The following is a 56,070-nucleotide window of genomic DNA, read 5'->3' as shown; positions in this document are numbered from 1 at the left end:
GATGCTCGCCCTTGCGCGCGACGCGGCGACTGCTGCGATCGTGGACGAGACGGCAGCTTCGCAAGAATCCGGGCTGGCTCCCCACGCGATCGCCCTGCGCGCGCACCTCGATGACACGACCGGGCTTTCGACGGCGGAAAAATCGCTGCTGCGCGAATGGCTGGAGCGCCTGATAGAGCATTGAGCTCGAACAGTGTCCGCGTCCTCGCGAGGCGGCGGAACAGATGGATTACGGCTTCAGCACCAGCGGCAGGCCAGCCGCTACCAGCACCACCTCGTCCGCATAGCCCGCGATCCGCTGGTTGAGCAGCCCGGCCTCATCGCGAAAGCGGCGCGCCAGGGCATTGTCCGGCACGATGCCGAAGCCGACCTCGTTCGCGACCAGAGCGATCGGATGACGGCAGGCGCCGATCGCACGCTCGAGCGCGTCGACCGGCACCGGCCAATCGGCGAGGATGAGGTTGGACAGCCACAGGGTCAGGCAATCGACGAGGATTGCATCGGCCTTTGCATCCGCCTCGGCGATCGCGGCCGGCAGGTCGAGCGGAGCTTCGACGGTAAACCACCGTTCGCCGCGATCTGCACGATGGCGGTCAATCCGCTGGTGCATCTCGTCGTCACGCGCTTCCGCCGTCGCGATATAGGCAAGGCGTCCGCCGATCGCTTCGCTGCGTTGTTGCGCATACCGGCTCTTGCCCGAGCGCGCGCCTCCCAGGACCAGCAGGCTCGTCATAAAGCATTCTCCCTGGCCAGCGCGATCAGCCCGTCGATGTCGAGCGCCTCTTCCAGCGTCGCCGCGATATCTTCCAGCGCCGCGTCGACGCGCTCCGCATGCGGCTCCGCATGCGAAGGAGCGTCGATCTTCGCCAGCAACGCGCGCCGCATGGGGCCCGACTCGAGCAAACCGTGGCAATAGGTGCCCATCACCCTGCCGTCGGCGCTCTGCGCGCCATCGGACCGGCCTTCGCCCAGCGCCGCGAAGGGCCGAGTGGTATCCGGACCGCGCGTCTCGCCGATGTGAATCTCGTATCCCTCGAAAGCGGCTGACATCGCTTGGCCGCGCACCTGGTTTACCCGCTTGTCGCCGGACAGCACGGTTTCCACATCAAGCAGGCCCAGCCCCTGCGCCTGTCCCGCCGCGCCTTCGATGCCGTGCGGATCGGCGATCGAGCGACCCAGCATCTGGTAGCCGCCGCAAATCCCCAGCACTGCGCCACCGCGCCGATGGTGGGCGATGATATCGATGTCCCATCCCTGTTCGCGGATGAACGCCAGGTCGGCGATGGTGGCTTTCGAGCCGGGCAGCACGATCATGTCGGCGACCGGGATCGGCGTATCGGGCGGCACCATAACCAGTTCTACCGAGGTTTCCGACTTCAGCGCGTCGAGATCGTCGAAATTGGCGATGCGCGGCAGGATCGGGCAAGCGATGCGTTTCGGGCCGGAGCTGGCGGCTGCTGCGCGTTCGAGCACGACCGCATCCTCGCTCGGCAGGTGATGCGCTTTGGCCAGCCACGGCACCACGCCATAGCCCCGCCACTGGGTCAGCTGCTCTATGGCCGCATAGCCATCGGTGAACAGCGCGGGATCGCCGCGGAACTTGTTGACGATGAAGCCGTGGATCATCGCCGCGTCTGCCGGGTCGATCACGGTGCGCGTCCCGGCCAGTGCCGCGATCACGCCGCCCCGGTCGATATCGCCGACCAGCACGACCGGCACCTCCGCTGCGCGGGCAAAGCCCATATTGGCGATGTCGCCCGCGCGCAGGTTGATCTCAGCCGGGGAGCCCGCACCTTCGACGACCACGATATCGCACCGCGCCGAAAGCCGCCGATAGCTCTCCATCACCTCGCCCAGCAGGGCCTTGCGCGCCTGCCTGAACGATCCCGAGCCCAGCGTGCCGCGCATCTTGCCATGGACCACGACCTGCGAGGTCCGGTCCCCCTGCGGCTTGAGCAGCACGGGGTTCATGTCGACATGCAGCGGCGCCCGCGCGGCCACGGCCTGCAACGCCTGCGCGCGCCCGATCTCGCCGCCTTCGGGCGTGACGGCGGCGTTGTTCGACATGTTCTGCGGCTTGAACGGCAGCACCGCGAGCCCGCGATTGGCAAGCGCGCGGCACAGGCCCGCCACCAGCACCGATTTGCCCACGTCGGAGCCTGTTCCCTGCAGCATCAGGCCAGCCATGCAGATGTTCCCGCAATGATGAGAGTTATAACCCAAGCGAGTGAGACGATCCGGATCGCCTTGCGCAAATCGCGGGGCGTCGGCTCACCGCCATTGCCGATGAAAGGCTTGTCGTGCCCTACCCCATCGTAGCTGATCGGTCCGGCAAGGCGAACGCCGAGCGCGCCCGCCATGGCGGCCTCGGGCCACCCGGCATTGGGCGAGGCATGGCGGGCATGGTCGCGCCACAGCGTGCGCCAGCCGCGCCGCCCGGTGGTGCAGATCAGGATCGCGGCGAGGCGTGCGGGCACGAAATTTGCGAGATCGTCGATCCGCGCAGCCGCCCAACCGAAATCGCGCCACGGCTCCTCGATATGGCCGATCATGCTGTCGGCAGTGTTGATCGCCTTGAACATCCAGATGCCGGGCAGGCCGAGCACCGCGAACCAGAAGACGGGCGCGATGACACCGTCGCAAAAGCTTTCCGCCAGGCTCTCGATCGCGGCACGGGTCACGCCCGCCTCTTCCAGCGCTGCGGTATCGCGGCCCACGATCATTGCTACCGCCTGCCGCGCGGCGGGAAGATCATCTCTTGCGAGTGCGACTGCCACGGCGCGCACATGCTCGATCAGGCTGCGCTGGGCGATGGCGGGAAAGGCTAGGAGCGCGACGACTGGCCATCCGTTGTCGCCCAGCGTATGCCGGACGACGGCTTGCGCGGCCCAGGCGACCAGACCGGCAGCTGCCATGACTGCGAGCAAGGTCGCGATGCCGCCGAGGCGACGTTGCCATGCGCTGTACTGGGGCCGGTTGAGAATCTCCGCGCCTGCCGAAATGATCCGCGCAAATCCGCCGACCGGATGACCCACTCGGCGGTAGAGCCAGCCGGGCCAGCCGAACACCGCATCCAGCGCCATCGCGGCGGCGAGCACCGGATCAGCCATCGCCGAGCGCCCTCGCAACACGCTGCATCTGCGCTTCGTCGGCCGGGACGCCGAAGCGCAGCCAGTCCGGACGATCGGCGAAGGGTCGCGTCAGGATATGATGCCGGACAAGGCGATCGAACAGCGCACCCGCGTTCTCCGCACGGACGAGTCGGAACAGCGGCGACGCGCCCTGCGGCTCCATCCCATGCTGCGACAGCATCTGGTCGAACTGCGCGGCGCTGGCTGAAAGCGCGGTGCGCGTCGCGCCGATCCATGCGCTATCGGCATAGGCGCGTTCGCCGATCGCGATGCACGCGCCCGACAGGGGCCAGTCGCCCAGCAGATCGCGCAATGCCGAGATGACGTCCGGCGGAGCGATCGCGAAACCCAGCCGCACGCCCGCCAGCCCGAAGAACTTGCCGAAGGATCGCAGCACGATGAGCCGCCGCGCGGGATCGACTTGCACCCCGATGCTGAGGTGCGGCATGGTGTCGATGAAAGCCTCGTCCACGATCAGCCAGCCGCCCGCCGCCTTCTGTAGCGCGAGCCATTCGCGGAGCATCGCGGGCGATGTGACGCGGCCATCGGGATTGTTGGGATTGGCGATGACGAGCGCAGTCGCCGCGTCGTCGGCGCGGGGCGCTACCACCGGGTCCGCCTGCGCGAACATCGCGGCATGCGTGCGATAGGACGGCTCGAGATAGCGCCCCGGCAGGCCAAGGATCCTGGCGATCAGCCGCAGCCCGATCTCGCTTCCCGGCAGCGCGCAGCAGAGCGACGGATCGACGCCGAAGTACGTCGCAGCGATCCCTTCCAGCCGGGCCAGCGCCGAAGGTTCAGGCAGAGCGTGCCAGTCGAGCGCAAGATCGCGCGGCACAGGCCAGGGGCACGGATTGATCCCGGTCGACAGGTCGAGCCAGTCCGCCCTCGCCCCGCCGAAATGCGCGCATGCCGCGTCCAGCCTGCCGCCGTGCCAGTCGAACGCGCCGCTCATGATGCAGCGAGCCAGGCGAGCAGCAGCACGCTCTCGACGATCTCGATCCCCGCGCCGTGGCTGTCACCCGATATGCCGCCAAGCCGAGAGCGGACCCAGAGCGCCCACAGCCCGATGGCCGGAGCCACAACCAGCAAGGCGGGCGCAGGCCAGCACAGGATCGCAGCGACGATCATCCAGCCTGCCAGATGGTACCAGCGCAGCGCGGCAGCGAATTGCGTCCCCATGCCCTCATGCAGCGGCGGCAGGGATTTGGCCCAGAGAAGTGGCCCCATGCGGGCGATGCAGCACATCGCGGGCAACACCCACAGCGCGCCGCCCTTCGACAGCGCCGAAAGCAGCGCAAGCTTGGCGCATAGCTGCAAGCCGATGGCGACCACGCCGAAGCTGCCGATATGCGGATCGGCCAGGATCTCCGAGATCCGACTGGGGTCCTTGTGCGCCCCGCCCGATGCGTCCGCCACATCGCCCAGGCCATCGAGATGCAGCGCACCGGTGATGGCTGCCCAGGCGATCACCCCCGCCGCGCCCGCGACCAAGGGATCGACGAATCCTCCCGCCCAGACCGCACCCCAGACAACCATTCCCACGATCACGCCGGTCAGCGGAAACCAGCGCATCGCCCCCGCCATGTCGCGCATATCGGCGGCGACGGCGGGGAGAGGCACGCGGGTCATGAACTGGATTGCCAGGATGAGCGACTTCATATGCGCAGCCCGACGATCTGACCGCTTGGCGGTTCGCTCCCCACGCCGCGCCAGACACGGATCGAGAGCAACGCCCCGTAAGGCAGGTCGAACGCCCAGACGGCGCGGTGGTCCAGCCCCGTAAGGATCGAGACAGCGGCACGCATCGCCCCCGCGTGCGAGACCACTATGGCGGGTCGATCAATGTCGGCAATGGCATCGCGGACCCTGCCGAGAAGCTCGCCCCACCGCTCGCCGCCCGGCGGCGGGTGCGCATCGGGATCGGACCAGAAACCCTTGAGCTGCTGCGGGTCCAGCGCGGCGGATGGCTTGCCGTCCCATGCGCCGAAGTCCAGCTCTCTCCAGCGCGGATCGATCCGCAGCGAAAGCGCGCAGGCATCGGCAATCTCGCGCGCTGCGTCGCTCGCGCGGCTGAGATCGGACGAGACAAGTAGCTTCGCACCCAGCCCCTCCGCATGCCCCACAAGCGCCCGATGCGCGCCGGGGGCAGCCGGTTCGTCATGATGCCCCAGCATCAGGCCGGTGCGCTGCGGTGGCCCGTGACGCAGCAAGTGGAGCTCGAACGGCTTCATGTCGCCCCTGCCACCGCCGCCTCTGCGAAGGTCGCCATTCGATCATGCGCCGCAAGCGCGGAGCGGACGATCTGCACCGCGACCGCCGCGCCCGATCCTTCGCCGAGCCGCATGTCGAGCGCCAGCAGCGGATCGAGCCCGAGCGCATCGAGCAGGCGACCATGCGCATCCTCGGCGGAACGGTGCGCGGCGAGGCAGTGATCGACGATCGCCGGCGCCTCTCGCGCAAGCGGCGCAATGGCCGCGCAACCAATGAAACCATCGAGCATCACCGGAATGCGCCTGTGCCGCGCGGCGAGCACCGCGCCCGCCATCGCGGCAATCTCGCGCCCGCCGAGCCGGCGAAGCGTTTCGAAAGCACTGGTGCAGGCTGCGCCATGCAATTCCAGCGCATCGTCCACGACCGCGCACTTGCGTCCCAGTGCTTCGTGATCGACGCCGGTGCCCCTGCCGACCCATGCCGCACCGTCGCCGCCCAGTGCTGCGGCACACAGCGCTGCGGCGGGAGTGGTATTGCCGATGCCCATCTCGCCGGGAACGAACAGTTCGCATCCCTCGGGAACGGAGGCAGCACCGCGGTTCAGCGCGTCGAGGCATTCCGCCTCGGTCATCGCGGGTGCCCGCGAAATATCGGCGGTCGGCGTGTCGAGGTCGAGCGCGAGGACCGCAAGGCTGGCCCCGCAGGCGTAAGTCAGCGCGTTGATCGCTGCACCGCCATGCTCGAAGTTCGCGACCATCTGCGCAGTCACCTCTGGCGGAAAGGCGCTGACCCCTTGCGCCGCACATCCGTGATTGCCTGCGAAGACGACCGCATCGATCCGCCCCAACTGTGGTCGGGCCGTTCCCTGCCAGCCCGCCATGAAGACCGCGATCTCCTCCAGCCTGCCCAGTGAACCCGCCGGTTTGGTCAGCTCCGCCTGCCGCGCGCTCGCGGCGGCGCGCGCATCGGCATCCGGCTTGGGAAGCGTGGCGAGCGCGTGCGCGAATGCGGCTGGACCGGCGAAGGCAATCATGTCGCGATCATGCCCTCGGGCGGGACGCGCACGATGAAGTGGCCTTTCACGCCTGCAGGCCAATTCGCATAGGCGACCTTGCCATGCTCGCTTTCAGCGTGATGGGCAGCGTATTCCAGGATCGCCTCGGCGCTGTCGCGATCGGGCGTAAAGTCGCCCAGGACATAGCCGATCTTGCCCGGCCCCCGCACGTGCACGGTGCAGTGCCGCTGGCACGCGAACAGGCACGGCATCTCCTCGATCGCGATAGCGCCGTATTGCTCGCTCGCGCCCTGCGCCTCGCGCAGTGCCTGCGCCAGGCGCGCGCCGCCGCGCTGCCCGTCATCGTCTTCGCGACGATCGGCGGACAGGCGGCAGGTGCTGCACACGACGATCGATGCGCCGCTGCTGGCAGGCGCCAGCGTCACAGCCGCGCCCTCAGGCCGATATGCACGCTGCGGCCGAGCGTGCCGTATCCCTTGGCGGTGACATAGTCGGTATCGAACAGGTTCTCGACCCGGCCGTAGAGCACCAGCGATCCGCTTACCTGCCATTCACCGCGCAGGTCGGTGAGCAGATAATCGTCCAGCACGTCGCCCCCTGCCCGATCGGTGCTTTCACCGGCATAGCGCAGCGCGACGCTGAGCGAATGGCCCGCCGCTGCCTGATAGCCGATCGTACCATTGGCCAGGTAATGTGGCACGCGCGGCAATTGGTCGCCGAAGGTGGAACCCTCGGTGCGATCCTCCGCTTCTACCCAGCTGAAATTGCCGCGCGCGAAGATCGCGCCGAACCGCGCATCGCCGGAGATTTCCACGCCGCGCGCATGGCTTTGGTCGACATTGTCGTAATAGCCGAAGCGCTCCATATCGCTGCCGGGAATGAAGCACTCTGCCGGGAGTGGGGACGCGGCAGGGCAATAGGCGAAATCGATCAGGTTATCGCTGTCGCGCTCGAAATAGACGGCCGAGAATGTCAGCCGGTCATCCAGCAGATCCTGCTCGACACCCGCTTCCCACCCCTTGGCATGTTCGGGCTTCAGGTCGGCGAAGCCATACTGGCTGAACAGTTGGTAGAGCGAAGGCGCCTTGAAGCCTTCGGAATAGTTCGCCCGCAACCGCGTGCCGCGATTCCCTGGCTCGAAGCTCGCGCCCGCGCTGAACACGGTGTTGTCGCCGAAGCGGGAGTGATCGTCGTAACGCACACCGCCGTCGAGGGTCAGCCCGGCGATCGGGGTGATGCGCGCCAGCGCATAGAGGCTGTTCGTTTCGGCCTGAGCGCTTGTCACGTCGACCGGCGCATCATTGTCGCGCGGGGAGGCGGTACGCATGCGCTGCTCTTCACGCTCCGCCCCGAAGGAGACCTGCACCATATCTGACAGGGTCAGATCGCCCTGATATTCGTAGCGACGCGTACGCCCCTGCGCGTCGAAGGTCTGATTGCGGACCGATCTTGCGGGATCGAAATTGTCGCGGTCTGTGCGGGTCTCGATGAAGGCGAGCCGATTGGTCAGCCGCCCGTCCAGCACGGTCGCATTGATTCCCGCGTAGGTCGCCCAGGTCTGCGTCACGCCATAGGCGCGCGTGTCGCCCGAAGAGCCGTCGAAATCGTTGCGGCCATGCGAGTAGTAGCCGCGCAGATCGGCCGATAATGCGGGTGCTAGCTTCGCGGTCAGCGTGCCGCTTGCCGATTGCCGGTCGAACCCGTCGCGCTCGGTACCGCCGGCCCGTGCAGAGATCCCGTCGGTGGTGAAGGTGCTGCCCGCGATGCGCCAGTCGAGCACCTTGCCGCTGCCGCCGACGCCCGCGCGCGCATTCAGCGTGTTGCGCGATCCGCCCTCGATCGAGACGCGGCCCTCCAGCGGGGCGGTGGGGCGGTTGGTCAGCACGTTCACCACGCCGCCGATGGCATTGCTGCCCCACAGGATCGACTGCGGCCCGCGCAGGATCTCTACCCGCTCGATATCGTCGGCGAACAGGTTGCCGAAGTCCGCGCCGCCATCGGTGGTGGAAGCATCGGCCAGCCGCATGCCGTCGACGACCAGGACGGTCTGGCCCGGATCGGCCCCGCGCACGCGCAGCGAGGTGGATGTGCCATAGCCGCCATTGCGCGTCAGGCTGATGCCGGGCGTACGCAGGAGCACATCGGACACCGCGATCGGCTGCTCCTGCTCGATCCGTTCGAGGTCGAGCACGGTTACCGACGACGACACGCGATCGATCTCGACCGGCGTCCTGAGCGCGGAGACGACGATGGTATCCTCTGCCTCCTCCGCCTGGGCGGCGGTGGAAAGCGGCAGGACGGCGGCGAGCGCCAAGATAGAAATACGATAGTTTTCGGGCATGAACATTCCCCACAAGTGACACGACGCTCCGCTTGGATCGTGTCAGGGGGAATGACGGGAACAGGCACCGCGAGGCGCACGCACCAGCCATCCCGTCCGGCACACGCCGCACGAGGCTATGGCTGTCGTTTCTCGAGGAAGACCCCGTTCGGCCGGCACACCCTGTCCGGACGAAGAACGACGGCGTCAGGCAGGTCTCCTGGCTCGCGGGTCGATGCCGGTCGGGCCGCCTTCTCGGGCCGCTTGCGCGCCCCAATGGCATGATGGCCGATGGCTCTCCGCTCACAGTTGCAGGGGCAGCCACGGTCTTGAACCGCGTTCCCTTTCAATCCCCTCTCGGGGAACCTGAAGCTTGGCACCCGGATATGGTGCGCCAGCGTGCGTGGCAAGCCCGTTTTGCGGCCGCGAGCTCTTGCCTGCGCCGCCGATCGGCCATATCAGGGAGGTGTAACGGGTGCCCGAAAGGGCTTAATCGGGAAGTCCGGCAGGCTGGTATAACCAGCCCAATCCGGCACTGCTCCCGCAACTGTAAGCCGGTGAGCGGACCGCCATCGCGCCATTGAACGGGCATCGTGCCCTTTCGAGAAGGCGGCGGTCTCCGCGTCGAACCGGCCAGTCAGGAAACCGGCCTGTTGCCGTCGTTCTTCGCCCGGGCGGGATGTACCGGTCGAAAGAGGGTCCGATCCCTTGGTGGACGACACCTGTGTGTGCGTTGGAGGGAGAGGGCCGTCATCCGGCACTCGCGATCATATGTGCGCGCCATGGCTGCTGGTCATGGTCTCCTGTCCCGTTGCCCCGGCCCTGTCGGCCGGACGCGCCGGGCAACGCATCGTTGTATCTTCGAGGGAGTCCAATGATGTCAGAACTATCCAGCCCAGCCCCGTCCGATCACGCGATCCGGCGGTTCGACATTCTCGTCTTCGCCGCGCTTGCTGTGGTCATGCTGGCGACCCGCCCGCACTCGCTGAGCGAGTTCGTGCACCTGCCCGAAACCAGCCTCGCCAGCTTCCTCGTCGCCGGGTTCTACATTCGCCCGCGCCTCGCCTTCCCCGCACTGTTCGCGCTCGCTTTCGCGATCGATCTTGCGGTGATCGGGATCGAGGGCGGGCAGAGCTTCTGCTTCACCATCGCCTACTGGATGCTGCTGCCCGCCTATGGCGTCATGTGGCTGGCGGGGCGTTTCGCCGCCGCCCGGCTCGAGGTGAAGCCTGCACACCTGCCCGCGCTCATCGCCATCGTCGCGGGCGCAGCGTTCGTTTCCAATGCCTTTTCCAGCGGCGGGTTCTACGCGCTCAGCGGGCATTTCCCCGATGCGAGCCTGGCCGGGTGGCTGCCGCGCCTCGAACGCTATTTCCCCGGCACGCTGATCGCCACGCTGAGCTGGACCGGCATCGCAGTGGTCGCGCATGTCGCGGCGCGCAGCCTGACCGGCCAGCGCGTACCGGACAGCAACCGGTGAGCGAGGCCGACAAGGAAGAGATAGACCGCCGCCACCGTGCCCGCACGGCGAAGCACAAAGAGGTGGTCGACAAACGCATTGCAGCCGCGCAGGAGGACAAGGGCCTGCTGCTGGTCCTGACCGGAAACGGCAAGGGCAAGTCTTCCTCCGCCTTCGGAATGGTCGCGCGCACGCTTGGCTATGGCCACAAGGCGGCGGTCTTCCAGTTCATCAAGGGCAAGGAGGAAGTGGGCGAGCGCGCCTATTTCGCGCGCGACCCCAACATGCGCTGGGAACGCTGCGGCGAAGGGTTCACGTGGGAAACGCAGAACCGCGACCGCGATATCGCCGCCGCCCGTGCAGGCTGGGAAAAGGCGAAGGAGGCGCTTGCCGATCCCTCGATCCACCTCGTCGTGCTGGACGAGCTGACCTATCTGGTCACCTATCGCTATCTCGCGCTCGAAGAGATCATGCCCGCGATCGAGGCGCGCCCGCCGATGCAGCATGTCGTCATCACCGGACGCGCGGCGCATGACGTGTTTCTGGAGGCTGCGGACACCGTCAGTTCGATCCGCGATGAGAAGCACGCCTTTCGCGCCGGGATCCGCGCGCAAAAGGGCATCGATCTTTGAGCGCCAGCGCAAGCTGCCCCGCCCTGCTCGTCGCCGCGCCCGCATCGGGCCAGGGTAAGACGACGGTCACCGCAGCGCTGGCGCGCCGCTATCGTGAGCGTGGCCTACGGGTTCGCGTGTTCAAATGCGGGCCGGATTTCCTCGACCCGATGATTCTCGAGCGGGCGAGCGGGCATCCGGTCCATTCGCTCGACCTGTTCATGGTGGGCGAGGATGATTGCCGCCGCCTGCTCTACGAGGCCGCATGCGAGGCGGATGTCATCCTGGTGGAAGGCGTGATGGGCCTGTTCGACGGCGATCCGTCCGCCGCCGACATCGCCGCGCGCTTCGGCCTGCCCGTGTTGGCGGTGATCGACGGTTCGGCCATGGCACAAAGCTTCGGCGCGATCGTGCACGGTCTTGCCACCTATCGCAGCGATATCGAGCTGTACGGGGCGATTGCCAATCGGGTGGGAAGCGCCCGCCATGCCACCATGCTGGAAGACAGCGTGCGCGCGCCCGTCCGGTGGCTGGGCGCGATCGAGCGCAGTGCGGATTTCGCCTTGCCCGAACGCCACCTCGGCCTGCTGATGGCAGAGGAAATCGCGGGGCTGGACGAACGGATTGCGACGTGCGCGCGAGGGCTGCCTGACGAGGTGGACCAGCTGCCGCCGCCGGTCACCTTCAGCCCCGCTGCGGATTACGCCGCGCTTCAGGCGCACCTTGATGGACGACGCATCGCGATCGCGCGCGATGCCTGCTTCGCCTTCATCTATCCCGACAATCTGGCCGTGCTTCGCGAACTGGGCGCGGACCTCGCTTTCTTCTCCCCGCTTGGCGGAGACCCCCTGCCCGATTGCGACGCATTATGGCTGCCCGGCGGCTATCCCGAACTCCATGCCGAAGCGCTGGCGAACAATCGCGCGTTTATGGATGCGCTGCGGGCCCATCACGAACAGGACAAGCCGATTCTGGCCGAATGCGGCGGCATGATGGTCTGTGCGCAGGAGCTGGAGACGATCGACGGGCAGGCCCACCCCATGGCGGGGCTCCTCCCCGGTCGCACGATCATGCAATCACGGCTCGGCGGTCTCGGCCTGCAGGAGTGCCCGTGGCCCGGCGGCACGCTGCGCGGGCACGGCTTTCACTATTCGCGGATCGAGACCGATCTCGCGCCCTTCGCCCAGACCCGCAATCCCAACGGCGGACGCAGTGAGGCGCTGTTCGTGCGCGGATCGCTGCGGGCGAGCTATGTCCATTCCTACTTCAGGTCGGGCGGCGCGGCGGCCTCCGCACTCTTCAGGCAGACTGCCGCCGGAGCCCCCTCACGGCTCGAGATATTGGCGGGGTGACTGGCCGAAGGTGCGGCGGAACATGGCGCTGAAACCGCTCGCGCTTTCGTACCCCACTTCGTACGCCGCGCGGGTGATCGACATGCCTTCGCTCAACAGGGAAAGCGCTTCCATCAGGCGGACCTGTTGGCGCCACACCGCCAGCCCCATCCCGGTTTCCGCCTTGAAAGAGCGGGTGAAGGTCCTGCGCCCCATGCCGATTTCGCTCGCCCACTCGTCGATATCGCGGTTGCAGGATGGGTCCTTGAGAAGCGCCTCGCAGACCTTCAGCAGGCGCGGATCGCGCGGCATGGTCACCTGATAAGGTGCATCCGGCATCCGCTCGATCTCTTCCAGCAGCAGTGCGATTATTCGCCCGGCGCGACCGGTGTCGGCTGCCTGCGGATCGAGCCGCGCCGTCTCAAGGATCAGCGCTTTCAGAAAATCGGAGACCTCGAAGGCCCGGCAATCGTGCCCGCGGGCGTTGAGTTCGGGCTTGAGATACAGCGTGCGCAGCGAAACCGGCCCGCGGCAATAAACCTCGTGATCGGTGTGCGCCGGGATCCACACCGCGCGCTGCGGGGGGATGACATAGCTGATATCGGGCGTGCGCACCGACATCACCCCGGCAGAGGCGTACAGCACCTGGATATGATCGTGGTGGTGGAGCGGATCGAGATATCCTGCCGGATATTCGTCGACCAGAACGACGACCGGCTGGTTTCTCGCGAGAATGTCGAAGCTGTGCTGCATTGGACCTTCGCTATTCCGGGCGGACTGAACGGCACCGGCAGATATATTGCAAGTGCGAGACAGGGCTTGGCCTGATCGTGCGCGTCATTGACCCGTCCGGAGTAGAGATGACGCCGCGCTCCCCCTAGCCGATACCGGAAGGTCGAAGGATAAAGGATTGGTCTATGGGCAAGTTCGAACCGGGCAGCGCTCAAGTCGATCCGGACATCGCCACGTTCGTTGCCAGGGTGGCCAAGGCCTATGCCGAACATAGCGCACCCGGGACAGCCGATCCGGATGACCGCCGCGCGATTGCCGAGCGCGTGCGCGAAGAGTGGCGCAGCGGCGGCCCGGCCATGGCGGAAACGCGGACATGGACCCGGCGGGGCCTGCGCACGCGCCTGCACCGCCCCGTCGAAGGGGAGGACCTGCCGGCCTTCTTCTATATCCATGGCGGCGGGTGGACGATCTTCAGCATCGACACGCACGACCGGCTGATGCGCGAGTATGCGGCGCGCGCGGGGATCGCGGTGATCGGCATCGATTACAGCCTCGCCCCCGAACATCGCTACCCTGTCGCCCTCGACGAAGTCGTCGAAGCGCTCGACTGGCTGGAGTGCGAGGGCGAGCAGATCGGCATCGATCCACGGCGCATCGCCATTGGCGGAGACTCCGCAGGGGCCAACCTTTCGGTCGCGGCATGCCTGCGGCGGCGCGATGCGGGGCGCCGGAAGCTTGCCGGCATGGTGCTCAACTACGGCGCCTTCGACCCCCGCCACCGGGACAGCTACGACATCTTCTCCGGCCCGCAATACACCCTCGAAGCCGAGGAGATGGATGCATTCTGGCGCGGCTACGTCACCAGCGAGGACGAACTCGACGATCCGCTCGTCGCGCCGATCCGAGCCGAGCTGCGCGGTCTTCCGCCCGCGTTCGTGGGCATTGCCGAGTGTGACATCCTGGCCGACAGCAACGTTGCCTTCGCCGACAAGCTGGAGTCCGCAGGCGTGCCGGTGGAGCGTGCGATCTATCGCGGGGCCACACACAGTTTCCTCGAAGCGGTGGCGATCGCCCCGCTCGCCAATCGGGCGCTTGCACAGCAGTCGCAATGGCTGGCCGAACGGCTCGGGATGTCCTGACATGGCGGGGCAAGAGCCGGACATGGCGGACCGCATCGCGCGCCTCGTCAGCGAATATCCGCTCGCCTGGGTGGTCTCGCGCGCGTTCAACGCCAGCCCCCTGCCCCTGCTGGCCGAGCGCAACTCGAAGGGCGAGATCAGCGCATTGTTCGGCCACTGCGCACGCGGCAATCCGCTCTACGAGGATTTCAAGCTCGATGCCTCTGGGCTGGTCCTGTTCAACGGGCCAGAAGGCTACATCTCGCCCCGCCATATCAGCGAAACCGACTGGGGCCCGACCTGGAACTATGCCGTTCTGCGCTTCAAGGTCGAAATCGAATTCCGGCCCGAAGAGACGCGCGCTTCGGTGGAACGTCTGCTCGATCATCTTGAAGGCCGCGAGCCCGGCCGCTGGACGACGGCGGAACTGGGCGCGCGCTATGAGGGCATGCTCGACCGGATCATCGCCTTTCGTGCACATGTGTGCGATTGGACGCCCGTCTTCAAACTGGGACAGGACGAGAAAGCGGATGTCTTTGCGCAGATCGTCGCCAATCATCCGGACCGGCAATTGACGAACTGGATGCGCGAAATGGTGGAAGGAATGGCATGATCAAGGCAGTCTTCGATGAGCGGCAGCTGGCGCACGCGCCGGTGCGCGAGCTTCATAACGGGGACTGGACCGACTATGCCGAAGTTCCTGGCCGGGCGCGCGACATCGCCGCCCTGCTGGAATGCCGCCCCCCGCGCGATCACGGCCTCGAGCCTATTCTGGCGGTGCATGACGAGGCCTACGTATCCCTCCTGAAGCGTGCCTTTGCCGAATGGCAGGCCGCGGGACGTGATGGCGACGCGATCGGATATACCTTCCCGGTGGTCCGGCGCCGCGATCTTGCGCTCGACCGGATCGACGCGCAGCTCGGCCGCTACAGCTACGATGCGGGCACCCCGATCGCGCAGGGCACGTGGGACGCGGCCTACTGGTCGGCCCAAACCGCGCTGTCCGCCTTGCAGGACATGACCGATGCGGGAGAACGCAGTGCCTTCGCGCTGTGCCGCCCGCCCGGCCATCATGCGGGGCCGGACTACATGGGCGGCTATTGCTACCTCAACAACGCGGCCATCGCGGCCCGGCAGGCGAGTTCGCTTGGCCTCGGGCCGGTCGCGGTGCTGGATGTCGACTACCACCACGGCAACGGCACGCAGGACATCTTCTGGCAGGACGGATCGGTCTTCTTCGCCTCGATCCACGCCGATCCGGCGACCGACTACCCGTTCTACTGGGGCCATGCGGACGAGTGCGGCGAAGGCGAAGGCGAAGGGAGCACGCTCAACCTGCCCCTGCCGCGCGGCACCGGTTGGGCCACGTATCGCGATGCGCTTTCGCAGGCGAGCGAGGCGATCGCAAACTGGGGCGCGAAGTTCCTCGTCGTGTCCTTCGGGGCGGACACCTTCGAAGGCGATCCGATTTCAGCCTTCAAGCTTTCGTCGGCGGATTTTCCCGCACTGGGCAGGCAGATCGCGGCCATCGGATTGCCGACGCTGGTGGTGATGGAAGGCGGCTACGCAGTCGACGACCTGGGTCGCAACGTAACCGCCTTCCTCGATGGCCTGAGGTCCTAGAAGAGGTCGTACCGCAGGCTCGCCCCAATCGTGCGGGGCCGCGTGACCGATCCTGCGAAGCCGAAAGGTGCGTTCAGGATCGCGTATTCGTCGAACAGGTTTTTCACGAACACGCCCAGCTCGAGCCCTTCGGTCACCGCGATGTCGGCATTGATGTCGACCAGGTGATAATCGCCCTTCGTCGTCGGATCGCCGAAAGCGACAGGCGCTTCCGAGAGGTAGCGATGCGCAATGCCCAGCCGCGGCTTCATCGGTGAGTCTGGCAGGCGGAAATCGAGCCGGTTCGAAATGGTCCAGTCCGCTGCACCCGGCAAGGTACTGCCAGCTGCATAACCGCCACCGGGTACATCGGTCGAAGGCAGCAGTTCGGACAGCCGGGCATCGCTGTAGCTGACATTGCTCGACAGTGAGAAGAACCGTGCCGGCGTCATGCTCAGTGAGAATTCGACCCCGTCGATCTCGGCCCCGCCGCCATTGGTCGTGTAGGCTTCGTAGGTGACGGGCACGAACAGGCGCGCCTGAATATCGTCCCAGTCGATGTGATAGGCCGTCGCTTCGAGCGAGAGCAGACCGGGCACCGGCTGGTAACGCACGCCAATTTCGTAGTTCTGCGTCGAGTCGCTCTCGAAATTGAGCGGCGTGTCCGCAGCAGCCGAATAGACGTTGATGCCACCGATGCGGAAGCCCTTGGAATACAGGGCGTAGATCATGAAGTTGTCGTTGGGCTGGTAGCTGAGCGAGGCCTTGGGAACGAACCCGCTCTCGGTCTGCTCGCCCGGCTGGTAGTCGAACGGGTCGACCAGATTGGCGTTGGGCAGGAACTGCAGCCGCGGTTCGGAACGGTATTCGAACAGGCGGCCACCCAGCGTCAGGGTGAGCACGTCGGCTAGCGTATAGGATGCCTCGCCGAACAGCGCGATCTCACGGACATCGCTGCTGCTGACCGTGCGCTGCACGAAGTCGCCCGGCGCGATCTCGCTGGCGGGCCGTCCGCCGAATTCACCGGGATTGGCGTCGATATAATCGCCGATGCCCTCGATATAGACGCGATCGGTGCTGTCACCCTCCAGCTTGGTGAAGTTGCCGCCGATCAGCCATGTCAGCGGCCCCGGCTCGGACGAAGTCAGCCGCGCCTCGGCGTAGTAGGTCTCGGACTCGCCCGCCGAGCCGGACAGCTGCGCGGTATCGGTGCGCGGATCGATCCCGACGAAGATCGAATCGTCGAAGGCAAGGTCGTTCTCCTTGCGGGTATAGCTGCCGATGCCGGTCAGCGTCGCAAAGCCGAGCTCCTGCTCGATCCGCAGGCTGTGGAGCTGGAAACTGGTGTTCTGGTATTCGGGCACATTGGTGCGGCGCTCGAACGGGCCGAAGTCGTCGCGGAATTCCACATAGGTCTGATCGTCGAGCTCGTACTCCTGGTACATGCTCATCGCCGAGACCGTTGTCATCGCGCTTGGCGTCCACACGATCGAACCGCGCAGGCCACGCACGCGCAGGTCATTGCTGCCATCGACGCCGGTGCCCGTATTGTCGAGATAGCCCGCATCGTAGCGCTGGAGCGCGACGACGCGAACCGCCAGCTTGTCCTCCACGATGGGCACGTTGACCATGCCCTTGATCGCGGAATTCGCCTCGCCTGCGTTACGAGTGGAGGAGACAACCCCCTCGAACCCGGCGTCGAAACCGCCGGTATCCGCCTCGTTCGGGACGTAATTGATCGCGCCGCCGAGCGAGGACGAGCCGAACAGCGTGCCCTGCGGGCCGCGCAACACTTCGACCTGGGCAAGATCAAACGTGTCGACATCGGGAATGACGATCGGGAAGCCCGGCTCCACGAGCGGGATCTGATTGAGGTAGTAGCCGGTCGTGGCCTGATTGGCCTCGTGATAGGTGGTCGAAGCAACGCCGCGGATCACGACTTCGGAGACGCCGGGCTGGTAGTCGTTGAAGACCACCCCGGGCACGCGGGTGATATAGTCGGACAGGCTTTGCGCGTTGAGTTCGTCAAGTTCCTCCGCAGTAACCGCCGTGATGGAGGCGGCCACGTCTTCGATTCGCTCGGCGCGTTTGGTCGCCGTGACGACGATCGTCCTTCCCTCTGCCACCTCGGTCTCGTTCGCCTGCTGAGCCAACGCCGGTTGCGAGAGCGCCAGAAGCGAAACGCCTCCGGCGAGAGCGATCGAGAATTTCCCGGATTTCATGCTGTGCCTCCCTCTGAGTACGCCGTGATGCTATCAGCAGGCTCTGTGGCCCGAAGTTGAGGGTGGGTCAGATTGTTGCTCGATTGGGCCATAGCACGCAGCATTCCTTCATCTGTAACCTGAAAACCGCAGTTTGCGTCGCTTGTGGCCCGATCTGTGCGATGACCGGCCCGGATCAGCGCGCCTTCCCACGAAGCCCGAGCCTAGGATCGCTTCGATGACGAATTTTTCACCATCCCGTATGACGAGGCGCAGCATGCTCCTCGGCACCGCTGCCGCCGCTTTCATGACTACCGGCTGCGTCGGCCCTGCCATGCGCTCCGGCCGATCCTCAGTATCCGGCTGCTGGCCCAACGCGTCGCCGCCCGCCGCACCGCGTATGGATCACTGGATCGAACAGCTCGGAAGGCGCCGCAACGATCCCTATTCGTGGATGAAGTTCATCCCCGAAGAAGGCGTGCGTTCGCTCGAAAACCTGCCGCCAAGGCTCGCTGGCCATCTCCAGCAGGAAGCGGACTACGCACACGCGATGCTGCACCCGCTCGAGCCACGGCGCGATGCATTCGTTTCGGCCATGCTCGCACGTTCCGGCAATGCGCAATCCGATCCGCCGCTGATGCGCGAGGAGTGGCTCTATTACAGCTACGTTCCGCAAGGCGCGGCGCGCCCGGTCCATGTTCGGCGCAGGCCCGGCGGGGCCGAGCAGGTTCTGATCGACGAGGCCGTGCGGGCACAGGGCCATGCCTATTACCGGGCGACCGATTTCCAGCCGAGCCCCGACCACCGCTATTACGCCTGGGCCGAAGACGTGGTCGGCAACGACCGCCACCGTATCTGCATCCTCGATACGCAGAACGGGTCGGTCCGCGTGCTCGTGCCGGGGGACGCCTATGGCTATGGCGGTCTCACCTTCGCGCCGGAATCGGACAACCTTTTCTGGATCTGGCGCGATGCGCGCAACCGCCCCACTCGCCTGTATCGCAGCCCGGTCGATGGCGGCGATGCCACGCTCGTCTATGAAGAGCGCGATCCCGCGATGTTCATGCAAGTCCACCGCACCGCAGCCGGCGGGTTCGTGGTGCTGGAAATATCCGGGCCCGACACCTCCGAGGTTCGCCTGATCGCGCGCGGTGCGGAAGGCCGATCCCCCCGCGTTGTGCGCGAGCGGGCCGACGGCATCATCTACTCGGTCCATGAATGGAACGGGCAGCTGCTGATGCTGACCAATATGGACGGCGCGTTCGATGGCAAGCTGGTGCTGCTCGACCCGCAGACGCTGGAAACCGGGGCCACGATGGTCCCGCACCGTCCGGGCAGACCCATTGTCTCGCTGCTGCCGTTCGCGGCCGGGATGGTCCGGCTGGAGCGTGCTGACGGGCTGCATCGGCTCGTCCTGATGCAACCCGACGGGGCGGAGCGCGAGATCGGCTTCGATGCGCCGGCTTTCGCGCTCACCCTTCCCGAAGGGCAGGACTATTCGGTATCCTCGGTGCGGGTCGGGATCGAGACCCCTGCCCGGCCGATGGCCTGGTACGATATCGACCTCGCCTCGGGCGAGCGCGAGCTGGTCGGGCAGACCGAGCTGCAAGATTACGATCCCGATGCCTACCGGGTCGAACGGACGCAGGCCCAGGCGGCCGATGGTACGATGGTGCCCGTGACGGTTCTTTCCCGACGCGACCGGCCCCGTGATCCGTCCGCCCCGCTGCTCTTGTACGGCTATGGCGCCTATGGCGTGTCGAGCGAGCCGGTCTTCTCGCTACCCGCCACCGTGCTGGTCGATTCCGGCTGGGTCTATGCGATCGCGCATGTCCGCGGCGGCGGCGAGGAAGGGCGGCAGTGGTTCCTCGAAGGGCGCCGCTTCCAGAAGCGCAATTCGATGACCGACTTCATCGCCTGCGCGCGCCATCTCGTGGCGCAGGAGCGCTGCGCGGCGGACAAGCTCGTCGCCTACGGCCTCTCCGCCGGGGGGCTGCTGGTGGCCGGGGCGATGAACATCGCGCCCGAAATGTGGGCGGGCGTGATTGCCAAGGTGCCCTTCGTCGACATGCTCAACACCATGAGCGATGCCGATCATCCGCTGGTCCCGTTGTTCCGCCCGGACTGGGGCGACCCGCTCGCCGATCCGCAGGCTTACGACTACATCGCCTCGATCTCACCCTACGAGAACGTGAAGCCGGTGCCCTACCCCGCGCTTCTGTGCACGGCAGGGCTGAAGGACGACCGGGTCGCCTACTGGGAACCGGCCAAGCTCGTTGCGCAGGTCCGCCATCGCACCACGAACAGCGAGCCAGCGATCCTGCACGTCGATCCCGATGCCGGGCATCAGGGAAGCGCCGACCTTCGCACGGAATATAGCGAGATGGCCATGTTCTGGGCGTTCGCGGAAAAATGCGTGGCGGACTGCGCGTGACACGCCCCAACTAGGTAGCCGTCAGACGATGGCGGGCGGACGCCGCCGACCGGCCGTTGCGCTCAGGTTCCGACCGCCGAGTGGAACGCGATCAGCGCGCTCGCCCGTGCCGCCTCGCTGTCGATCAGCGACTGGCGGCTCGCGATCAGCTGGCGCTGGGCATCGAGCACGTCGAACAGGGTCGTCAGACCTTCGCGATAAAGCGCGTCCGACTGTTCCAGCGCGGTTTCGCTCTGTTCAATCGCCTCGCCCAGCGCATCGATCCGCTGCCCGTTCGCGTCGAGCGCGACGAGCGCGTTCTCGACCTCCCCCAGCGCTTCGAGGAACGTCAGCCGGTATTCGCCGAAGCGCGCATCCGCCTGCGCCTTTGCCGCGTCCACCTCTGCACGCCTGCGGCCTCCGTCGAACAGCGGCAAGTCGAGCGCGGCGCCGATACTCGCGATGAATTCGTCGAGGATGCCGCCGATACTGCCATCGCCCAATGTCACGCTTGCCGGGATGGTCAGCGAGGGGCGCAGGTCCGCCTGCTCTGCCCCGACGATCGCAGACGCACGCAGCAGCGCCGCCTCAGCGGCGAGCACATCGGCCCGGCGTCGCAGCAGATCGGCAGGGGTGCCTGCGGGCGGCCCGCCGGCATAATCGGGGATCGTCGTTTCGCCCGGCGCGGGCGGCGGCGTGAACAGCCCCGGCGATTGCCCGAGCAGGATCGCCAGACGGTTGGCGGCCCCAGCCCGCGCGATCTCGATCAGGCCGCGCCGGGCGCGCGTCTGCGCCAGATCGGCGGCCGCACGCCGCACGTCGAGATTGGCGGCAAGCCCGGCCTCGAACCGCAGGGTCACGATCCGGAGCGTGCGCTCCTGCAATTCGGTGGACTGCGCCAGCAGCTCCAGCTGCGCGCCGGTGCGGCGATATTCGATATATTGCGCGGCGATGGCGGCGGCGACGAGTCTGCGCTGGTCCGCCAGGACATACTCTGCCTGCGCGTAGTCGGCGGCGGCGGCGCGAATTTGCGCCGAGAGACGCCCCGAAATGTCCGGATCGAAGGTGCCCAGCAAGCCGATCCCGGCAGAGTCGCTGTCCGACGTGCCGAGGCCGATCGCCGCATCCGCCGCTCCGTCGAGGCGCGGCAGGCGATCCGCACGCTCTGCCCGCAGCAGCGCATCCGCCGCGCGAAGGCGATCGCGGGCGATGGCAATGTCGAGATTGGCGGCGAGGCCCTGCGCGACCAGATCGTTGAGCACCGGATCGCCGAAGCCCTGCCACCAGTTCTCTGCCACCCCGCTCGGCGGCAGATCGCCCGCGTAGACCTGCGGCGCGATGAGCGGACGATCAACCGGATAGGGATCGGACGTGGCGCAGGCCGTCAGCGTGGCGGCGGCAAACAGGAGAGCGATAGAGCGGATCATGCGGGCGCTACCGTCATATCCTCGTCCAGTGAATCGATCTCTTCGCGCAGCTTGGCAAGATCGACGCTGCGCGGCCGGCCGAAGCGGGCGATGGCGAGATAGAGCACCGGCGTCAGGAACAAGGTGAAGATGCTCGCAATGCCAAGCCCGCCGAAGATCACCCAGCCGATCGACTGGCGTGCCTCGGCCCCCGCGCCGCTGGCGAGGATCAGCGGCAGCGCGCCGATCACGGTGGAGATCAGGGTCATGGCGATCGGCCGTAGGCGGATCGCGGCGGCCTCTTCCACCGCCTCGCGCACGCTGCGACCCTGATGGCGCAGCTGGTCCGCGAACTCGACGATCAGCACGCCGTTCTTGGCCATAAGGCCAATCAGCATCACCAGACCGATCTGCGAGTAGATGTTGAGCGAGACGCCCGACAGGAACAGCGCAAACACGGCGGCTGCCAGCGCGAAGGGCACGGTCAGCACCACCACCAAAGCGCTGGTAAGGCTTTCGAACTGGGCCACCAGAACCAGAAAGACGATCGCGAGGGCAAACCCGTAGGTCAGCGCCAGCGCGTTGGAGCTTTCCTCCAGGCTCTGCGCGTCGCCCTGCAGCAGCATGTCGATGTCCTCTGCCACCGTCCCGTCCGCCAGCCGCTCGATCTCGTCGACTGCATCGCGCAGCGGCGTGCCTGCCGCGATATCGGCATCGACCTCGATCGCGCGGCGCTGCTCGGTCCGGTCGAGCTCGGCGGCAATGCCCTGTTCGACGATCGTGGTGAGCGCCGATAAGGGCACCAGGGTATTGCCGCCCGCCTCTCCGGCCGATCCGCGCACGTACAGGTTGCGCAGGTCGTTGGGGTTGGTCACGCTGACCGCTTGCGCGGTGAGGAAGATCGGCACCGCCTGATCGCCGACGTTCAGATCGACCAGTTCCTCCCCGCCAACCATTGCGCGCAGCGTTTGCGACAGATCGTCAAGATCGACGCCGAGGTCCGACGCGCGCTGGCGGTCGATACGGACCGAAAGCTGCGGCTGGGTCGGCTGGTAGGAAATGTCCGCGTTGGAGAGAATGTCGGACTGCGTATCGATCGCAGTCGCCAGCGCATCCGCGCTTTCGTAGATACGGTCGTACTCAGGGCCGGTCAGCGCGACCTGCAGCCCCTCTCCCCCGCCACCGAAGCTGAGCGTGCCCCGTCCGCGCGCATTGGTGCGCGATCCGGGAATTTCCGCCAGCGGACCGTTCAGGTCCTCTACAATCTCGGTCTGGCTGCGATCGCGATCGCCCCAGTCGGCCAGCTGCGCGGTCACTCGCACGCGGTTGGGATCGTATCGCCCGACGATCGAGAACGTGCTCTCGATCTCGCTACTGTCGACGAAAGGCTGGAGCACCTGCTCGATCTCGTCCAGCTCGCGGTCCATGAAGACGAGGCCGACGCCATCGGGCCCGGTCGCATCGACCGTAACGACCCCGCGATCCTCGTCCGGCACCAGTTCGTTGTCGAGCTGGGTGTAGAGAAACCCGGCCAGACCCGCTACCAGCACAGAGCCGACGATCATCGATCGCGGCGCGTCGAGCGCACGCTTCAGAAGCCGATCATACCGCCCGGTGACAGCGCTGCCGAAGCGCGACAGGCGGCTCTTGCCGGCTTCATCGCCTTCTTCTTCGTCACTCGTCAGATCGAACTTCGCGGCCAGCGCGGGCACCAGCGACAGCGCAACGAAGCTGGACAGGATCACCGCCACCGCCAGCACAAAGCCGAATTCACGGAATAGGCGGCCCGTCTCCGACGGCAGGAAACTGATCGGCACGAATACGGAGACGAGCACGGCGGTGGTCGCGACGACCGCGAAGAACACCTGCCGCGTGCCGACCACCGCCGCCGCGCGCTTGCCAAGCCCCTTGTTCTGCAAGCGCTGGCAGTTTTCCAGCACGACGATCGCATCGTCGACGATCAGCCCCGTCGCCAGCACCAGCGCCAGCAGGGTCAGCAGGTTGATCGAGAAGCCCATCAGCCAGATGCCCGCGATCACGCCCACCAGCGCCACGGGGATGGTCGTGCTGGGGACCATCGTCGGTCGCCAGGCGCGGAAGAAGACCAGCATCGTGGCGACCACCACGAGGATCGTGAAGCCAAGCGTGATCAACACCTCGCGCACCGAGATACGGATGAACTCCGCATCGTCGGAGACGATCTCTACCTCGATATCGTCGAACCGCCGGTTGACCCGTTCCACCGCCTGGCGGATCGAGTCTGAAATCTCGATTGTGTTCGAACTGGCCTGCCGGACCACGCCCAGCCCGATGATCGGCCGCCCGTCCAGCCGCACAAAGTTGGTGGCATTGGCGGGCGCAAAATCGGCCTGCGCGACGTCACCGATCCGCACATTGCCGCTGATGACCACGTTTTCGATCCGGTCGGGCTCGGTCGCGCTTGCGTCCGCCCGCACGACCAGGCTCTGGGCATCGGACCGGAAGGAGCCGACCGGTACGTCGAAGGGTGCGTTCTCCAGCGCATCGGCGACATCGGTCAGCGTCAGGCCGAAGCGGTTGAGGCGCAGCGGATTGACCGCGACGCGCATCTGCCGCTCGCGCGCGCCGAACGGGTCGATGCTGGCCACGCCCTCCGCAGTCAGCAGTTCGGGAATGATGTCATTGTCGACCAGCCGGGTCAGTTCGGCCTGATCATAGGCGCTGCTCAGCACCGCGAGCGTCATGATCGGCTGCGCGTCCTGATCGGCCTTCACCACCGTCACCTGCTCGACCCGCTCGGGCAGATCGCGCTGGGTCCGGCTGACCGCCTCGCGCACGTCGGTTGCCGCTGTGTCGAGGTCGACGCCCGGGTTGAACTCGACCCGGATGCGCGAATTGTTCTCCTCGCTCGAAGAGCTGATCTGGCGCACGCCGGAAACACGCGCGACCGCATCTTCAAGGATACTGGTAACCTCCGCATCCATCGTTTCGGGCGCAGCGCCGGGCAGACTGGCAGTGACCGAGACGATCGGCCGGTCGACATTGGGCAGCTCGCGCACCTCCACGCCGATCAGCGCGGCGATCCCCGCGATGACGATCAGCAGGTTGAGAACGCCGATCAGCAGCGGTCGTTTGACCGCCAGCATGGGCAGATCGAACCTAGTCGCCATCGCCGCCGCGCGTCGGCGCCTGCTCTACGCGGACATCCTGTTCGGGCTGGCGTGCCTGGCGGACGAGGCGGATGTCCTGCCCGTCGCGTACCTTCTGCACGCCTTCCACGATCACCCGGTCGTTGCGGGCGATCCGCCCGTCGACGAACACCCGGCCATCGCGGCGCGAAGTGATGGTGACGGGCACGCGCACCGCCTTGCCTTCGCGCACCAGGAACAGGTGCGATCCCTCCCCGCCCCAGACGATCGCCTCTTCGGGCAATGCGGCGCGCATCGTGCCGCTCTGGGTAAACCGGACGCGGAAGCTCATCCCGGGGCGCAGCTTGTCGTCGCGATTGGGTATGGCGGTGCGCACGATGAAGTCGCGGCTATCCTGCGAAACGCGGTTGTCGGTCGCGATCACTTCGGCCTCGATCGTGCGTCCCGGTTCGGAGAATGGCGTCACCTCGACCGTGTCGCCCGGGCTCAGGTTCGCGAACACTTCTTCGGGGGCGGGAAAATCGACATAGAGCGTCCCGCGCTGGTCGATCTGCGTGATCGGGGTGGAATCATTGACGCGGTCGCCCGCATCGATCTCGGTCAGGCCGACATGGCCGGAGAACGGCGCGCGCACCGTCCGATCGGCGAGCGCCGTCTCCGCCTGGCGCAATTGCACACGCGCGGCGGCGAGCGCGGTTTCGCCCGCCTCGATCTGGCTTTCGGAAATCGCGCCGGTATCCTCGATCCGGCGATATCGTCCCAGCAGCTGGTCCGCCTCCCGCACGGAAACCCGCGCGGCTTCGACACCGAGCCGCTCGGACCTGTCGTCGAGTTGCAGCAGCGGCGCGCCGCTGCGCACGTAGTCGCCCGCGCTGAACAGCACGCGGGTGACGCGGCCCGCTGTCTCGGGATATAATTCGGCGGAGGTTGCGGCCCGCGCGTTGCCGATCGCTTCGACCTGCGAGCGCTCGGGAAGAAAGCGTATCTCCTGCGCGACCACCGGAACCGCCTCCTGCTCCCGCTCTTCCTCCGCAGAGGCACAGGCGGCAATAAGCAATGCAGCACAGCCGAGCGCCGCGTTTCGGAGGAACGGTCGGATCATTAATTCCCGTCTATTGCAGGTAAGGCGCGGCTTAAAGCCCTTCGTCGTCCACAATGCTCCAGGCAACACCGCCTATAGGCGGGGGTCACCCGATTTTGCCCGCTTTAACTTTGTGCATTCGCGCAAAGTGGGCGTCGCACGCGCCGAGCGCGCTAGCCCTGCTCGATCGCTTCGAGCTCGCTGCAGGCGGCCAGCCAGGTTTCTTCGGCTTTGGCCAGAGTATCGGCGGCTTCGGCGCGCTGCCTCAGGAGCTCTTCCATCGATACCCCGTTCTGCGCAGGCGGCACTCCGCTGCGTTCGAGGATCAGCGCATCGAGCTTTTCGACATCGGCGGTCAGGCGCTCCACCTTCTTCTCCGCCTTGGTCAGCTCCGAGCGCGCGAACTGCGCCTGTTTCTGGGACTTCGAGCCGCGTGCGGCGTTTGATTTGCCGTTGCCGCCGCCGCTCCGGTCTTCCTTGGGCTTCCGGCCGAGAACGAAATCGATGTAATCCTGCATGCTCCCGGCATATTCGCGCGCCGTCCCGCCATCGACCAGGATGAGCCGGTCCGCCGTCAGTTCGACCATGTGGCGATCATGGCTGATGAGAATGACGGCCCCGGAATAGTCGTTGAGCGCCTGGATCAGCGCCTCGCGTGCGTCGACATCGAGGTGGTTGGTCGGCTCATCGAGGATCAGCAGATGCGGCGCATCGCGCGTGATCAGTGCCAGCGCCAGCCGCGCGCGTTCCCCGCCCGATAGCTTGTCCACCCGCTGCTGCGCGCGGGGACCTGAGAATCCGAACCGACCCAGCTGCGCACGGACGGCACCCTGCGAGGCACCATCCATCGCGCGGTTCATCAGGTCCAGCGGCGTGTCTTCGCCGGCCAGTTCTTCCACCTGATACTGCGTGAAATAACCGACCTTCAGCCGACCGGGCGCGTTGACCTCGCCTTCCGCCGGGGCGAGCTGCGACGCGAGAAGCCGCGCCATCGTGGTCTTCCCGTTGCCGTTGCGTCCCAGCAGCGCGATGCGATCGTCGGCCTCGATGCGGAAGTTCAACCGTTTCAGGATCGGCGGCGCTTCGCCATAGCCCACCGCCGCCTGCTCGAGGGTGATCATGGGGGAGCGCATCTCTTCCGGGTCGGGGAAGTCGAAGCTGAGGCTCGGGTCCTCCATCAGCGCCGCGATCGGCTGCATCTTCGCCAGCATCTTGGCGCGGGACTGCGCCTGCTTGGCGGTCGAGGCGCGGGCGCTGTTGCGCGCGACATAGTCCTGCAAGCGCGCCCGCTGCGCGTCCTGCGAAGCCTTGGCCGCCGCCAGCTGCGCAGCGCGTTCGGCGCGCTGCTTCTCGAATGCGTCATACCCGCCGGGATAGAGCGTCAGCTGGCCGCCCTGCAGGTGCAGGATATGGTCGACCACCTTGTTCAGCAGGTCGCGCTCGTGACTGATCACCACCAGTGTGGCGGGGTAGGACTTGAGGAAGTTCTCGAGCCACAAAGTCGCTTCGAGGTCGAGGTGGTTCGAAGGCTCGTCCAGCAGCAGGATGTCGGGTTCGGAGAAAAGGAGCGCGCCCAGCGCGATGCGCATTTTCCAGCCACCCGAGAAGCTTTCCACCGGGCGCTGCTGCATTTCCTCGTCGAAGCCCAAGCCGTTCAGGATCTTGGCCGCCCGCGCGGGAGCGCTGTAGGCATCGATCGCGAGCAGGCGATCATGGACGTCGCCCATCCGGTCCATGTCGGTGCAGGTCTCGAGCTCTTCCAGCAGCTGCGCGCGCTCTGTCGCGGAGGCCAAGACGACCTCCTCCGGGGTCATCGTCCCGCTGGGCGCTTCCTGCGCGATATAGCCGATGCGCGAGCGCGACGGCTTGCTGACTTCGCCTTCGTCCGGCTCGATCTCGCCGATCAGCGCTTTCATGAGGGTGGACTTGCCCGCACCGTTGCGACCGATCAGGCCGACGCGCGCGCCCACGGGCACCGTCGCACTGGCGCGTTCGAGAATTGGCCGGCCGCCAAGCCGCACTGTGACACCGTCGATGGTAAGCATGCGCGCGCCCCTACCAGCCTATTCACGCTGTGCCCAAAGAAAATGGGAGCCGCGTCGTTTGCACGCTGCTCCGGGTGCGCTAGCGCTGCGGAATGGAGATGCAAGACCTGCTGCTGCGCTATTTCGGAACGCCCGATCTGGCCGAAGTCGATCCCGTTGCGCTGCCCGCGGGTATCGATCGCATGCGCGTCGACTTCGGGCTGGAGCGCGACCGGGGAAAGCGTTTTGCTCTGTGGACGCTGCTCTACATGCTCGACGCAGCCCCGGATCTGGACGTCGCCTTCAAGGACCCCGACGACCGCGAGGCGGCCCGCAACATGATGGACATGATCGCGAGCAGCACGCCAGACGATTCCTGAGGGAGACTGCCAGAAGGCAGTTTCCGCAAACAGGCCGTCTGGCGCCCTGCACCATCCCGGCCCACCTGCCATGCGCCCCTCTGGTAGGAAGTTCATGTTCTCTGGACACTTTTCACGCGCCGATGGTTGCATCCGAAAAGGGAGGCCGATTTGGCTCGAACAATCTCCGTCAACGGGTCAACGCACGCCGTTCCCGAAAACCCGCAGGTCTCGCTGCTCGACTATCTTCGGGACGACCTCGACCTCAAAGGGACCAAGAAGGGCTGCGACCACGGCCAGTGCGGAGCATGTACCGTCATCGTCAACGGCGTCAGGATCAACAGCTGCCTCTCGCTCGCAGTGATGCACGACGGTGACGAGGTGACCACGATCGAAGGGCTCGGCACTCCGAACGCGCCGAGCACGATGCAGCAGGCGTTCCTCGAACATGACGGCTTCCAGTGCGGCTACTGCACGCCGGGCCAGATCTGTTCGGCGACCGCGATGCTCGACGAGATCGCCGCCAACTGGCCCAGCGATGCAAGCGAGACGCTGGAAGGCGAGATCGCCATGTCCGGCGAGGAAATCCGCGAGCGGATGAGCGGCAACCTGTGCCGCTGCGGCGCCTATGCCAACATTGTCGCCGCTATCCGCGACGTTGCGGAGAAAAGCGCATGAAGCCCTTTGCCTATACCCGGCCAGACTCGCTCACCCACGCGGCGCAAATCGTCAGCGATGATACCGCGATGATGATCGCGGGGGGGACCAATCTGGTCGACCTTATGAAGCTGCAGGTGGAAACACCAGGTCAACTGGCCGATATCAATCGCATCGGTTTCGCCGAAATCGACGATCTGGATGGCGGCGGCCTTTCGATCGGCGCGCTGGCGACCAATACGGAAACGGCGGTGCACGCAAGGGTGCGGTCAGACTACCCGGTCCTTGCCCGCGCAATCCTTGCCGGTGCGACCCAGCAACTGCGCAACAAGGCGACCACCGGCGGCAACCTGTGCCAGCGCACCCGGTGCTTCTACTTCACCAATATCGACCAGCCCTGCAACAAGCGCGATCCCGGCAGCGGCTGCGGCGCGATCGACGGCATCGCGAAGCTCCATGGCGTGCTCGGGACCAGCGATCAGTGCATCGCGACCTATCCCGGCGATATGGCGGTGGCGATGAGCGCGCTCGACGCGCAGGTTCAGATCGCCTCTGCCGATGGCGCAAACCGGACCGTTCCGGTACGTGACTTCCACTGCCTTCCCGGCGACACGCCGTGGATCGAGAACGTCCTCGAAGCGGGTGAGGTCATCACCGCCGTGACGCTACCGCCGCCGGTCGGCGGAACGCAGATCTATCGCAAGGTGCGCGAACGCTCTTCCTATGCCTTCGCGCTCGTGTCGATTGCGGCCATCGTAGAAATGAAGGACGGGGTATTCTCGCGCGCCGATCTCGCGTTCGGCGGGCTCGCCCACAAGCCGTGGCACGATCCGCGCATTGGCGAAGTGCTGGTCGGCAGCACACCGTCCGCACAGTTGTTCGACAAGGCCGCAGACACGCTTCTCGAAGGAGCGCAGGGATTCGGCGAAAACGACTTCAAGATCCCACTGGCCCGGCGAACGCTTCATGCCGTCCTCGAGCAAGCAACGCAGGAGGCCGCATGACCGTGCATTTCAAGCAGGACGAGCCCGACACGTCCAACCGCCTCGACGGCATGGCCCAGGGCGTCATCGGCAAGGCGATGCCCCGTCTCGACGGCATGGCCAAGGTCACCGGCACCGCACCCTATGCAGCCGAATACCCGATCGAGAATTGCGCCGAAGGCGTGCTCGTCACCTCCACCATCGTGCGCGGTGAAATCACCCGGATCGACAAGGACAGCGTCCTGTCAATGCCCGGCGTGATCGCGGTGATCGACGACCCGCGCCTGACCACGCGCGCGGCACAGGGAACAGCCGGCGAGGCGCCGCAGCAGGCCCCGCGTACCGTGTGCTACTGGGGCCAGCCCATCGCGTTGGTCGTGGCCGAAACCTTCGAGGAGGCGCGCGACGCGGCCAAGCACATCGTGGTCGAATATCGCGAGGAGGACGGCGCACCGCTCGATCCTGCGACCGCCGAACGCGAGGAGCAGGAGGACGAGACGGTTCACCAGGGCGATCTGGCGCATGCAATGGCCAGCTCTGCCCACTCGGTCGATGTCACCTGCACCACCAAGGGCCATGCTTCGGCCGCAATGGAACCCCATGCCGCCATCGCCGAATGGGACGGCGAGAAGCTGACCGTCCATGCATCGCTGCAGATGCCCAACTACAACATCTCCGAACTCGCGGATTCGCTCGATCTCGACGAAGAAAAGGTCCGCCTCGTCTCTCGCTTCGTGGGCGGGGGCTTCGGATCGAAGCTCGGCGTGAGCGAGGACGTCGTTGCCGCGTCTGTCGCCGCGATGGAACTGGAGCGCCCGGTCCGGGTGGTGATGTCGCGCCAGCAGGTGTTCCAGTGCATCATGCGCCGCTCCGAAACGACGCAACGCCTGCGTCTCGCCTGTGACGCGGACGGCAAACTGACCGCATTCGGCCACGAGGCGCTCGTTTCCAACCTGCCCGGAGAAACCTTTGCCGAGCCGGTTCTGCAATCCTCGCACTTCCTCTACGCTGCCGAGAACCGCGAACTGCTGCTCGAAGTGGCGCGTATCCATCAAATGACGGCCGGATCGGTCCGTGCGCCGGGTGAGGCAGTGGGTATGCCCGCGCTGGAAAGCGCAATGGACACGCTTGCCGAGGAAGCCGGGATCGACCCCGTCGAATTGCGGCTCAGGAACATTCCCGATCGGCACCCGGAAGAAGACCTTCCCTTCTCCTCGCACAAGCTGGCGGAATGCCTCAAAACCGGCGCCGAAGCGTTCGGCTGGGACTCCGGCCCCCGCAAGCCGCGCCAGCGCCAGGAAGGCGAATGGTGGGTGGGCACCGGCATGGCGAGCGCGGCGCGGGTCCACAACGTGGGCGAAGCCAAGGCGCGCGTGACGCTGAAGTCCGACGGCACTGCGGTGGTAGAGACCGATATGACCGATATCGGCACCGGCACCTACACGATCCTGGCACAGATCGCGGGCGAGATGCTCGGCCTGGATCCGGCAAAGGTGCTGGTGGACCTAGGTGATACCGATCATCCGCGAGGGCCGGGGTCCGGCGGAAGCTGGGGCGCGGCATCGAGCGGCTCCTCGGTTTATGTCGCGTGCAAGGCGCTGCGCGAGGAACTGGCGAAACGCGCCGGCGTGGAAGAGACCGCGCTGGAACTGTCCAACGGTCGCACATCTGACGGGCAGTCGCTGACCGACTTGCTGGACGGCAAGGACCTCGCCCGCGAAGGCCATTACGAGCCGGGCGATATCGCCGACGATTACACCGCTTCGGGCTTCGGCGCCTTCTTCGCGCAGGTTCGCGTCAATCGCTTTACCGGCGAAACGCGCGTCGACCGCATGCTCGGCGCGTTCGGCTTCGGCCGCGTGCTCAACCAGACGACCGCGCGCTCGCAATGTCTTGGCGGGATTACGTGGAGCATTGGCCTTGCGCTGACCGAGGCGCTCGAATTCGATCCGCGCGACGGTCACCTCGTGAACTGCGACCTCGCCGAGTATCACGTGCCCGTCCATCGCGACGTGCCCGACCTCGACGTCGTTATGGTCGAAGAACGCGACCCTGCGGCCAGCCCGATCCAGGCCAAGGGTATCGGCGAACTGGGCATGTGCGGCGGGGCGGCGGCGATCGCCAGTGCCATCTACAACGCCAGCGGAGCCCGCCTGTTCGACTATCCGATGACCCCGGACCGCGTGCTGGCGGCCATGCCCGAATGATGGAGACGCTGCCCGCGAAACCGGGAGAACTGACGGAGGACCATGCGGCGCTGACCGCGGCGACGAAAGCGGGCGTCGGCCTGTGCACGATTGTCGGGATAGAAGGCAGCTTCTCCCGTCGTCTGGGCGCGCAACTGGCGGTCCTCCCCGACGGGAGTACGATCGGTTCGCTCGCCGACGGATGCCTTGAATCGCAACTGGCTTCCGACATGCGCCGCCTCGATAGGCCAAGGGTCGTGCGATACGGGCGCGGATCTGCGAAGATCGACTTCCGCCTGCCCTGTGGCGGCGGGCTCGACATCCTCCTCGATCCCGCACCAGACCGCAGCGCCTGTAGCCGCGTGTCGGACTTGCTCGCGGACCGGCGGCCGGCTGGCTTGGCGCTGCCGGAGATTTCTCCGCTTGCGGAGCGCCGCTTCATCCCGCCGCTGGCGGTCGCGGCTTTCGGCGAAGGGCCGGAGCTGGAATCCTTCGCCTCCCTCGCCACCGCAATGGGCATTGCGGTTCAACGCGCGGACAAGGACGGGCTGACACTGGGCCAGCGCGCGAAGGCGTGTCGTTTCGATCGGTGGACGGCCGCCCTGTTGCTGTTCCACGACCACGAGTGGGAGCTGGCCCTGCTTGAACAGGCGCTCGAAAGCGAAGCGTTCTACATCGGCGCGCAGGGCGGCGAGAATGCGCGCATCGCGAGGGCACTCGCGCTCGCCGGGCGCGGTTTGGCCGAGGAGCAGATCGCACGCATCCGCAGCCCGGTAGGGCTGATCCCATCGTGCAAGACTCCCGCGACACTGGCGCTGTCCGCTCTCGCGGAGATCGTTGCACAGTACGAGCGGTTGCTTGACGCCGCTTGACCCATCGATCGCGCTCGTCCTGCTCGCCGCGGGTCGCAGCCGGCGTTTCGGAAGTGACAAGCTCACGACCCGGTTTCAGGGCAAACCGTTGTGGGAATGGGCGGCGGAGGCGGCGGAGAGCGCGGGCTTCGTGAGCCGCTATCTGGTTGTCGGCGATCATTCTTGCCTCCACGCACCGCGCGGGTGGCACACGGTCCTCAATCCCGAAGCGGGCCGGGGAATGGGCTCCTCGATCGCTGCCGGAATCACCGCAGCATCCGGTCACCAACGCGCCGTCATCGCGCTCGCCGACATGCCGAACATCGAGGCGGGTCATCTTCGCATGCTTGGGGAAGCCAGCGGCGCACTCTTCACGCGTCAGGCGGATGGAAGCGCAGGCACGCCGGCGGCATTCGATCGGGAAAGCTTCGCGCAATTGCAAACCCTGACGGGCGACAAGGGCGCGCGCAGCCTCGAGATTTCGCGCGCAGGCTGCGTCGAGCCGCGTGGCGACAGGATGCTGCTCGATATTGATCGGCCTGCCGATTTGGCGCGGGAAGATTAGGCCGCCAACGCGGGCTGAAGAATCGACGACCTTGCCATCGACACGCGGCGCTTTGGCACCGGGGGCCCTCGGCACACATTGATACAGATCAAGGAAGCACGTCCGCCTTCGGGGTACTCCCTCCCCGTCAGGAAAGGACACCCAATGAACTTCCCCGATCTCTTCGACGAGTTCGCGACTCGCGCGCTCCCGCCCGAGCTGGCCGACGCGGCCATTCTGCGGTTGCGGCACAACGCTTTCGCGGCGGATCTGGCGGCAGGGAAGCGGCTCGATCTCGATCCGCAGCGCGCTTTCTACGTGTTCGTCGGCTCGGGAGCATGCAAGCTTTCCGCCTTCGTTTCGAGCGAGCGCGAACAGATCCTGAGCTTCCACTTCCAAGGCGACATCGTGCAGGTTCCCGCGCAGGGCCGGTATGGCTTCGCGCTCACCGCGCTTTCCGCCTGCGAAGCCCTCGCCATCCCGACCGACAGCCTGTCCAAGGCGGGGCCGGAGAATTTCGCGATGCTCAAGCTGGCCTCGCGCGAGACCGAGAATGCCCTCGCCAAGAGCAGGGAAACCTCGATCATTCTGGGCCGCCGTTCGGCACAGGAACGGGTCGCCTCCTTCATTCTCGGCATCCATGATCGCCTTGCGGCCGATGCCGACCAGGATGCCTGGCTGGACCTGCCGATGTCGCGCAGCGAGATCGCCGATTGCCTGAGCCTGACGATCGAAACCGTCAGCCGGCAGTTCAGCGAACTGCGCGATCTCGGGCTGATCGAAACCGAAGGGCGCTCGGCCCTGCGGGTCCTGGACCGGCAGGGTCTGTCCCGCTGTGCCGGCGAACTTCCAGTGGCGGCATAAAATTCCAGCAAATTGATCTCGATCAATGCGGCGTGGTTCGCGCCGTCCTAGTCGGCCCGCAAACAGAAGGGGCAATCCATGAAAATCGAAGCAGCGCTCACAAGGGCAATGCTGTGGTTCCTCCTGCTTCTCTTGGCGCTGGCAGCCGCTGCCACCGCCAGGGACGCGGGATTCGCGGCACATGCGGTCATCATCGCAGTTATCTCGTTCGCCATGATCTGGATCACCGCGGGGCGGTTCGATCCGATCGCGGGCGGACGCAGTTTCTTCAAGATGCCCGACACCCCGTCGAAATATGACGACGAGATCATCCGCTGGGGTGTGATCGCGACCATGTTCTGGGGCGTCGTGGGTCTTCTCGCAGGCGTTTTCATCGCTTCGCAGATGGCCTTCCCGTGGCTCAACGTGGAACCCTATCTGAACTTCGGGCGGCTGCGCCCGCTGCATACCTCGGCGGTGATCTTCGCCTTCGGCGGCAACGCACTGCTGGCGACGAGTTTCTACGTGGTGCAGCGCACCTGCCGCGCACAGCTGGCGCTACCCAGCCTCGCGCGGTTCGTGTTCTGGGGTTACCAGCTGTTCATCGTGCTCGCGGCAACCGGCTATGTCCTGGGCGTCACGCAGTCCAAGGAATATGCCGAGCCCGAATGGTACGTGGACCTGTGGCTGACCATCGTGTGGGTCGCCTATCTGGCGGTGTTCGTCGCCACGCTGCTCAAGCGTAACGAGCCGCATATCTACGTCGCCAACTGGTTCTACCTCGCCTTCATCGTGACCGTCGCGATGCTGCACGTGGTCAACAACCTTGCGGTGCCCGTCAGCTTCCTCGGCTCGCGCAGCTACAGTGCCTTTGCAGGCGTGCAGGATGCGCTGACCCAGTGGTGGTACGGGCACAACGCGGTCGGCTTCTTCCTGACTGCCGGCTTCCTGGCGATGATGTACTACTTCGTGCCCAAGCAGGCCGAACGCCCGATCTACAGCTACCGCCTGTCGATCATCCACTTCTGGTCGCTGATCTTCCTCTATATCTGGGCCGGTCCGCACCACCTGCATTACACCGCGCTGCCCGACTGGGCGCAAACACTGGGCATGGTGTTCTCGATCATGCTGTGGATGCCGAGCTGGGGCGGGATGATCAACGGCCTGATGACCCTGAACGGGGCGTGGGACAAGGTCCGCACCGATCCGATCATCCGCCTGATGGTCATGGCGCTCGCCTTCTACGGGATGAGCACCTTCGAAGGCCCGATGCTGTCGATCAAATCGGTCAACAGCCTCAGCCACTACACCGACTGGACGATCGGCCACGTGCACTCGGGTGCACTGGGGTGGAACGGGATGATTACCTTCGCCTGCGTCTACTACCTCGTGCCACGCCTTTGGAGCAAACAGCGGATGTACTCGCTGCGGATGATCAACTGGCACTTCTGGCTCGCGACCGTCGGCATCGTTTTCTACGCCGCGAGCATGTGGGTGGCAGGGATCACCCAGGGCCTGATGTGGCGCGAATACGGCGCCGACGGCTACCTGGTGAACAGCTTCGCCGACACCGTAGCCGCGCTGCACCCGATGTTCATCATGCGGATGACCGGCGGGCTGCTGTACCTCTCGGGCGCTCTGGTGATGACGTTCAACATCTGGATGACGCTGTCGGGCAAGCTGCGCGACGAGGCTCCGATGACCGAAACGCCGTACGACGCGGACAAAGACAAACCGATTGTCGGCACCCGGCCCGAAACCGTGCCCGCCGAATAGGACCTGATCGATGAGCCTGACAGAGCAACACAAGAAGCTGGAGCGCAATATCACGCTCCTCGCCGTAGCAACCTTCGTCACCGTGGCGATCGGGGGGGCAGTCGAAATCTCGCCCCTGTTCTGGATCGACAACACGATCGAGGAAGTCGAAGGCGTCCGCCCCTACAGCCCGCTGGAGCAAGCGGGGCGCGACATCTACATCCGCGAAGGCTGCTATTCGTGCCACAGCCAGATGATCCGTCCGTTCCGCGATGAGGTGGAGCGTTACGGGCACTACTCGCTGGCGGCCGAGAGCATGTACGACCACCCCTTCCAGTGGGGGTCGAAGCGGACCGGGCCCGATCTGGCGCGCGTGGGTGCACGCTATTCCGACGAATGGCATGTCCAGCACCTGACCGACCCGCAGAGCGTGGTGCCCGAAAGCATCATGCCCAAGTACGGCTTCCTTGCAGAACGCGACCTGAAGATCACGGACGCGGACGCCATGCTGGGCACGCTCCGCACGGTCGGCGTTCCCTATGGCGATCGCGACGTCGAAATGGCGCAGGCCGACCTGTTCGCGCAGGCCGATCCCGACGTCGACGCGGGCGATCTCGCAGAGCGCTATCCCAAGGCCCAGATCCGGGACTTCGACGGCGATCCCGACCGCGTGACCGAGATGGATGCGCTGATCGCCTATCTCCAGATGCTCGGCACCCTTGTCGATTTCGAAAGCGGCGCCCCGCTCGAGGAGCTGGCTGAGGAGACGGGCCGATGACCTTCTACGAAGAGCTGCGGCACTTTGCGGACAGCATCGGTCTGGCTGCCATGCTGTTCGTCTATCTCGGCCTGTGTCTGTGGCCATTCCGGCCCGGCGCCCACAAGCGCGTCGACAACGCGGCCCATAGCATTTTCAAGGATGAGACCGATGGCGAATAAGCACATCGACGAGGCGACCAACACCGAAACCGTCGGCCACGAGTGGGACGGGATCGAGGAGCTGAACACGCCGCTTCCGCGGTGGTGGCTGTGGACGTTCTTCCTCACCATCATCTTCGCGATCGTCTACGTAATCCTCTACCCGGCCTGGCCGATGATGGAGAAGGCGACCGACGGTGTGCTCGGCTGGTCGAGCCGCGGCGAACTGGCCGAGGAAATGCGCGTTGCCGATCAGGCACAGGAAGGCTTCCGCGAACAGCTCGCCAAGACGCCGATCGAACGACTGCCCGATGACGGCGAGCTGATGGCCCGCGCGGTTGCCGGCGGACAGGCCGCCTTCAAGGTCAACTGCATCCAGTGCCACGGTTCGGGCGGCGCGGGCGATCAGCAGCTCGGCTACCCCAACCTCAACGATGACGCCTGGCTGTGGGGCGGCGACCTGAGGGCCATCGAATATACCATCACGCATGGCATTCGCTGGACCGAAGACGACGAGACCCGATTCAGCCAAATGCCGCCGTTCGAAGGCGCGCTCGACCAGACGCAGCTCGACGACCTGATCGACCATGTCCTGTCGCTCAGCGGCAAGGCACAGCCCAATGCTGCCGGTGCGCAGCTGTTCGCCGACAATTGCGCCGCGTGCCACGGTCCGCAGGGCAAAGGCGGACGCGACGTGGGCGCGCCGAACCTCAGCGATGCGATCTGGCTGCGCGGCAGCGATCGCGAGCAGCTGCGCAGCCAGATTCTCAATCCCAAAATGGGTGCGATGCCTGCCTGGCATGAACGGCTGGACCCGGTCACGATCAAGATGCTGGCAGCTTATGTCCATTCGCTCGGGGGAGGCGAAGACTTCGTAGAGGTCGCAGAGGATCCCGAGGTGGAGGTCGATGAACAACCCTGACCAACCCGAAGGCGACCGGCGCGACTGGTCGGTCATGACCGAAGACGGGCTTGCCAAGACGAACGAGCCCGTCTCCAGCGCGGTGGCCGAGCCGGGTGCGACAACCCGGCGGCACGAACCGCACGAGCCCCCGCGTACGCAGATGCCGGAAAAGCTCTACGAAAAGCGCAAGGCGGTCCATAACAAGCGGATCGACGGACCTTTCCGGCGCTTCAAGTGGTTCGTCATGTTCGTCACCCTGGCGATCTACTACGTCACGCCGTGGATTCGGTGGGATCGTGGCCCCTTCGCACCCGACCAAGCGGTGCTTGTCGATCTGGCCAATCGCCGTTTTTACATGTTCGGCATCGAAATCTGGCCGCACGAATTCTATTTCGTTGCGGGCCTGCTCATCATGGCGGGGATCGGGCTGTTCCTCGTCACCAGCGCGGTCGGGCGCGCATGGTGTGGCTATGCCTGCCCGCAGACCGTCTGGACCGACCTGTTCCAGCATATCGACCGTTTCGTCGACGGGGATCGCAACGCGCGCGCCCGGCTCGACAAGGCGCCGTGGGGCCCCAAGAAGATCGCCCGGCGACTTTTCAAATGGTCGATCTATCTCCTGATCAGCCTCGCCACGGGCGGCGCGTGGATTCTCTATTTTGCCGACGCGCCGACGCTGTTGTCGGACTTTTTCACGCTCCAGGCTCCGACCGTCGCCTACGCCACCGTCGGCATCCTGACGCTGACCACCTTCACGCTGGGCGGCTTCATGCGCGAACAGGTGTGCATCTACATGTGCCCCTGGCCCCGCATCCAGAGCGCGATGCTCGACGAGAAATCGCTTATCGTCACCTACAAGGACTGGCGCGGCGAGCCGCGGGGCAGCCTGAAGAAGTCGCGCAAGGACCCCGAGCATTTCGGCGACTGCATCGACTGCAACCAGTGCGTCGCGGTGTGTCCGACGGGGATCGACATCCGCGAAGGGCCGCAGATCGGCTGCATCACCTGCGCACTGTGCATCGATGCCTGCGACAAGGTGATGAAGGATATCGGCCGCCCGCGCGGGTTGATCGATTACGCGACGCTCGAAAGCTGCCGTGAGGAAACGCTCGGCCATGAACCCAAGCCTGCGTGGAAGGCGCTGCTTCATCCGCGCACCTTCATCTATTTCGGCGTCTGGGGCGGTATCGGTGCCGGGCTGCTCTTTGCGCTGGGCACGCGGACGCACACCGATCTGACCGTCTCGCCCGATCGCAATCCGCCCTTCATGCTGATGAGCGATGGTTCGGTCCGCAATTCCTACACGCTCAAGCTGCGCAACATGGAAAGCCGCCCGCGCGAAATGGAAGTCGCGATCGAAGGCCTGCCCGGCGCGCTGCTGTGGTCGGACACGATCAACCGGGACGAAGCCGCCCCGATCCAGACCTTCAACGTGCCCGCCGACCAGATCCGTACGGTTCGCGCGTATGTCGTCGCGCCGAGCGATACGACGTCGCGCGAGTTCACCTTCCGGCTGACCTCGCTCGACGAACAGCGCGAGACCGACTCGGTCGAGACACGCTTCGATGCACCCGCAGGAGGATCATGATGAACAAGTTCACCGGCAAGCACATGGCCGCCGTTATGGTCGGCGGCTTCGGGATCGTGATCGCGGTCAATTTCTACATGGCCTCGCTGGCCACGAGCGGGTTCGGCGGGGTCGTGGTCAAGAACTCCTATGTCGCCAGCCAGAACTACAACCAGTGGCTCGAAGAGGCGCGAGAGCAGGAGGCGACAGGCTGGACAATGTCCGCCACCCGCGAGCCGGACGGAGCGATTGCGGTCGCCACCGAAGGCGCCCCACAGAGCGCCGAACTTTCCGCAGTTGCGCGCCGTCCCCTCGGTGAGCGCGGCGTCCGAGCGCTCCCGTTCGTTCGCGACGGCGAAAATCGCTTCGTGTCGACCGTTCCCCTCGATGAAGGCCGCTGGACGCTGCGGCTCGCTCTGGAGGATGGCGCTCGCAAGCGGATCATCGAGGCTGAAATCCAGTGAACGTCTCCCTCGCCATCGATCGCGAGAATGCCCTGCCGCTTGTGCAAACCCGCCTGACGATCCCGGGCATGCACTGCGCAGGATGCATCGCAAAGGTGGAACGCGGACTGCTTGCCCTCGACGGGGTCGACGCGGCGCGCGTCAACCTCTCGGCCAAGCGGGTCACGGTCGATCATTTGCCGGGCATCGACGACCTCGATCTCGTTGTGGCCCTCGACCGCATTGGTTTCGAGGCGCAGGCGCTCGACGAAACCGCCGACCAGCGCGCCCCTCGCGATCGGGAGCTGACCAAGGCGCTCGCCGTGGCGGGCTTCGGCATGATGAACGTCATGCTTCTTTCGGTCAGTGTTTGGGCAGGTGCCGAAGGGCCGACGCGCGAGCTGTTCCACTGGCTCTCGGCGCTGATCGCCCTCCCCGTGATCGCCTACGCCGGGCGACCGTTCTTCGGCTCCGCACTCCGGGCGGTGCGCCGCGGCCGGACCAACATGGACGTGCCGATCTCGATCGGCGTCCTGCTCGCGACAGGCCTCAGCCTCTATGAAACCGCGACGGGCGGGGAGCACGCCTTCTTCGACGGCGCGACGATGCTGCTGTTCTTCCTGCTGGCGGGCCGCGCGCTCGATGCAGCGATGCGCAACCGGACCCGTGCGGGGATCGCCGCGCTGCTCAGCCGGATGGGGCGACACGCCAGTGTCCTGTCGCCCGACGGGTCGAGCAGGCGGGTTGACGCCGACGGGCTCGAGCCCGGTATGCTGATGCAGGTCGCAGCAGGCGAGGCGCTCGCAGCGGACGGTATGATCGAAGCGGGTGAAAGCGCGATCGACAACGCGATGCTCACCGGCGAAAGCGCGCCGGAAAACGTCGCGCCGGGCCAAGTGGTGCATGCAGGGGCGATTAACCTCTTCGAGCCGCTTCGGGTGCGTATCACTGCGGCCTCGCAGGATACCGCGATCGCGGAGATTGCCCGCCTGATGGAGGAGGCAGGGCAATCGCGCAGCCGCTACGTCCGCATCGCCGACCGCGCATCGCGCCTGTATGCTCCGGTCGTGCACAGTCTTGCGCTGCTGGCCTTTGCGGGCTGGATGATTGCCGGTGCGGGCTGGCACCAGTCGCTGGTCATCGCCATCGCCGTGCTCATCATCACCTGCCCGTGCGCCATGGGCCTCGCAGTGCCTGCAGCGCAGGTCGTCGCCTCGGGCGCGCTCCTCAAGAAGGGCCTGCTGGTGAAAGATGGCAGCGCGCTCGAGCGGCTGGCCGAGGCCGATATCGCGCTGTTCGACAAGACCGGCACGCTGACGCTGGGCGAACTTTCCGCCGACCTCTCGCAGGTGCCCGCCAGCGCCCTGCCCATCGCCCTCGGCCTTGCCCAGTCCAGCCGTCACCCGATCAGCCGGGCACTGGCCAAGGCCATCGACGCGCAAGCCGTTCAGCCTGCCGAGTTGCTCGAGCGGAAGGAAGTCGCGGGCGAAGGCGTGTTCGCACTCGCCGAAGGAGAGCGCGTAGCGCTCACCCGGCCGAGCGCCGATACGGGATCGACCGCGGTCGAACTAAGAATCGGGGCCCACAGCTGGACGATACCCTTCGAAGACCGTCTGCGACCCGATGCCCGCGCTGCGATAGAGCGGATCGGCGAAGCAGGCCTGGCAAGTCGGATCATCTCTGGCGACAGGGCCGCTGCAGTCGCCCATGTGGCCGAAGATCTGGGCATCGCCGGTGCCAGCCGCATTTCGCCGCAAGACAAGCTTGCCGAGCTCGAACGGCTCAAGGCCGAGGGTCATCGCCCGCTGATGGTCGGCGACGGGTTGAACGACGGGCCGGCGCTGGCAGCCGCGCATGTCTCGATCGCACCCGGCACCGCCAGCGATGTCAGCCAGCAGGCCGCCGACGCGGTGTTCGTGGGCGAACGGCTGATGCCGGTGGCCCTCGCGGTCATCGCGGCTCGCCGCACGATGCGGATCGTCCGCCAGAACTTCGGTTTCGCCATCGCCTACAACCTGTTCGCCATCCCGCTGGCCGTGTGCGGGCTGGTCACGCCGCTGGTCGCCGCCATCGCCATGTCGATCAGCTCGCTGGTGGTCGTGGCAAACTCGCTGCGCCTCGCAAGGGCCGCACGATGACCGGTCTGACCTTCTTGATCCCCATCGCTCTCGGGCTGGGAGCGCTTGGCCTGGTCGCCTTTTTCTGGGCAGTCGGCAACGGCCAGTTCGACGATATGGACGGAGCCGCGAACCGGATCCTGATCGATGACGAGCCAGAGGTAGGGCCAGATGAGGGGGCATGCGATGATGAGGCCTGAATGGCTCGCCCTGCTGGCATTCGTGCCCCTCGTCGTTGGCCCCGCGCCCGAGGGTAACAATGCGATCACCGCCGCGCTGTGCGGCGGCGGCACGATCACCATTCCGCTCGGGGAAGATGGCGACGATCAGCCGCCCCCGCAGTCTTGCTTCAAGGGGTGCCACGCCGGCACCTGTCGCAAGCGCTCGGGCAAATCGACCGATCTGGAGCTTACCTGAAGGAGTACGCCGATGCCGCTCTGGTTCTCTGGCGCCCTGCTGGGATCGTCTGCGACGCTCTACCTAACATGCGGCCTCTGGCTGCTGATGCATCTGCCCGATGCCGCACGCATTTTCTCTACGGGACAGAGCAGGGCTTTTGTCCGCGGCACGGGCAGGCAATTCGCCTCACCTGGCGCGGTATGGTTCGCGGTGCTCGTTTTTAACGGGGGCTGGATCGCCAGGGTGCTGCTGTGGGTCTTCGCGATCGCGGGCAATACGTGCGGCACGACTGGTACCGCTGGCTGAACGTACGAGAGCGGGCAGGCCGGTCCGACCCGGACCGGCCCACTTTCCCGATCGTTAAACCGCCGAGCTGAACTGGCGCGGGGAAACCGCGCGATAGTCGTCGAACAGCGCGGCGATCGTGCGGGCATAGGGCAGCCCGTCGGGTTCTATGCACAGCCATTCGCGATCGATCCGTGCCAGCTCGCGCTCGATGAAAGGCGTCAGCCGGGGCGAAACCTCGGCCAGCAAGCGCGCGCCTACGCGGCTGCGTCCGTCGCACAGCAAGCGTTCGATGATCGCCCCGCGATAGCGGTCGTCAGCCGTGCGCCGGATACCGCGATTGACGGTCAGTTGCCCCTCGCCCGCTTTCATCCGGTATCTACCGGCGTTTTTCTCGTTCTGCGCGAGCAGGCCGGGAAAGCTGCTGATGGCCGAACCACCCAGACCGATGAGAATCTCGCTGGGGTCGTCGGTGAAGCCCTGGAAGTTGCGTTTCACACGTCCGTCCAGCGCGGCGGTGGCCAGCGGATCGCTGCCCGCGAGGGCGAAGTGATCGAAGCCGACGGGCAAATATCCGTGCGTCAGGAAATATCCGAAACCGGCGGCGGCCATGTCGAAACGCGCCTTCCTGCCGGGCAGGTTGGTCGCATCGATCACCCGCTGACGCGGCACGATATGCGGCACATGCGCGTAGCCGAACAGTGCCACACGATCGGCGCCCAGCACGCGGGTGCGGTGCATGCTGTCCTCTAGGTCGTCCAGTGTCTGGCCCGGCAGGCCGTACATCAGATCGAAGTTCAGCGATCCGACCCCTGCTTCCCGCAGCCAGTCGACCGTCTGGACGATCAATTCTTCCGGTTGCACCCGGCCGATCGCTTCCTGGCAATGCCCGGCGAAGGTCTGCACACCAAGGCTGGCGCGCTCGACACCGACCGCCTCGATCACTCGCGCCCATTCGCCGGTCATCGTGCGAGGGTCGAGCTCTATAGAAAAGGTCGGATCATCCATCGCGAAATGGATTGTCAGCGCATCGACCAGCCGCAGGAATTCGACCGGCGCGATTGCATTGGGGCTCCCGCCGCCAAACGCGACCCGCCGCACGCGGGTCCCGCGCGGCAGCAGGGCGGCAACAGTCTCGATCTCACGGTGCAGCGCGCGCAGGTAACTTTCCAGGCGCTTGCGCTTGTTCGCCTTTCCGGTGTTGCAGCCGCAATAGTAGCAGATTTGCTCGCAGAACGGGATATGGAGATAGAGCGACACATCGCCCTCCACCCGTTCCAGCGCGGTGCGATAATGGCAGGCAGGCAGGACATCGAAGTCCGCCGCCGTCGGATAGCTGGTGTAACGCGGAACGGGCGTTTCCAGCAGGTCTGGATGATAAGGCCACATGCCCTCACCCTAACAATCGAACAGACAACGTCTTTGCGGTGGATCAAATTTCACACCGCACCGCGCTCTTTTCGGTTCTTGATCTGTGTCAATGCAGCTCCCCCGCGATGCGAGCAGTTCTTCATCCGTCGCTCGCAACGAGTGGCCGTATTAAACGACACGGAATTCTAGAAGGACCGAAGAGATGAAGAAACTGCTCGCCGCATTGCTTGTTGGGACCGCAGTTCTTGCAACGCCCGCTGCCGCGCAGGAAGACAAGGGCAATTTCCAGGTGAAGCTCCTGGGAACGGTCGTCTCGCCGGATGGCGAGATTACTTCGGTCAATGTCGATACTGTCGGCCTTCCCGCCGATACGCAGACCGAGGCAAACGACAATTTCGTCCCGACGATCGCCCTCGAATACTTTTTGAACGATAATTTCTCGGTCGAGACGATCTGTTGCATGACCCAGCACGATGTGGACGCGGTAGCCGGGCTGCCGGGGGCCGAACTGGTCGCCGATGCCAAGCTGATCCCGGCGACGGTAACCGGCAAGGCGCACGTCGATCTGGGCAGCCTGAAGCCCTATGTCGGGGCGGGCGTGACCTACTTTCTCTGGGTCGATGTCGATCCCGGTTCTGCGACGGTGCCGCTGGGCGTCACCAAAACCGACCTGTCCGACGAATTCGGCTTCGTGCTTCAGGCGGGCGTCGATGTGCCGCTGAACAAGAGCGGCCTGGGCCTGACCCTCGATGCGAAGAAGTACTTCGTGGGGACCACCGCGACCTGGTACGCCGAGGACACGCTGGCGATCGAGACCGAGCATGACCTCGATCCCTGGGTGCTGAGCGCCGGTTTCAGCTACCGGTTCTGACCCGCAATGCGGGGAGGTTGCTAGCTGGCCAGGTCTTCGAGTGCGAAGCGGTCTTCGATGGCGACCTCCCTGCGGTTGGGGAGAGACACGATCCCGGCTTTCTTGAGCTTGGTGAACTCGCGGCTGACGGTTTCGATCGTCAGCCCGAGTACGTCGGCGATCTGGCCGCGACTGAGCTGAAGTTCGAAAGTGCCACCCCGCACTCCAGCGGGTTCCTGCGCGGCCGTCCTCGAAGAAAGGTCGAGCAGGAAGGTCGCTACTCGCTGCTCCGCTGTCATCCGGCCGAGCAGCAGCATCCACTTGCGCGTGCGGTCGAGTTCGGAAAGCGTGCGCTCCAGCAGTTTGTGCTCGAGCTTGGGATGTTCGCGGGCGAAGCGGTCGAAATCGGCTCGCCGGAAAACGCACACGAGCACGTCGGTCAGCGCCTCGACCGAATAGGGTGTGGACTGGCCGAAGGGACGCCCGATGAAATCGCCGGGAAAGGCGATGCCGAGGATCTGTTCCTTCCCGTCGCTCGTGCTGCTCGACAGCTTCAGCAGGCCTTCGACGACATTGGCGACCACGACGGCCTCGTCGCCCTCCCACAGAAGGTTCTCGCCTGCGGTCAACTGCCGTCTTTGCCCGATCGCGTTAAGCGCGACGATCTCTTCATTGTCGAGATCGCCGCAGATCGCGCGATTGCGGACCGTGCAGGCGTCGCAGAAATTGGTGCTGCGGTGGAGGATTGCTTCGTTCATGTGTCCGGCGGCCCATAGCTTAGTCGGCGTTCCGGGTGAAGTCGTGCAATTCTCCGCCGCCAATCCATCGCAAGATCCGCCTTGACGCGATGGCCCGGAGGCCGCCGCCCCACAGGGCGTCGAGCGGCAAACGACACGATCATTGCGGGAGGATGCGCCGGAGAAAAAGCAGCCGGATCAGGGCCCTTCCTTCATTGGACGCGACTATCCGCGCCTGTCTCGCAGCGGCCCCTTGCGCTTCGATCCGCCCCGCCTAGGCTGCGCGCCACGAACCAGCAGCGGGACCCATTGATGAAACATTCGCTTCTCCTCCTTACCGCCTCCCTCCTTTCCACCACCGCGCTGGCGCAGGCGCCGCAGCCGACGCAGCAGCCGGATCCGGTGGAGGAAACCGAGGCGACCGAGGACAAGTCGCTGCGGCCGGTCACCCCGCCCGACACACTGCCCGCGCAGACACCCGAGGACGACGCGACCGGCGAGAGCATCGCGGCGGACGAGGAAAATTCCGAATGGGACGTCAACGCGCCACCGGGGGTGCCCATAGAACAGGTCGCAATCCGCACGGATGAGGCCACCTGGGTCGATGTCGACGTCTCGCCCGACGGGCGCACGATCGCGTTCAACGTGCTGGGCGATATCTACACCATGCCGATCGCGGGCGGCACGCCGACGCGCATTGCAGAGGGTCTCGCCTGGGAGGTCCAGCCCCGCTTCTCGCCCGATGGCGCCCGCATCGCCTTCACTTCGGACCGGGGCGGCGGCGACAATATCTGGATCATGAATGCGGACGGATCGGACAAGCGGCAGCTGACGAAGGAAGATTTCCGCCTGATGCATCAGCCCACCTGGTCGCCCGACGGACAGTACATCGCCGCCAAGAAGCACTTCACCACCGGTCGCTCGCTCGGCACCGGAGAGGTCTGGCTCTACCACGTGTCCGGCGGCAGCGGCGTCGCGCTGGTGGAACGCCCCAACCCGCAGCACCAGAAGGAACTGGGCGAGCCGATCTACGCGCCCGATGGCAGCGCAATCTACTACACGCGCAACGTCACGCCGGGACCGATCTTCGAGTATGCGCAGGATTCAAACACCGACCTGTTCCATATCGAACGCTACGACCTGAAGCGCGGCGAGGTGACCACCGCGGTCGCCGGGCTCGGCGGCGCAGTCCGCCCGACGCCGTCCCCCGACGGCAGCAAAATCGCCTTTGTCCGGCGCGAGAACACGCGCTCGAAGCTCTATGTGAAGGACCTCGAGAGCGGCCGGGAATACAAGATTTTCGACGATCTTGATCAGGACGTGCAGGAAACCTGGGCGGTTACCGGGGTCTATCCGAACATGGACTGGACGCCCGACAGCGCCTCGATCGTGTTCTGGGCGGGCGGCAAAATCATGCGGGTGGATGCCGACGGCTCCAACGCGCGCGTGATCCCCTTCACCATCGACGATACACGCGGCGTCGCCAGCGCGCCGCATCCGGTGATCCCGGTGGAGCAGGCCAGCGTCGAAGTGACCATGCCGCGCTTCGCCGAGGTTTCGCCGGACGGGCGCACGGTCGTGTTCGAGAGCCTCGGACGGCTCTACACCATGCCTGCGGGCGGCGGCACCATGCGGCGGCTGACCGACGCCGATGACGGGATGGAGCTCTATCCCAGCTGGTCGCGCGACGGATCGCGCATCGCCTATGTCCGCTGGACCGACGACGGGCTCGGCGAAATTCGCACCATCGGTGCGAACGGGCGCGGAGAACGGACCGTCACCAACCGTCCGGGCCACTACTCTGCCCCCGCCTTCTCGCCCGACGGTGCAACCATAGTGTTCGAACGCGGCGAAGGCGGATATTTGACCGCACCCGAATATAGCGACGATCCGGGCATCTATCGCGTGCCCGCATCGGGCGGTGCGCAAACGCTCGTCAGCCGGTCGGGTTCGAACCCGCATTTCGGCGCGGACAGCGATCGGCTCTTCATGACCACTTCGGCAGACGGCGCGCTGCAACTGCTCTCGACCGACCTCAACGGCGAAGCGCAGCGCGTGCATGCAAAAGGCGAGCTGGTGACCGGCTACGAAGTCTCGCCCACGGGCCGCTTCTTCGCCTTTACCGAGAATTACGACGCCTTCGCCATGCCGCTGATGCCCGGCGGCCAGGCGGTGACCATCTCGGCCGGGGCCAAGAGCCTGCCGGTGGTGGAGCTGTCCGACTCCGCAGCGGACTATGTCCACTGGTCGAGCGGCGGGGACCGCATCCACTGGTCGCTCGGGCCCACGCTCTTCACCGCCACGCTCGGCCAGCTGTTCCCCTCCGCCCCGCCTGCCGAGGGTGAGGAACGCGCGGCCTACCAGCCGCCGCAGACCGGCGTCTCGATGCTGCGCACCGAACGGGCGGCGATCGCATCCGGCAGCCTCGCCATCACCGGCGCCAAGGTCATCACCATGGCCGACGCCGATGGCGGGATCATCGAGAACGCTACGATCCTGATCCAGGACGGCAAGATCACCGCCGTCGGCCCGACCGTCGCGATGACCTACCCGGCGGGCACGCCGACCATCGATGCGCGCGGCAAGACGATCCTGCCCGGCTTCATCGATGCGCATGCCCATGGCGCCTATGGCGACGGCGATCTGGTGCCCGAACAGAACTGGAGCCTGATCCAGAACCTTGCGCTCGGCACCACGACGATCCACGATCCCTCCAGCGGCACGAGCTTCTTCGTCGCCGAGGATATGCAGCGCACCGGGCGGCTGCTGGGCCCGCGCATGTTCAGCACCGGGCGGATCATTTACGGCGCGCGTGCGCCGGGGGCCTACGCGCAGATCGATACGCTGGACGACGCGCTCGACCATGTCCGCCGCCTGAAGGCCGAAGGCGCGCCGAGCGTGAAGAACTACAACCAGCCGCGCCGCGACCAGCGGCAGATGGTCGTCGAGGCCGCGCGGCGCGAGAACATGCTCGTCGTGGCGGAAGGCGGATCGCTGTTCGGCATGGACCTGAACCTGATCGCGGACGGCAACTCCACGCTGGAGCACAACATCCCCGTCATGACGATCTACGACGACGTCCTGCAGTTCTTCGGCCACTCCAACACCAATTACACCCCCACGCTGGTGGTGGGGTACGGCGGGCTCGCAGGCGATCCCTACTGGCGGCAGGCGACCGACGTGTTCGCCCAGCCGCTGCTGGTGGCGCACACGCCGCCCGCGATCCTGCGCGCGGGCAATGCCCGCAGGACGACAGCGCCCGAAGGCGATTTCATCGACGACGATGTGGCGCGCGAGGCCAAGAAGGTCGCGGATGCGGGCGTTCTCGTGTCGATCGGTGCGCACGGGCAGCAGGCCGGGATCGGCACGCACTGGGAAATCTGGTCCTTCGTGCGCGGCGGGATGAGCCCGCTGGAGGCCTTGCAGGCCGCGACCATCGTGCCTGCCAGGTCGCTGGGCATGGATCGCGAGATCGGTTCGCTCGAGCCGGGAAAGCTGGCCGACCTCGTCATCATCGACGGCGATCCGCTGAAGAATATCCGCAACACCGAACGGGTCGAGACGGTGGTCCTCGGCGGGCGTGCTTACGATACGGCGACGATGAACGAGCAGGTCACCGGCAGCGCCGAACGTGCGCCCTACTGGTGGGAGTAAGAGCAGCCTAAGCTGCCGGTGACGCGATGAGCACGAACGAGAAGCTATATGCCGGCGTCGAGCTGGGCGGGACGAAATGCGTCGCAATCCTGGCGAGCGGGCCGGACGACGTGCGCGATATCGCACGCATACCGACCCGCCAGCCCGACGAGACCTTCGCCGCGATCGGCTCCGTCCTCAACCGCTGGAGGGTGGAGCATCGACCGGCGACACTCGGCATCGCGAGTTTCGGTCCGCTCGACCTCGAGCCTGGATCGCCTGCCTTCGGGCAGGTCGTCCACACCACCAAGCCGGGCTGGCACGAGGCCGATCTCAACCGGCTGACCGGTGAAGAGCCGTGCAGCATCGATACCGATGTAAACGGGGCGGCGCTGGCCGAAGGTCTGTGGGGTGCGGCACGGGGCCTTCGGTCCTGGTGCTACGTCACCATCGGCACTGGGGTTGGCGTGGCCACCATCGTGCAGGGCAAGCCGATTTCCGGGCTCGGCCATTCGGAAGCAGGGCACATGCTGGTGCCGCGCACGGATACCGGGTTCGCTGGCGCATGCCGCTATCACGGGGCCTGCATCGAAGGGCTGGTCAGCGGCCCCGCCCTTGCCGCGCGCACCGGGATCGACGGATCGGCAATTCCCGACGACCACCCAGTGTGGAACGATGTGGCGAGCGAGATTGCCGCCATGTGCCACAACCTCGTGCTGACCACCCTGCCCCAAGCGATCATCTTCGGCGGCGGTGTGGCGAGCGCACGCGCCACGCTGCTCGACACTATCCGGCACCAGCTGGTGGGCAGCCTCGCCGGATATGCCCACGCCCATCTGGTGGAGGCCGACCCTGCAGGCTACGTCCTCCCCGCACAACTGGGCGACATGGCAGGGCCCCTAGGAGCCATCGCGCTCGCCCAGTCGGTGGCGACGAACACGGCCTGACGCCCGACCCGCAAGCCATCAATTGTGCGGGTCGGCAATTTTCCGAAAGTTTCACAAGCCAAATCGTGTTTCGTGGTGTATGGGCTGCGGTTGAGGCCGAACGGCAATCGTTCGATACCCCCAGACCCCACACATCCGATGGCCTTATGCGGCCATACCGACGCAGCCCCCGCGCGTCGTGCAGCCCCAAGGCCATGACATGAATTTTTCCGACCTTCCCCAAACCCTTGCCACCGCGCTCGCCGAACGGGGCTATGACGCACCGACCGACGTGCAGGCGGCCGTTCTCGAACCCGAAGCAAAGGGCCGCGACCTCGTCGTCTCGGCGCAGACCGGCTCGGGCAAGACCGTGGCCTTCGGCATGGCCTTCGCGCCCGAGCTGATCGGCGAGAACGGCAACGTGCCGTCCCCCGGCGCACCGCTCGCGCTCGTCATCGCACCGACGCGCGAACTGGCCTTGCAGGTCAGCCGCGAGCTCGCATGGCTCTACGGCAAGGCGGGCGCGCGCATCGCGACCTGCGTGGGCGGGATGAACCCGTCGCACGAACGCAACGTCCTGCGCTCGGGCGCGACCATCGTGGTCGGCACCCCGGGCCGTCTGCGCGACCACCTCGAACGTGGCGCGCTCGACCTGTCATCACTCAAAGCCGCCGTCCTCGACGAAGCGGACGAGATGCTCGACATGGGGTTCCGCGAAGAGCTGGAGGACATTCTCGACGCGACGCCCGAGGGCCGCCGCACGCTGCTGTTTTCCGCCACCATGCCCAAACCGATCGAGGCGCTGGCCCGCCGCTACCAGCGCGACGCGCTGCGGATCACCACGGTCGGCAAGGACCGGGGCCACGGCGACATCGCCTACCAGGCCATGACCGTGAGCCCGCGCGAGGTCGAGAATGCGGTGGTCAACCTGCTGCGCTTCCACGAGGCGGAAACCGCGATCCTGTTCTGCGGCACGCGCGAAAAGGTACGCCATCTCTTCGCGACCTTGCAGGAACGCGGCTTCGCGGTGGTCGCGCTGTCCGGTGAGAACTCGCAGTCCGAACGCAACCAGGCGTTGCAGGCCCTGCGCGATGGGCGGGCCCGCGTCTGCGTCGCCACCGATGTCGCCGCGCGCGGGATCGACCTGCCGACGCTGAGCCTTGTGGTCCATGTCGAGATCCCGCGCGATGCGGAAACCCTGCAGCACCGTTCGGGCCGGACGGGCCGCGCGGGCCGCAAGGGCACCGCGGTACTCGTCGTGCCTTTCTCGCGTCGTCGCAGGGTGGAGCAGATGCTGCGCAATGCGAAGATCGATGCGGAGTGGACCGCCGCGCCCGACAGCAAGGCGATCCGCGCGAAGGACCGCGAGCGGCTGATGGAAAAGCTGCTCCAGCCGGTCGAGATCGACGAGGGCGACAGCGAACTGATCGGCGCGCTGCTGGCGCAGCGCAGCCCCGATGAACTGGCAGCGATGCTGGTCCATGCGCACCGCGCCTCCATGCCCGAGCCCGAGGATCTGACCGCGAACACGCCCGAGGCGCAACGCGCCGAAAAGGCCGAGCGGCACCGGCCCGGGTTCGAAGACACGGTGTGGTTCCAGATGGACATCGGACGTCGCCGCAATGCGGACCCTCGCTGGCTCCTGCCACTGATCTGCCGGCGCGGTCAGATCACCCGCAACGAGGTCGGCGCGATCCGCATCGGTCCCAACGAAACGCATTTCCAGATCCCGCGCGCGATCGCGGACAAGTTCTCCGATGCTCTCGCGCGCACTGCGGGCGATGGCGAAGATGGCGACAGCGTCCACATCGAAGCCTCGGCCAATGGCCCGCGCGAAATGGCGCGTACCAACCGCAGGGCAGGCCCCGGCGGCGGGCACTCCGACCGCAAGCCGCGCCCGCATCGCAAGAATGACGGTGGACCCAAGGGCCCCGGTCACCGCGCGGACGGCAAGAACGACGGCGGCAAGCCCAAGCGCGCCTTTGCCGGAAAGCGCCCTGACGGCAATTTCAAGAAGCGGGATCGCTGACGCGCAGGCGTTCGGCCGGGTGTGACCGCAACTCTGCCCCGGTTCGAGCGTCGCGCCGACGACCGCGCAGGGCAAAACCTGCCAAGCCTACTGCAAGCAGCAGGATGCCCGTACTCATCGCAAGCGGCACGCCGCTCGCGAAGCCACCGTCTGTTCCGGTGACAAAAACGGCAGCCAGCAGCAGCATCGGCGCCGGCGACAATCCGATGCGATAGAAGCTCTCGAACCGGCCGGGCGCAGCCATGCCCCTCTCGACGAGCGACATCCCCAGTTCCCGCGCCCGCAAGCGGTACGAGCTGGACCGAACCGCCTGGGGCGGGGCTCGAACTCAACCTGAATGTTCGATCGGAAAGGGAGCCGGTGACGCAAGCGGCCCCTCCGTCTGCAGGATGTGGCGCAGGGCCTCGGCACAAGCTCGCGCGACTTCTCTTGTAATTGCATCTAACTCGCAATAGCGGGTTGCTCACGTCATTAGCGAATCATTACGGAGCCCCCATGCGTTTCAGCCTCACTGTCCTGCCGGCCCTGCTCGCCGCAACCTCTACCGGAGCGCTTGCCGCATCGGACGCCGAGGCGACTGCCGACGCGGGAAGCGAGGCGAGCGCCTCCTTCGACGAGCAGAAAGAGCCGACGATCACGGTGACCGGTAAGCGAAGCGAAGGCAGCGACGAATATGGCGTCGACTCGCAGAGCACCGCGACGCGCCTCCCGCTGAGCCAGCGCGAAACGCCCCAGTCGGTCAGCGTGGTGACCCAGGCCCAGATCGAGGACTTCCAGCTCAACGACGTGAACCAGCTGCTGACGACGGTTCCGGGTGTGAGCGTGCTCGCCGCGGAAACCGACCGCGTCTATTACTCGGCACGTGGGTTCGACATCCAGACCTTCCAGATCGACGGCGTTGGCCTGCCCTTCGCTTTCGGCATCCAGACCGGATCGCTCGACACTGCGATCTATGACCGGATCGAGGTCGTGCGCGGCGCGCCGGGCCTGCTGTCCTCCACCGGCAACCCGAGTGCGGTGATCAACTTCATCCGCAAGCGCCCCTCAACCGACCTGCAGGCATCGGGCAGCGTCCAGTACGGATCGTTCGACAACCTGCGGCTCGATGGCGACGTCAGCGTCCCGATCACCTCCGACGGCAGCGTGCGCGCCCGCGCGGTGGGCGCCTATCTCGATACCGACAGCCATCTCGACCGCTACGGGCTGGAGCGCTGGACGGGCTACGGGATCGTCGAGGCCGACCTCGGCCCCAATACCGTGGTGAGTGCCGGCTACGCGCATCAGGACCACCAGAGCCGCGGCGCCATGTGGGGCGCGCTGCCGCTCTATTATACCGACGGCACCCGGATCGATTACGATCGCGGCGCCAACAGCGCACCCGAATGGTCCAACTGGAACGTGACCGACCGGCAGATCTTCGGCGACATCGCGCACGAATTCGGCGACGGCTGGTCCGCGCGCCTGACCGTGCTGCGCCGTGCGATCAGCGAGCAGGACGAGCTGTTCTACGTCTATGGCAATCCGGACCGCACCACCGGCGACGGCATCCTGACCTATCCCGGCAGCTTCAAGGGCGATACCAAGAACCTGACGATCGAAGCCTATGTTGCGGGCAAGGTCTCGCTCGGCGGGCGCGATCACGACCTGATGTTCGGAGCCAATCGCGGCGCACAGAGCTACCGGCAATATTCGGCCTACGACAATTCGAAGGTCGGCCTTCCGATCTCGATCGAGGACATGGTTGCCGGCACCTTCCCCGAGGTCGATTTCCCCGAATTCGATCTCAGCCTCGACCAGCACACCCGGCGCGAGACCGCGTATGGCCTGCTCCGCCTCAATCCGTCGGACGATCTCAAGATCATGCTCGGCGGCAACTACACCCATGCCACGAGCGAAGGTGTTTCCTACGGCACGCCGCAGGATTTCGATGAGAGCAAGTTTCTGCCCTTCGTCGGCCTGACGCTGGAGCTGACGCCGAACATCAGCGCCTATACCAGCTTCGCGACGATCTTCCGCCCGCAGATAGAACTGAGTGCAGAGAACGAAATCCTCGATCCTATCGAAGGCGACAATGTGGAAGCGGGCCTCAAGGGTGAGTGGAACGGCGGCAAGCTTTATGCGAGCGCGGCGGTCTTCCAGGCGCGCCAGAAGAACACCGCCTTCGGCATTTTCGATGCGACGCTCGGCCGCACGGTCTATGTACCGGTCGACGCCACGTCGAACGGCATCGAGGTCGAAATCGGTGGCACCATCCTCCCGGGTCTGCAGGCCACCGGCGGCTTCACCGCGATGCGCATCCGGGACGAGGCGGACCAGCCCGAGCGGACCTTCGTTCCGCGCAACACGGCCCGCCTCAACCTGGTCTACTCCCCGCCCTCGTTCGACAAGCTCAAGCTGGGCGTGTCGGCCCAGTACCAGAGCGATTTCTATTTCGAGCCGGGCGGCGTCTCTGTCACGACCGGAGAAGATATCCGCATCGAACAGGGCGAATACGCCCTGGTCGACCTGCTTGCCGCCTACGACGTGACCGATAACGTCGGCGTCAGCGTGAACGTGCGGAACATCACCAACGCGAAGTATCTCTCCTCGCTCACCTTCGACCAGAGCTTCTACGGGGCGCCGCGCTCGGTCCTCGCGACGCTTCGCGTCAAGTACTGATGGCGGTCGCGCTGTCGATCATCGCGCTGGCCGGGGCGGTCCTGCTGATCCGTCTCGGCTGGGGTGGCGCGAAAGGGCTGGAGTTGGCGGGGTGGGCGATTGCGGCCATCGCGCTCGTGTTCCTCACCTCGTTGGGCGGAGCATGGGGCCTCGCCACCGGGATGACCGCCGGCGCGGTCTTCGCGCTGGTCGCAGTCGCCTATGCCGGGGCTGTTTCGCCCCAGCGCAAGGCACGGCGCGCGCCAGCCTCTCCATCTGTCCGACTGCCGACCCGCCCCGAAGGTCTCGTGCGGCGCTTCCTCGTATTCCTCGCGGTGGTGCCGGTGTCGTTCATCGCCGCGCAGTGGCTGGCCTTCGCCGTCAACGCCGCAATCAAGGGCGACGCGGCGCTGGACGCCAACTCGGTTGCGACCATGCTGTTCGTCCAGCCGGTCGTCTGGGCGCTCCTGATGGTATGGCAGGTGATGCTGGCCGGTCCGGCGCGGATGATGGTGCCGCCCGCCCTCGCCGCCCTGCTGGCAACCGTGATATGGATTCTCGCATGACCACCCCGAAAACCGACACCACCTTCGTCAAGCGCGCCCTGTCGGGCCATGCCTCGATCGGGCTGCTGGCGGGGGCGCTGATCTATCTGATCGCGATCACAGGTGCGATGATCGTGGTGCACGACCGCTGGCAGCGGTGGGAGCAGCCCGACCTTGTCGAGACGGGCGAGGTGCTCTCCCCGCAAGCCGCGCAGGCATCGCTTCCGCAGGTGCTGGCGCGCGAGAGCGAACTGCCACAGACCGCGCATCTCTACATCCGCATGCCGACCGAGGATATGCCGCGCGCGGTTGTCACGACCGACAACAAGGCATGGTACGTCGACAGCGCTGGTGCGGTGGTGGGGCGTGAGGCGCACACCTGGACCGAGTTCGTCATGGCGCTGCACATCAACCTGACGCTGCCGATCATGTGGGGGATGATCGCGGTCGGCGCGCTGGGCGTGGTGCTGGCGGCGCTGCTGGTGACCGGGGTGCTCGCGCATCCGCGAATCCTGCGCGATGCCTTCCGCCTGCGCACGCGGCACGATCCGCAACTGGCGCGCGCGGACTGGCACAACCGGCTGGGTGTGTGGACGCTGGCACCGATGCTGGCGATCACGCTGACAGGCGCGTTCATCGGGCTGAGCTACGCCGGTGCGGGCGTTCTGGCGCAGGCCTACGAAGGGGGCGATATCGACCCTGTCTACGCGACCATCTTCGGTGACGAGCCCGAACATAACGCGAC

At 66.0% G+C, this 56,070-nt stretch carries 50 protein-coding genes and 2 riboswitches (2 of these 52 running past the window's edge); of the genes, 32 read left to right on the top strand and 18 right to left on the bottom strand.

All coding sequences use genetic code 11. The annotated features are described in order from the left end of the window. A protein-coding gene (locus ACYQ0L_RS12555) for a TetR/AcrR family transcriptional regulator (protein ID WP_459789589.1) crosses the window boundary here: on the top strand, positions 1 to 184 show its 3' end. It extends 518 nt beyond the left edge of the window; 184 of the gene's 702 nt are visible here — the last part of the coding sequence; its start codon lies beyond the left edge, outside the window; it ends in the stop codon at positions 182 to 184. 45 nt (positions 185 to 229) lie between these two features. Here ACYQ0L_RS12555 and cobU read toward each other — a convergent pair whose 3' ends face one another. From cobU to ACYQ0L_RS12510, 9 genes are read right to left on the bottom strand one after another with little or no spacing between them, the layout of a single operon-like run. Then, complete coding sequence (cobU, locus tag ACYQ0L_RS12550) at positions 230 to 733, bottom strand: bifunctional adenosylcobinamide kinase/adenosylcobinamide-phosphate guanylyltransferase (RefSeq protein WP_459789587.1); 504 nt, start codon at positions 731 to 733, stop codon at positions 230 to 232. Next, positions 730 to 2,187, bottom strand: a complete 1,458-nt coding sequence (locus ACYQ0L_RS12545; protein WP_459789586.1) for a cobyric acid synthase — start codon at positions 2,185 to 2,187, stop codon at positions 730 to 732. Before ACYQ0L_RS12545 ends, cobU begins: the two co-directional genes overlap by 4 nt. Next, positions 2,175 to 3,110 (bottom strand): adenosylcobinamide-phosphate synthase CbiB, encoded by a 936-nt coding sequence (gene cbiB, locus ACYQ0L_RS12540; RefSeq protein WP_459789585.1) that lies wholly within the window; start codon positions 3,108 to 3,110, stop codon positions 2,175 to 2,177. The genes ACYQ0L_RS12545 and cbiB overlap by 13 nt, the downstream gene beginning before the upstream one ends. Continuing rightward, complete coding sequence (gene cobD, locus ACYQ0L_RS12535; protein ID WP_459789584.1) at positions 3,103 to 4,086, bottom strand: threonine-phosphate decarboxylase CobD; 984 nt, start codon at positions 4,084 to 4,086, stop codon at positions 3,103 to 3,105. The genes cbiB and cobD overlap by 8 nt, the downstream gene beginning before the upstream one ends. Beyond that, a complete protein-coding gene (locus ACYQ0L_RS12530) occupies positions 4,083 to 4,793 on the bottom strand; it encodes an adenosylcobinamide-GDP ribazoletransferase (RefSeq protein ID WP_459789583.1) in 711 nt (236 codons plus the stop codon). The genes cobD and ACYQ0L_RS12530 overlap by 4 nt, the downstream gene beginning before the upstream one ends. Continuing rightward, positions 4,790 to 5,365: a histidine phosphatase family protein gene (locus ACYQ0L_RS12525; protein WP_459789581.1), complete on the bottom strand. Its 576-nt coding sequence runs from the start codon at positions 5,363 to 5,365 to the stop codon at positions 4,790 to 4,792. The genes ACYQ0L_RS12530 and ACYQ0L_RS12525 overlap by 4 nt, the downstream gene beginning before the upstream one ends. Continuing rightward, on the bottom strand, positions 5,362 to 6,378 hold the full coding sequence (cobT, locus tag ACYQ0L_RS12520) for a nicotinate-nucleotide--dimethylbenzimidazole phosphoribosyltransferase (protein WP_459789580.1): 1,017 nt from the start codon (positions 6,376 to 6,378) through the stop codon (positions 5,362 to 5,364). The genes ACYQ0L_RS12525 and cobT overlap by 4 nt, the downstream gene beginning before the upstream one ends. Beyond that, positions 6,375 to 6,785: a DUF1636 domain-containing protein gene (locus ACYQ0L_RS12515; protein ID WP_459789579.1), complete on the bottom strand. Its 411-nt coding sequence runs from the start codon at positions 6,783 to 6,785 to the stop codon at positions 6,375 to 6,377. Before ACYQ0L_RS12515 ends, cobT begins: the two co-directional genes overlap by 4 nt. After that, positions 6,782 to 8,701 (bottom strand): TonB-dependent receptor plug domain-containing protein, encoded by a 1,920-nt coding sequence (locus tag ACYQ0L_RS12510; protein WP_459789578.1) that lies wholly within the window; start codon positions 8,699 to 8,701, stop codon positions 6,782 to 6,784. Before ACYQ0L_RS12510 ends, ACYQ0L_RS12515 begins: the two co-directional genes overlap by 4 nt. A 172-nt stretch (positions 8,702 to 8,873) precedes the next feature. Continuing rightward, positions 8,874 to 9,065, bottom strand: a riboswitch (cobalamin riboswitch). Between the two features lie 71 nt (positions 9,066 to 9,136). Beyond that, a riboswitch (cobalamin riboswitch) is annotated at positions 9,137 to 9,348 on the top strand. 206 nt (positions 9,349 to 9,554) lie between these two features. On the opposite strand from ACYQ0L_RS12510, the gene ACYQ0L_RS12505 reads away from it, so the two are divergent. Genes ACYQ0L_RS12505 through ACYQ0L_RS12495 form a run of 3 tightly spaced genes read left to right on the top strand, consistent with a single transcriptional unit; the run spans position 9,555 to position 12,102 of the window. Beyond that, the gene (locus tag ACYQ0L_RS12505; protein ID WP_459789576.1) at positions 9,555 to 10,160 is read left to right on the top strand and encodes a hypothetical protein; all 606 of its coding nucleotides are present in this window, start codon (positions 9,555 to 9,557) and stop codon (positions 10,158 to 10,160) included. Beyond that, entirely contained in the window at positions 10,157 to 10,771 is a 615-nt protein-coding gene (gene cobO / locus ACYQ0L_RS12500; RefSeq protein WP_459789575.1) for a cob(I)yrinic acid a,c-diamide adenosyltransferase, read from the top strand. Before ACYQ0L_RS12505 ends, cobO begins: the two co-directional genes overlap by 4 nt. Then, on the top strand, positions 10,768 to 12,102 hold the full coding sequence (locus ACYQ0L_RS12495) for a cobyrinic acid a,c-diamide synthase CobB (RefSeq protein ID WP_459789574.1): 1,335 nt from the start codon (positions 10,768 to 10,770) through the stop codon (positions 12,100 to 12,102). Before cobO ends, ACYQ0L_RS12495 begins: the two co-directional genes overlap by 4 nt. Here ACYQ0L_RS12495 and ACYQ0L_RS12490 read toward each other — a convergent pair. After that, entirely contained in the window at positions 12,076 to 12,834 is a 759-nt protein-coding gene (locus tag ACYQ0L_RS12490; protein WP_459789573.1) for an AraC family transcriptional regulator, read from the bottom strand. The two genes, ACYQ0L_RS12495 and ACYQ0L_RS12490, sit on opposite strands and share 27 nt — an antisense overlap. 164 nt (positions 12,835 to 12,998) lie before the next feature. Between ACYQ0L_RS12490 and ACYQ0L_RS12485 the strand changes: the two genes are divergently transcribed. Genes ACYQ0L_RS12485 through ACYQ0L_RS12475 form a run of 3 tightly spaced genes read left to right on the top strand, consistent with a single transcriptional unit; the run spans position 12,999 to position 15,554 of the window. Then, the gene (locus ACYQ0L_RS12485) at positions 12,999 to 13,952 is read left to right on the top strand and encodes an alpha/beta hydrolase (RefSeq protein ID WP_459789571.1); all 954 of its coding nucleotides are present in this window, start codon (positions 12,999 to 13,001) and stop codon (positions 13,950 to 13,952) included. A gap of 1 nt (position 13,953) precedes the next feature. Next, positions 13,954 to 14,544 carry an FMN-binding negative transcriptional regulator gene (locus tag ACYQ0L_RS12480; RefSeq protein WP_459789570.1) on the top strand — a complete coding sequence of 197 codons (591 nt, stop codon included), beginning with the start codon at positions 13,954 to 13,956 and terminating at the stop codon, positions 14,542 to 14,544. After that, positions 14,544 to 15,554, top strand: a complete 1,011-nt coding sequence (locus ACYQ0L_RS12475; protein WP_459789671.1) for a histone deacetylase family protein — start codon at positions 14,544 to 14,546, stop codon at positions 15,552 to 15,554. Before ACYQ0L_RS12480 ends, ACYQ0L_RS12475 begins: the two co-directional genes overlap by 1 nt. Here the strand turns inward: ACYQ0L_RS12475 and ACYQ0L_RS12470 are convergent. Then, positions 15,551 to 17,755 carry a TonB-dependent receptor gene (locus tag ACYQ0L_RS12470; RefSeq protein WP_459789569.1) on the bottom strand — a complete coding sequence of 735 codons (2,205 nt, stop codon included), beginning with the start codon at positions 17,753 to 17,755 and terminating at the stop codon, positions 15,551 to 15,553. The two genes, ACYQ0L_RS12475 and ACYQ0L_RS12470, sit on opposite strands and share 4 nt — an antisense overlap. A gap of 256 nt (positions 17,756 to 18,011) precedes the next feature. On the opposite strand from ACYQ0L_RS12470, the gene ACYQ0L_RS12465 reads away from it, so the two are divergent. Then, complete coding sequence (locus tag ACYQ0L_RS12465) at positions 18,012 to 20,168, top strand: S9 family peptidase (protein ID WP_459789568.1); 2,157 nt, start codon at positions 18,012 to 18,014, stop codon at positions 20,166 to 20,168. Positions 20,169 to 20,230: 62 nt separating this feature from the next. On the opposite strand, the gene ACYQ0L_RS12460 is transcribed toward ACYQ0L_RS12465, so the two are convergent. From ACYQ0L_RS12460 to ACYQ0L_RS12445, 4 genes are all read right to left on the bottom strand, one after another. Next, positions 20,231 to 21,574: an efflux transporter outer membrane subunit gene (locus tag ACYQ0L_RS12460; protein WP_459789566.1), complete on the bottom strand. Its 1,344-nt coding sequence runs from the start codon at positions 21,572 to 21,574 to the stop codon at positions 20,231 to 20,233. Then, positions 21,571 to 24,702: an efflux RND transporter permease subunit gene (locus ACYQ0L_RS12455; RefSeq protein WP_459789565.1), complete on the bottom strand. Its 3,132-nt coding sequence runs from the start codon at positions 24,700 to 24,702 to the stop codon at positions 21,571 to 21,573. Before ACYQ0L_RS12455 ends, ACYQ0L_RS12460 begins: the two co-directional genes overlap by 4 nt. After that, entirely contained in the window at positions 24,692 to 25,783 is a 1,092-nt protein-coding gene (locus tag ACYQ0L_RS12450; RefSeq protein ID WP_459789564.1) for an efflux RND transporter periplasmic adaptor subunit, read from the bottom strand. The genes ACYQ0L_RS12455 and ACYQ0L_RS12450 overlap by 11 nt, the downstream gene beginning before the upstream one ends. Positions 25,784 to 25,935: 152 nt before the next feature. Continuing rightward, positions 25,936 to 27,807 (bottom strand): ABC-F family ATP-binding cassette domain-containing protein, encoded by a 1,872-nt coding sequence (locus ACYQ0L_RS12445; protein ID WP_459789563.1) that lies wholly within the window; start codon positions 27,805 to 27,807, stop codon positions 25,936 to 25,938. A gap of 92 nt (positions 27,808 to 27,899) precedes the next feature. Between ACYQ0L_RS12445 and ACYQ0L_RS12440 the strand changes: the two genes are divergently transcribed. The 17 genes from ACYQ0L_RS12440 (at position 27,900) to ACYQ0L_RS12360 (ending at position 42,618) form a co-directional block, all read left to right on the top strand. Then, positions 27,900 to 28,166 (top strand): hypothetical protein, encoded by a 267-nt coding sequence (locus tag ACYQ0L_RS12440; protein WP_459789562.1) that lies wholly within the window; start codon positions 27,900 to 27,902, stop codon positions 28,164 to 28,166. 150 nt (positions 28,167 to 28,316) lie between these two features. Then, positions 28,317 to 28,823 carry a 2Fe-2S iron-sulfur cluster-binding protein gene (locus tag ACYQ0L_RS12435; RefSeq protein WP_459789561.1) on the top strand — a complete coding sequence of 169 codons (507 nt, stop codon included), beginning with the start codon at positions 28,317 to 28,319 and terminating at the stop codon, positions 28,821 to 28,823. After that, positions 28,820 to 29,806, top strand: coding sequence for an FAD binding domain-containing protein (locus ACYQ0L_RS12430; protein WP_459789559.1), 987 nt, complete (start codon positions 28,820 to 28,822; stop codon positions 29,804 to 29,806). The genes ACYQ0L_RS12435 and ACYQ0L_RS12430 overlap by 4 nt, the downstream gene beginning before the upstream one ends. Next, entirely contained in the window at positions 29,803 to 31,992 is a 2,190-nt protein-coding gene (locus ACYQ0L_RS12425; RefSeq protein ID WP_459789558.1) for a xanthine dehydrogenase family protein molybdopterin-binding subunit, read from the top strand. The genes ACYQ0L_RS12430 and ACYQ0L_RS12425 overlap by 4 nt, the downstream gene beginning before the upstream one ends. After that, positions 31,989 to 32,843, top strand: a complete 855-nt coding sequence (locus ACYQ0L_RS12420) for an XdhC family protein (protein ID WP_459789557.1) — start codon at positions 31,989 to 31,991, stop codon at positions 32,841 to 32,843. Before ACYQ0L_RS12425 ends, ACYQ0L_RS12420 begins: the two co-directional genes overlap by 4 nt. Further along, the gene (locus ACYQ0L_RS12415) at positions 32,830 to 33,387 is read left to right on the top strand and encodes a nucleotidyltransferase family protein (RefSeq protein ID WP_459789555.1); all 558 of its coding nucleotides are present in this window, start codon (positions 32,830 to 32,832) and stop codon (positions 33,385 to 33,387) included. Before ACYQ0L_RS12420 ends, ACYQ0L_RS12415 begins: the two co-directional genes overlap by 14 nt. Before the next feature lie 144 nt (positions 33,388 to 33,531). After that, complete coding sequence (locus tag ACYQ0L_RS12410) at positions 33,532 to 34,230, top strand: Crp/Fnr family transcriptional regulator (RefSeq protein WP_459789554.1); 699 nt, start codon at positions 33,532 to 33,534, stop codon at positions 34,228 to 34,230. Between the two features lie 78 nt (positions 34,231 to 34,308). Continuing rightward, positions 34,309 to 35,985 carry a cytochrome-c oxidase, cbb3-type subunit I gene (gene ccoN / locus ACYQ0L_RS12405; protein ID WP_459789552.1) on the top strand — a complete coding sequence of 559 codons (1,677 nt, stop codon included), beginning with the start codon at positions 34,309 to 34,311 and terminating at the stop codon, positions 35,983 to 35,985. Positions 35,986 to 35,995: 10 nt separating this feature from the next. Further along, entirely contained in the window at positions 35,996 to 36,742 is a 747-nt protein-coding gene (gene ccoO, locus ACYQ0L_RS12400) for a cytochrome-c oxidase, cbb3-type subunit II (protein WP_459789551.1), read from the top strand. Continuing rightward, positions 36,739 to 36,903 carry a cbb3-type cytochrome c oxidase subunit 3 gene (locus ACYQ0L_RS12395; RefSeq protein ID WP_459789550.1) on the top strand — a complete coding sequence of 55 codons (165 nt, stop codon included), beginning with the start codon at positions 36,739 to 36,741 and terminating at the stop codon, positions 36,901 to 36,903. Before ccoO ends, ACYQ0L_RS12395 begins: the two co-directional genes overlap by 4 nt. Beyond that, on the top strand, positions 36,893 to 37,804 hold the full coding sequence (ccoP, locus tag ACYQ0L_RS12390; protein WP_459789549.1) for a cytochrome-c oxidase, cbb3-type subunit III: 912 nt from the start codon (positions 36,893 to 36,895) through the stop codon (positions 37,802 to 37,804). Before ACYQ0L_RS12395 ends, ccoP begins: the two co-directional genes overlap by 11 nt. A 142-nt stretch (positions 37,805 to 37,946) precedes the next feature. Beyond that, complete coding sequence (ccoG, locus tag ACYQ0L_RS12385) at positions 37,947 to 39,374, top strand: cytochrome c oxidase accessory protein CcoG (protein ID WP_459789670.1); 1,428 nt, start codon at positions 37,947 to 37,949, stop codon at positions 39,372 to 39,374. Next, complete coding sequence (locus ACYQ0L_RS12380; protein WP_459789547.1) at positions 39,374 to 39,817, top strand: FixH family protein; 444 nt, start codon at positions 39,374 to 39,376, stop codon at positions 39,815 to 39,817. The genes ccoG and ACYQ0L_RS12380 overlap by 1 nt, the downstream gene beginning before the upstream one ends. Then, complete coding sequence (locus ACYQ0L_RS12375; RefSeq protein ID WP_459789546.1) at positions 39,814 to 41,934, top strand: heavy metal translocating P-type ATPase; 2,121 nt, start codon at positions 39,814 to 39,816, stop codon at positions 41,932 to 41,934. Before ACYQ0L_RS12380 ends, ACYQ0L_RS12375 begins: the two co-directional genes overlap by 4 nt. Next, a complete protein-coding gene (gene ccoS, locus ACYQ0L_RS12370; RefSeq protein ID WP_459789545.1) occupies positions 41,931 to 42,113 on the top strand; it encodes a cbb3-type cytochrome oxidase assembly protein CcoS in 183 nt (60 codons plus the stop codon). The genes ACYQ0L_RS12375 and ccoS overlap by 4 nt, the downstream gene beginning before the upstream one ends. Continuing rightward, positions 42,100 to 42,330, top strand: coding sequence for a hypothetical protein (locus ACYQ0L_RS12365; protein WP_459789543.1), 231 nt, complete (start codon positions 42,100 to 42,102; stop codon positions 42,328 to 42,330). Before ccoS ends, ACYQ0L_RS12365 begins: the two co-directional genes overlap by 14 nt. A gap of 12 nt (positions 42,331 to 42,342) precedes the next feature. Then, positions 42,343 to 42,618, top strand: a complete 276-nt coding sequence (locus ACYQ0L_RS12360; protein WP_459789542.1) for a hypothetical protein — start codon at positions 42,343 to 42,345, stop codon at positions 42,616 to 42,618. A gap of 54 nt (positions 42,619 to 42,672) precedes the next feature. Here the strand turns inward: ACYQ0L_RS12360 and ACYQ0L_RS12355 are convergent, their stop codons facing one another. Then, complete coding sequence (locus ACYQ0L_RS12355; protein WP_459789541.1) at positions 42,673 to 43,986, bottom strand: radical SAM protein; 1,314 nt, start codon at positions 43,984 to 43,986, stop codon at positions 42,673 to 42,675. A 184-nt stretch (positions 43,987 to 44,170) separates the two neighbouring features. Here ACYQ0L_RS12355 and ACYQ0L_RS12350 point away from each other — a divergent pair, with 184 nt between their 5' ends. Further along, positions 44,171 to 44,839 (top strand): OmpW/AlkL family protein, encoded by a 669-nt coding sequence (locus ACYQ0L_RS12350; protein ID WP_459789540.1) that lies wholly within the window; start codon positions 44,171 to 44,173, stop codon positions 44,837 to 44,839. A gap of 20 nt (positions 44,840 to 44,859) precedes the next feature. Here the strand turns inward: ACYQ0L_RS12350 and ACYQ0L_RS12345 are convergent, their stop codons facing one another. Next, complete coding sequence (locus ACYQ0L_RS12345; protein ID WP_459789538.1) at positions 44,860 to 45,576, bottom strand: Crp/Fnr family transcriptional regulator; 717 nt, start codon at positions 45,574 to 45,576, stop codon at positions 44,860 to 44,862. A 291-nt stretch (positions 45,577 to 45,867) separates the two neighbouring features. Here ACYQ0L_RS12345 and ACYQ0L_RS12340 point away from each other — a divergent pair, with 291 nt between their 5' ends. The 3 genes from ACYQ0L_RS12340 (at position 45,868) to ACYQ0L_RS12330 (ending at position 52,143) form a co-directional block, all read left to right on the top strand. Beyond that, positions 45,868 to 49,209 carry an amidohydrolase family protein gene (locus tag ACYQ0L_RS12340; RefSeq protein ID WP_459789537.1) on the top strand — a complete coding sequence of 1,114 codons (3,342 nt, stop codon included), beginning with the start codon at positions 45,868 to 45,870 and terminating at the stop codon, positions 49,207 to 49,209. Between the two features lie 26 nt (positions 49,210 to 49,235). Beyond that, a complete protein-coding gene (locus tag ACYQ0L_RS12335) occupies positions 49,236 to 50,135 on the top strand; it encodes an ROK family protein (protein ID WP_459789536.1) in 900 nt (299 codons plus the stop codon). A gap of 199 nt (positions 50,136 to 50,334) precedes the next feature. Then, positions 50,335 to 52,143, top strand: coding sequence for a DEAD/DEAH box helicase (locus ACYQ0L_RS12330; RefSeq protein ID WP_459789535.1), 1,809 nt, complete (start codon positions 50,335 to 50,337; stop codon positions 52,141 to 52,143). Here ACYQ0L_RS12330 and mprA read toward each other — a convergent pair. Next, positions 52,124 to 52,408 (bottom strand): MprA protease, GlyGly-CTERM protein-sorting domain-containing form, encoded by a 285-nt coding sequence (mprA, locus tag ACYQ0L_RS12325; RefSeq protein WP_459789534.1) that lies wholly within the window; start codon positions 52,406 to 52,408, stop codon positions 52,124 to 52,126. The two genes, ACYQ0L_RS12330 and mprA, sit on opposite strands and share 20 nt — an antisense overlap. Before the next feature lie 230 nt (positions 52,409 to 52,638). Here mprA and ACYQ0L_RS12320 point away from each other — a divergent pair, with 230 nt between their 5' ends. The 3 genes in view from ACYQ0L_RS12320 to ACYQ0L_RS12310 are tightly spaced (each overlapping or abutting the next) and all read left to right on the top strand, a layout consistent with a single transcriptional unit that may run on beyond the window. Then, positions 52,639 to 54,801, top strand: coding sequence for a TonB-dependent siderophore receptor (locus tag ACYQ0L_RS12320; RefSeq protein WP_459789533.1), 2,163 nt, complete (start codon positions 52,639 to 52,641; stop codon positions 54,799 to 54,801). Beyond that, a complete protein-coding gene (locus ACYQ0L_RS12315; protein ID WP_459789531.1) occupies positions 54,801 to 55,346 on the top strand; it encodes a hypothetical protein in 546 nt (181 codons plus the stop codon). The genes ACYQ0L_RS12320 and ACYQ0L_RS12315 overlap by 1 nt, the downstream gene beginning before the upstream one ends. Beyond that, on the top strand, positions 55,343 to 56,070 hold the 5' end (the start) of the coding sequence (locus ACYQ0L_RS12310; protein ID WP_459789530.1) for a PepSY-associated TM helix domain-containing protein. It continues 754 nt past the right edge of the window; 728 of the gene's 1,482 nt are visible here — the first part of the coding sequence; it begins with the start codon at positions 55,343 to 55,345; its stop codon lies off the right edge, out of view. Before ACYQ0L_RS12315 ends, ACYQ0L_RS12310 begins: the two co-directional genes overlap by 4 nt.

The organism is Alteriqipengyuania triglochinis (genome assembly GCF_054655655.1).
This window is presented reverse-complemented; position numbering and strand designations above follow the sequence as displayed.

What these genes read in the sequence shown, in the direction of transcription:
- ACYQ0L_RS12315 (WP_459789531.1), top strand. Translation starts at nt 54,801, where the DNA reads ATGGCGGTCGCGCTGTCGATCATCGCGCTGGCCGGGGCGGTCCTGCTG.
- ccoP (WP_459789549.1), top strand. Translation starts at nt 36,893, where the DNA reads ATGGCGAATAAGCACATCGACGAGGCGACCAACACCGAAACCGTCGGC.
- ACYQ0L_RS12380 (WP_459789547.1), top strand. Translation starts at nt 39,374, where the DNA reads ATGAACAAGTTCACCGGCAAGCACATGGCCGCCGTTATGGTCGGCGGC.
- ACYQ0L_RS12350 (WP_459789540.1), top strand. Translation starts at nt 44,171, where the DNA reads ATGAAGAAACTGCTCGCCGCATTGCTTGTTGGGACCGCAGTTCTTGCA.
- ACYQ0L_RS12420 (WP_459789557.1), top strand. Translation starts at nt 31,989, where the DNA reads ATGATGGAGACGCTGCCCGCGAAACCGGGAGAACTGACGGAGGACCAT.
- ACYQ0L_RS12410 (WP_459789554.1), top strand. Translation starts at nt 33,532, where the DNA reads ATGAACTTCCCCGATCTCTTCGACGAGTTCGCGACTCGCGCGCTCCCG.
- ACYQ0L_RS12360 (WP_459789542.1), top strand. Translation starts at nt 42,343, where the DNA reads ATGCCGCTCTGGTTCTCTGGCGCCCTGCTGGGATCGTCTGCGACGCTC.
- ACYQ0L_RS12355 (WP_459789541.1), bottom strand. Translation starts at nt 43,986, where the DNA reads ATGTGGCCTTATCATCCAGACCTGCTGGAAACGCCCGTTCCGCGTTAC.
- ACYQ0L_RS12335 (WP_459789536.1), top strand. Translation starts at nt 49,236, where the DNA reads ATGAGCACGAACGAGAAGCTATATGCCGGCGTCGAGCTGGGCGGGACG.
- ACYQ0L_RS12345 (WP_459789538.1), bottom strand. Translation starts at nt 45,576, where the DNA reads ATGAACGAAGCAATCCTCCACCGCAGCACCAATTTCTGCGACGCCTGC.
- ACYQ0L_RS12525 (WP_459789581.1), bottom strand. Translation starts at nt 5,365, where the DNA reads ATGAAGCCGTTCGAGCTCCACTTGCTGCGTCACGGGCCACCGCAGCGC.
- ACYQ0L_RS12465 (WP_459789568.1), top strand. Translation starts at nt 18,012, where the DNA reads ATGCTCCTCGGCACCGCTGCCGCCGCTTTCATGACTACCGGCTGCGTC.
- ACYQ0L_RS12340 (WP_459789537.1), top strand. Translation starts at nt 45,868, where the DNA reads ATGAAACATTCGCTTCTCCTCCTTACCGCCTCCCTCCTTTCCACCACC.
- ACYQ0L_RS12530 (WP_459789583.1), bottom strand. Translation starts at nt 4,793, where the DNA reads ATGAAGTCGCTCATCCTGGCAATCCAGTTCATGACCCGCGTGCCTCTC.
- ACYQ0L_RS12365 (WP_459789543.1), top strand. Translation starts at nt 42,100, where the DNA reads ATGATGAGGCCTGAATGGCTCGCCCTGCTGGCATTCGTGCCCCTCGTC.
- ACYQ0L_RS12320 (WP_459789533.1), top strand. Translation starts at nt 52,639, where the DNA reads ATGCGTTTCAGCCTCACTGTCCTGCCGGCCCTGCTCGCCGCAACCTCT.
- ACYQ0L_RS12440 (WP_459789562.1), top strand. Translation starts at nt 27,900, where the DNA reads ATGGAGATGCAAGACCTGCTGCTGCGCTATTTCGGAACGCCCGATCTG.
- ACYQ0L_RS12480 (WP_459789570.1), top strand. Translation starts at nt 13,954, where the DNA reads ATGGCGGGGCAAGAGCCGGACATGGCGGACCGCATCGCGCGCCTCGTC.
- ACYQ0L_RS12485 (WP_459789571.1), top strand. Translation starts at nt 12,999, where the DNA reads ATGGGCAAGTTCGAACCGGGCAGCGCTCAAGTCGATCCGGACATCGCC.
- ACYQ0L_RS12330 (WP_459789535.1), top strand. Translation starts at nt 50,335, where the DNA reads ATGAATTTTTCCGACCTTCCCCAAACCCTTGCCACCGCGCTCGCCGAA.
- ACYQ0L_RS12545 (WP_459789586.1), bottom strand. Translation starts at nt 2,187, where the DNA reads ATGGCTGGCCTGATGCTGCAGGGAACAGGCTCCGACGTGGGCAAATCG.
- ACYQ0L_RS12505 (WP_459789576.1), top strand. Translation starts at nt 9,555, where the DNA reads ATGATGTCAGAACTATCCAGCCCAGCCCCGTCCGATCACGCGATCCGG.
- ACYQ0L_RS12470 (WP_459789569.1), bottom strand. Translation starts at nt 17,755, where the DNA reads ATGAAATCCGGGAAATTCTCGATCGCTCTCGCCGGAGGCGTTTCGCTT.
- cobU (WP_459789587.1), bottom strand. Translation starts at nt 733, where the DNA reads ATGACGAGCCTGCTGGTCCTGGGAGGCGCGCGCTCGGGCAAGAGCCGG.
- ccoO (WP_459789551.1), top strand. Translation starts at nt 35,996, where the DNA reads ATGAGCCTGACAGAGCAACACAAGAAGCTGGAGCGCAATATCACGCTC.
- cbiB (WP_459789585.1), bottom strand. Translation starts at nt 3,110, where the DNA reads ATGGCTGATCCGGTGCTCGCCGCCGCGATGGCGCTGGATGCGGTGTTC.
- ACYQ0L_RS12490 (WP_459789573.1), bottom strand. Translation starts at nt 12,834, where the DNA reads ATGCAGCACAGCTTCGACATTCTCGCGAGAAACCAGCCGGTCGTCGTT.
- ACYQ0L_RS12445 (WP_459789563.1), bottom strand. Translation starts at nt 27,807, where the DNA reads ATGCTTACCATCGACGGTGTCACAGTGCGGCTTGGCGGCCGGCCAATT.
- ccoS (WP_459789545.1), top strand. Translation starts at nt 41,931, where the DNA reads ATGACCGGTCTGACCTTCTTGATCCCCATCGCTCTCGGGCTGGGAGCG.
- ACYQ0L_RS12510 (WP_459789578.1), bottom strand. Translation starts at nt 8,701, where the DNA reads ATGCCCGAAAACTATCGTATTTCTATCTTGGCGCTCGCCGCCGTCCTG.
- cobT (WP_459789580.1), bottom strand. Translation starts at nt 6,378, where the DNA reads ATGATTGCCTTCGCCGGTCCAGCCGCATTCGCGCACGCGCTCGCCACG.
- cobD (WP_459789584.1), bottom strand. Translation starts at nt 4,086, where the DNA reads ATGAGCGGCGCGTTCGACTGGCACGGCGGCAGGCTGGACGCGGCATGC.
- ACYQ0L_RS12450 (WP_459789564.1), bottom strand. Translation starts at nt 25,783, where the DNA reads ATGATCCGACCGTTCCTCCGAAACGCGGCGCTCGGCTGTGCTGCATTG.
- ACYQ0L_RS12460 (WP_459789566.1), bottom strand. Translation starts at nt 21,574, where the DNA reads ATGATCCGCTCTATCGCTCTCCTGTTTGCCGCCGCCACGCTGACGGCC.
- ACYQ0L_RS12395 (WP_459789550.1), top strand. Translation starts at nt 36,739, where the DNA reads ATGACCTTCTACGAAGAGCTGCGGCACTTTGCGGACAGCATCGGTCTG.
- mprA (WP_459789534.1), bottom strand. Translation starts at nt 52,408, where the DNA reads ATGTCGCTCGTCGAGAGGGGCATGGCTGCGCCCGGCCGGTTCGAGAGC.
- ACYQ0L_RS12425 (WP_459789558.1), top strand. Translation starts at nt 29,803, where the DNA reads ATGACCGTGCATTTCAAGCAGGACGAGCCCGACACGTCCAACCGCCTC.
- ccoN (WP_459789552.1), top strand. Translation starts at nt 34,309, where the DNA reads ATGAAAATCGAAGCAGCGCTCACAAGGGCAATGCTGTGGTTCCTCCTG.
- ACYQ0L_RS12430 (WP_459789559.1), top strand. Translation starts at nt 28,820, where the DNA reads ATGAAGCCCTTTGCCTATACCCGGCCAGACTCGCTCACCCACGCGGCG.
- ACYQ0L_RS12455 (WP_459789565.1), bottom strand. Translation starts at nt 24,702, where the DNA reads ATGGCGACTAGGTTCGATCTGCCCATGCTGGCGGTCAAACGACCGCTG.
- ccoG (WP_459789670.1), top strand. Translation starts at nt 37,947, where the DNA reads ATGCCGGAAAAGCTCTACGAAAAGCGCAAGGCGGTCCATAACAAGCGG.